Raw genomic sequence first — 57,671 nt, forward strand, 5'->3', positions numbered from 1 at the left:
TCTATAAAGAGCTCGACTCTCAAAAAAATCTCAGAAAATCTCACTTAGTTTAGTTTCTTTGTTGACTAACTACCTTTCGGTAATTAATCTACGCTGTCAATTTCAATATCTCAATGAACTTCTCTCTATACTATTATAGAGAGTTATTTTGTTGATGGAACGGAGTTGAACCGTTGCTAATACTACCTTTCATCTTGTTTCTAAGAGCGTGCTTATCTCTAAGCGGCTGCAAATATACAACTCTTTTTTAAACTCACAATGTTTTTTGAAAAACATTTGAAAAAAAATTTAAGAGCGAATTACTAACTTTCCCAACATCCTAGCTGCTGCTCTAAGCGGGTGCAAATATAACACCCTTTTTGTAACCGGCAATACTTTTTAAAGTATTTTTTTTCTAAATTTTAAAGAGCGTTTGCTTTGCAATTCTGAACAGCTATCTGTTCTGCTTAGCGGGTGCAAATATAGATCGCTTTTCGATACCCACAAACTTATTTATGGCTTTTTTTCGATGTTTTTTTTCAACAAATAATAAGGCTTTGAAAGCTACCATATTACCATTGAAAAAAAATTGAATTAGCACTAAAATCGGTTTTTAGCTGTCTAATAGTTCAATTCTGAACCGAACTCCCTCATACAACGAGGGTTGCCAAAAACAAAAAGAGCGAACTACAAACATAGCATGTTTTAAAATTCTGTGCAACTACCTGAAGGTCTTAGTTATTAACAGTCTTTTTGTTCCAAGCTGCCTTTAAATCGAGATAGTCAATGGGGAATGAAGGTTTTTGACGTTCAAGTATATTTTCTTGAAAGGATCTTTCTAAAATATCCTCAATTAAATAGTCTTCTTTTACGTCAAAGGGGTTGTATTCTTCCTTTAGAGAGATTTCAAAAAGGCTGGCTGTGGTGTTATACCAAAATGCCCGCCAGCCAGTGCGAAGCTCTTTTACAAGATCGAAAGCTGTGCGACCGGTTTGTCTGTGGATTAGTTTTACCAATATTTGCCCTTCGGTATGGGTCAATTTTTTAAGTTTTTCAGAAAATTCACCTTCAATATACTTTTGGATGCGTTTTGTATAGCGTCTTTTATCACCTTTTCTATCAATAGTTTTTAATCTTTCGGTCATAGTTGTTAAACGTTCGGAGGCTAATTTAGCATACGGATATACTTTTCGGGTTTTACGGCGAAGGATAAGATAACGTCTTCGGTCATCGGCTGAACCAAATTTTAATTTATTCAGCAGTATTACTTCATCGAGATCAATCATTTCTCGAGCTATAGTATCACCTTCAATTAGGTAATACATAACTTCGGAGGAATCTTTCTGTTTTTTTAAATATTCAGAATCTGTTTGCGCGTAAGTGGTGTTCAAACCGCAAAAAAGTATACATATATATATAGGTAGAAAAACTTTCATCTAAAACTGTTTTTTTAAAGCTTGGTTCTATCCAAGAACGCACCAAAAATAAGCAAATTGCACTGTTGCTCTTAATAAGAATTTGCTAATTTTACCAAACATATTTAATTTCAGAAAAATAGATTTATGACGACTTCATTATTGAATGACAATTCACTTAAATTTTTAGAAACCTATTTAAATAATGCAGCCCCCACCGGTTATGAATGGGACGGACAAAAGCTGTGGATGGATTATCTAAAACCTTATGTTGATGAATTTTTTACCGATACCTACGGAACGGCGGTTGGTGTAATTAATCCCGACGCAAAATTTAAAGTGGTTATTGAAGGCCATGCAGATGAAATTTCGTGGTACGTTAATTACATTTCAGACAATGGATTGCTTTATGTAGTTCGAAATGGCGGAAGCGATCACCAAATAGCGCCTTCAAAAATTGTAAATATTCATACCAAAAACGGAATTAAAAAAGGTGTTTTTGGTTGGCCGGCAATTCACACACGCGATAAAGCGAAAGAAGAATGCCCTAAACCAGAAAACATTTTTATAGACGTTGGTGCAAAAGATAAAGAAGAAGTAGAAAAAATGGATATTCACGTGGGTTGTGTAATTACCTACCCTGATCAATTCCATATTTTAAACGAAGACAAATTTGTGTGTCGCGCTTTAGATAATAGAATGGGTGGTTTCATGATTGCCGAAGTTGCAAGATTACTTCACGAAAATAAGGTTACGCTTCCTTTTGGACTTTATATTACAAATTCTGTACAGGAAGAAATTGGTTTAAGAGGAGCCGAAATGATTGCAGAACGTATTAAACCGAATGTTGCAATTGTTACCGATGTAACTCACGACACCACTACCCCAATGATTGACAAAAAAGTACAGGGATTGGCGGAAATTGGATGCGGTCCAGTAATAGCCTATGCTCCTGCTGTACAACAAAAACTTCGTGATTTAATTGTTGATACTGCCGAAAAGAAAATGATACCGTTTCAGCGTGCTGCACTTTCCAGAGCTACGGGAACAGATACAGATGCTTTTGCGTATAGTAACGGCGGAGTTGCGAGTGCGTTAATTTCGTTGCCACTTCGTTATATGCACACCACTGTAGAAATGGTGCACAGAAATGATGTAGAAAACGTAATTAAACTTATTTACGAAACATTGCTTAATATTAAAGACGGCGAAACCTTTAGTTATTTCGACTAGATTTTTTTAAGCGACATATTAATTATTAAACATTTAAAGAGGCTGTTTAAAAAGTAGTTTTGGATGTCTGTTCGAGCGCAGTCGAGAACTTTAGGTTTCTGACTTACAATCAGGTCTCGACTGCGCTCGACCGGACAAACCGATTAATTCTTATTTTTTAGACTGCCTCTTTCTTTTGAATATTATTGAAGAAAGTAAGCCCGAGTTGATGTAGGTGAAATCGGCTTTTTAATTTTTAAATATCTTTCTCTGAAGATATTCTATGCTGCTTTAGTTTTTCGAAATAAATCTTTGCTTCTTTTATCACTCTAGGTGCAAGAATTACGGTTGCCGTCATTGTTGGAATTGCCATTAATGCGAAGAAAGTATCGATTAGATTAATCATCATACTTAACGAAGTTGTAGCACCTACGAGTATACTTAGAATATAGAAGTAATTATAAATACCCTTGTTTTTTGCTCCAAAGAGAAAAGACATACACTTGCTTCCATAATACGAATATGAAAAAAGCGATGAAATACTGAAAATAGCAATACAAGCTAGTAAGCCATATTTTCCGAAGACCGGCATACTTTCTTCAAATGCCGAAGCTGTTAAGCTAACGCCATTTGCGTCGCTAGTTTGCCAAACGCCCGTAACTAAAATTGCCAGTGCGGTAAGTGTACATATTATTAAGGTATCAATTGCAGGACCCAACATTGCTACTAAACCTTCGCGAATTGGTTCGTTTGTTTTTGCTGCACCGTGCGCCATTGGCGCTGTACCTATCCCCGCTTCGTTTGAAAATGCACCGCGACGAATTCCTAATAGAATAATACCACCTATAACGCCTCCCAGAAATACATCTCCTTTAAAAAAGTTTGCCGAGAAAGCATCTGTGAAGATTAAGCCCAAGTATTTTGGAACTACATCAATATGAACGCCGAGAATTATAACAACCAGTGTGAAATATAGTAAGACCATAGCGGGAACCATTTTTGAAGCAGTTTTACTAATACGCCCAAGACCACCCAAAATAACTATTCCGGTGATAATAGCTAAAACAATACCTATCATTAAATCTGTTTTAAAACCGTAATAAAGTCCGGCGGGTTTTAAAAGTATATCGTTAATTGCTTGTGTAAGTTGGTTTACATTAAAAACCGGCAGAGCACCTACCAATCCTGCCACGCTAAAAAGAATAGCCATAGGCATCCATTTTCTTCCTAAACCTTCGGTTATAAAATACATTGGGCCACCTTGTATCTTCCCTTCGCTATCTTTTCCGCGGTAAAGTATTGCTAGTGTTGCCGTAAAAAATTTAGTAGACATACCAATTACAGCACTAACCCACATCCAGAAAACTGCGCCCGGACCACCAATGGCGATGGCTACGGCAACTCCTGCAATATTCCCCATTCCAACGGTTGCAGAGAGAGCCGTTGTTAATGCTTGAAAATGTGTGATTTCACCAGCATCGCTTTCGTTGTCATATTTTCCACGTAGCACTGCTATAGCGTGACCTAAGTAGCGAAATGGTAAAAATCTAATTCTTATTATAAGGTATAAACCACCTCCAATTAACAGTATTAAAAGTGGCAAACCCCAAGCTGCGGAAGCCATTTCAGCGACAATATTGTCAATTTTTTCCAAGTGCTAGTTTTAAAGTTTTAACGAATGTAGTGTTAAAATTTTTAAAATTAAAAGGGAAATTGTTTCTTGCAGCATCAAATGAAAATACAACTAACCATTTATTTTATTTTTGTGTCTTTTTTTACATTCGCTCAGACTGAGTCGGATTGGAAAAAAGGTGCGTTTTCTTTTAATCCTGAATTTCTTTTAGGATTAACTATGGAATCCAACGACGGTTTTCCCGATACTAAATTACAGAAACAACTACTTCTAAGCTTTGGACGCTTCCACGAAAATAATCCGCAAGAATGGGCGCAGCGACTTAAAGGTCCAAAAACGGGTATGTCTATTGGAATCACCGATTTTGGAAATCTGGATAGTTTAGGAATAGCCATTACTGCAATGCCCTTTATTGAATTTAAGGCCTTTGGCAGCACTCGCTGGAAAGTAGTGGCTGCAATGGGCGCTTCCTATTTCACTAAAAAGTTCGATGCCGAAACCAATCCGCAGAATCAAGCAGTTACCACAGATCTTACTTGGGCGTATAGAATGTATTTATATTATCAATTTTTAGGGACAAAAAATATAGATTGGCGAATGGGTTTGGGCTACTCCCACCACTCCAACGGACATACTCGCTTACTGAACCAAGGTTATAATTCATTTTTGGTTAGCCTTTCGGCAGATATAAAAAATCCATTAAATAATCCTGAAAACACTACTGTTGAAGCGCTTCCAACTTATAACGAAACCGTTTATAGCTATTTCGCGCTACGCGGTGGATTAGGACAAAATGTTTTCGCGTTGGCATTCAACGACAAAGAGAATGTTTACACTATTGCTGGAGAATACGGCCGTGTTTACAACAATACATTTAAAATTGGAGTAGGTTTTTACTATCGTTTTTACCAGCATTATTACGATTATATTGAAGGAAATGAATCGTTGGTGCAAGCTGGGCGCGAGTTCGATTATTTCAGAAGTAATTCTTGGTATTACGCTTCCAATTTAGCAATTACAGTTCACGGCGAAATATTCCTAAATCACTTTGGGATCGATCTTCAATTGGGTTATAATTTGCATAAACCTGCATATAAAATAGATTGGCGCATTAATCAAGGTTGGGACAATCCTCCGCGAGAAATTCCGATAGGGTGGCTTTTAGGAGAATTTGACGGAAGTTTTAAAAAGAAGAGCCGAATTTCCTCCAGATTGGGGTTAAAATATTACCTAATTGGAATGGAAAAAGCACCGAAAAACAACTTTTATATAGGCGCCCATCTTAATGCAAATTTAGGGCAGGCTGATTTTACCGAATTTAGTTTTGGTTATGTGCACAGTTTTAATCATAAATCGAAGCAGTGATAAAACGTTTATTTCTAAAGTTCTCAAATAAACGTTTTCTACTCGCTGGTCGGTTGCTTTTTGGCACCCAAAAATACTTTCATTATTACTTCAAAATACAGCTGTTCATTTTTTTCTTTTTAATTACGTTTTCATCAATTGGTCAATCTACACCTAATTGGATTGATAATTCGTTATTTTTTAATACCGAATTACTCTTCGGAGAAACGCAGGAAGCGAACTTTAATTTCCCCAGTACAAAGACACAAAAGCAGCTGATTTTTAATATTGGTAGGGATCAATCTGAAAATTCACAAGAATGGACTCAACGATTAAAAGGTCCACAAACGGGCTTTTCCTTCGGCATAACAGATTTTGGAAATCGGGATAGTTTGGGGCTGGCTTTTTCGTTTATGCCATTTATAAGGTTTAATGCTTTTAGAAGTAAAAAGGTGAGTGTACTTGCTGGAATGGGAACTTCCTTTTTGACTGAAAAATACGATGCCGAAAAGAACCCGAGAAACCAGGCCGTAACTACCGACTTAACTTGGGCTTGTAGATTGTTTTTGTACTATCGGCTTTTCACAACAGAAAACATTGATTTACACTTAGGTTTTGGTTATACACACCACTCTAATGGCCATATGCGCTTACATAATAAAGGGTATAATTCATATTTATTTAGCATTTCTACAGATATAAAAAGCCCTACAAAGGACATGGTAGAGTTAGGTGAGGAAGAGGTTATCACGTTAAAGAATAACGTTTACAGTTACTTCACTTTACGCGGGGGGCTTGGTCAAAATTCTTTTGCTTTGGCTTTCAATGAAAAAAAACATGTGTACACTTTTGCTGGCGAATACGGTCGTATCTACAATAACACACTAAAACTTGGGATTGGTTTTTACTACCGATTCTACGAACATTATTACGATTATATTAAAGGGAATGAATGGCTAGTGCGGAGTGGAAGGGAGTTTGATTACTTTAAGAGTATGCCTATATATTATGCAACCAATATAGGTGTAAATTTTAGCGGTGAAATTTTAATGAACCATATAGGCATAAATTTGCAGATTGGAGTTAATTTACACAAACCCGCCTATAAAATGGAATGGCGAATAAATAAAGGTTGGGAAAACACTCCAAGAGAAATTCCAGAGGGATGGGTACTCGGTAATTTTGATGGTTTTTATAAGTTCAAAGAACTATTATCTGGGAGGCTGGGCTTAAAATATTATTTACTTGCTACAGAAAAGAACCCTATAAACAACATATATATTGCCGCACATATCAATTCAAATTTAGGGCAGGCAGATTTCTCTGAAGTAAGTTTAGGGTATATCTACAGTTTTAATTTTCAAGAAGATATTTAAATTAAAAACTTAGCGTTTAGAAAAATAGCTTAAAATATTTTTTTCAATACGTTCGTGAATATTTGAAACATCTGCTTTTATAAACTTTTCGCCTGTAATGTTTTCGTATAATTCAATATATCTTTCTGAAACGGTTTCGATATATTCATCGCTCATTGGTGGAACCTTTTGTCCTTCTAAACCCTGAAAACCATTTTGAATTAACCACTGACGAACAAACTCTTTTGAAAGTTGTTTTTGAGTTTCATTATTATTCTGACGTGCTTCATATCCTTCGGCGTAAAAGTAACGTGAAGAATCTGGCGTATGAATTTCATCAATTAGTACTATTTTTCCGTCTTTTGTTTTACCGAATTCATATTTAGTATCAACCAAGATTAATCCTCTTTTGGCAGCAATTTCACTTCCGCGTTTAAAAAGTTTTCGCGTATAATCTTCAAGTTGAAGATAATCTGCTTCCGCAACTATTCCTCTTTTCAGAATATCTTCGCGTGAAATATCTTCATCGTGATCGCCCATTTCGGCCTTGGTGGCGGGAGTAATTATTGGTTCAGGAAATTTATCATTCTCCTTCATTCCTTCAGGCATTGCGATGCCACAAAGCATTCGTTTTCCCGCTTTATATTCGCGAGCGGCGTGGCCACTCATGTATCCTCGGATTACCATTTCAACTTTAAAAGGCTCGCAAGCTTCGCCAATGGCAACGTTTGGATCTGGAGTTGCAGTCAACCAATTTGGCACCACATCTTCAGTATCGCGCATCATTTTGGTCGCAATTTGGTTTAATATCTGTCCTTTATACGGAATACCTTTTGGCATTACCACATCAAAAGCGCTAAGCCTGTCTGTAGCTACCATTAAAAGTTTGTTGTTTTCTAACGTATAGACTTCGCGCACCTTTCCGTGATAAACACTTTTTTGTCCGGGGAAATTAAAATCTGTTGAAATTATTGTGTTACTCATTATTTAATCTACGTTTTCAATATTCTTGTAAGCCGCAATCACCTCTTTTACTAAACGGTGGCGGATTACATCTTTGTCGTCTAAATAAACCATTCCAATTCCTTTCACGTCTTTTAAAACTAGTAGTGCTTCCTTTAATCCTGAAGTTACACGACGCGGTAAATCTATCTGTCCTGGGTCTCCGGTTATCATGAATTTTGCGTTTTTTCCCATTCGGGTTAAAAACATTTTCATTTGTGCGTGGGTTGTATTTTGGGCTTCGTCTAAAATTACAAATGCATTATCCAGCGTACGGCCGCGCATAAATGCCAAAGGCGCAATTTGAATAACTCCTGTTTCAATGTGCGACGCCAGTTTTTCGGCAGGAATCATATCGCGAAGCGCATCGTATAACGGCTGCATATATGGGTCCAGCTTTTCTTTTAAGTCGCCCGGAAGGAAACCTAAATTCTCACCGGCTTCTACCGCAGGTCTGGTTAATATTATTCGTTTTACTTCTTTTTCTTTTAAAGCTTTTACAGCAAGTGCCACACCGGTGTAGGTTTTACCCGTTCCCGCTGGGCCAACTGCAAAAACCATATCGTTTTTACCCATAAGCGCTACGAGTTTGCGCTGGTTTGCGGTCTGTGCCTTAATAGGTTTTCCGCTTAAACCGTGAACAATTACTTCGCCACTGCCTGCAGGTGCTTCGTATTCTTCTTTATTTCGGCTTAACAAAACGCGTTCAATAACGTTTTCGTCTAGTTTATTGTATTTGGCAGTATGCTCTAAGAGCATCATAATTCGCCTATCAAATTCTTCCAGCACATCTTCATCGCCATATGCTTTGATTTTGTTACCGCGTGCAACGATTTTCAGTTTTGGAAAATATTTTTTAAGAAGGTCAATATTAGCGTTTTCAAGACCGAAGAAATCCCTTGGGCTAATCTCTGTAAGTTCGATGATAAGTTCGTTCAAATGCTGTATATTTTAGACGTGAGTTATGCTACGTAAAAGGTGTTATATTAAGGTGTAATTCACTGTCAATATTATATAAAAATATGATCAATAATGTTACGGCAGAATAATTTTTTTATTAATCAAAAATAGTTTTGCCACTAACAAAAGTAACTTATTTTTGTGGTAACCTTTTAAGAAAATATCAACAATCCATTTATGGCTATAATTACACTTACTACTGACTTCGGAGAGAAGGATCACTTCGTTGGCGCAGTAAAAGGGGCTATTTACACGGAAATGGAAGATGCGAAGATTGTTGATATCTCTCATTACGTTTCGCCCTTTCATTTGCACGAAGCTGCATATATAATCCAGAATGCATACAAAAGTTTTCCGCTGGGAAGCATCCACATTATTGGGGTAGATTCTGAGTTAAATCCTGAAAATAAGCACATTGCAGTTTTTATGGATGGGCACTATTTTATATGTGCTAACAACGGTATTATTTCAATGTTAACTTCAGAAATTCGACCAGAGAAAATTGTTGAAATAAACATTCACGATCGAATAATAAGTAATTTCCCTGTTTTGGATGTTTTTGTGAAGGTTGCTGGGCACATTGCCAGAGGTGGAACACTAGAGGTAATTGGCAAAAACATTACCGAAATAAAAGAATTAACAGGCATACGCCCTGTAATAAGCAACAAAGAAAGTCAGATAATTGGTAACGTAATATATATTGATAATTACGGAAACGTGATAAGTAATATTACTAAAAAGCTTTTTGAAGAAGTAGGGCGCGGAAGAGAATTTATAATTGCTGCACGTAACGCGAAGTTTTCAAAAATACACACTCATTATAGTGACGCCATAAATTTTAACCACGCCCCAGAAAAACGTGAAGAAGATGGAAAAAGGCTAGCGCTTTGGAATTCATCACAATTTTTAGAACTTGCAATTTACAAAAGCAATCCTACTTCGGTGGGTGGCGCTTCTAGCCTATTTGGGTTAGAATTTAGAGATACTATTACGGTTAATTTTAGTTTAGAAACATAAATTCATATTTTAAATAAACGTTTTTATCGAATAGTGAAAACGGTGCTTCGGCTCCGCTTAAACCTTAAATTAGTTATATGTTCACAAGAATTGTAAAAATGGATTTTGAAAAGGAGAACATTCCTGCTTTTCTGGCTAATTTTGAAGAAGTAAAAAAAAAGATCCGCAATTTTCCAGGTTGTGCTTTTTTGGAACTTTACAACGATAAGAATAACGAAACAATCTATTTCACTTACAGCCGTTGGAATAAAGAAATAGATCTAGAAAATTACAGAAACAGCGAACTTTTTAGAGAAGTCTGGAGTGTTACAAAACCAATGTTTAAAGCGAAAGCTGAGGCTTGGAGTGTGGATACTGTGGCGAGGCTTGAGTGAATAGGTAGTAGGTTGTAGGTAGTAGGTTTTAGGTTTTAGGTAATAGGTTGTAGGTAATAGGTGAAAAAATAATGGCGGTTTTACGCTTGGGATAAAAAACAAATGTTTACAATAATAAAACGCGAAATAAACTCTTTCTTTTCCAGTACCATTGGGTATATGGTGATTGCGGTTTATTTAGTGATAAACGGTTTATTTCTGTGGGTTTTTGGTGGAAATTTCAATATACTCGATTCTGGATTTGCAGACCTCTCCCCCTATTTTGAACTCGCTCCGTGGGTTTTACTATTTTTAATTCCCGCTGTTTGTATGCGTGCTTTTAGCGACGAAATGAAAATGGGCACTTTAGAGTTGCTACTCACCAAACCAGTGTCCTTAAAAGATATCGTTTTAGGGAAATATTTTGGCGCAGTAATTCTAATTATCATCGCTCTAATTCCAACAATTTTATACGTTTTCGCCATTTCTGAATTAGGAAACCCGCCTGGAAATTGGGACGTTGGCAGCACTATTGGTTCCTACATTGGATTACTATTTTTGGTGTTAGCTTATACCTCAATCGGCATATTTTCTTCCACGCTTTCACAGAATCAAATTGTGGCTTTTATAATTGCCGTGTTTCTGTGTTTTGGGCTTTATTACGGTTTTGATGGCTTTACTTCCACCTCTTTTGATATCTCACAATTTGGAATGAAAGCGCATTTTGACAGCGTTTCACGCGGAGTTTTGGATACTCGCGATTTACTTTACTTTTTGAGCGTTACCGTATTTTTTATTGCATTAACCATTTTTAAATTGAAGAAGCTATAATGAAAACTTCAATTAGAAAAAATATCGTTTCGCTGGTTGTGTTAATTGCAGGTTTAATCCTGTTGAATATCGTTGGCAATTATTTCTACAAACGTTTCGATCTTACACAGGACAAGCGTTTCACACTGTCTGAAGAGGCGAAACAAATAGTTGATCAAATTGATTCCCCACTTATTGTGGATGTTTTTTTGAAAGGAAATTTCCCGCCAGAATTCAAAAGGCTGCAAAGTGAAACGGAACAGCTTTTAGAAGAATTCTCATCATATAATTCAAATATAAAGTTTGAATTTATCGATCCCACAGAAAAGGGTAACGAAGCTTTTCAAACGCAATTTGAAAAATTTGGACTGACTCCTGCACAAGTTTCAGTTACCGAAAGCGGCAAACAGAGTACCGAGCTAGTTTATCCGTGGGTACTAGCACATCACGACGGAAAATCTGTGAAAATTGGTTTGCTGAAAAACCAACTTGGCGCTACTTCCGAAGAAAGAGTAAACAGTTCGCTACAAAACTTACAATATGCTTTCGCCGATGGTTTTAAAAAACTGGCTTCAGAAAAGTCTAAAAAAATAGCAGTATTAAAAGGAAACGGAGAATATGACGATCGTTACATTGCCGATTTCTTTGCAAGCCTGCGGGAATATTATTTTATAGCTCCTTTCACTTTAGATTCTGTTGCTGCAAGTCCAGAAAAGACTTTGCAAGCCTTGGAAGGTTTTGACTTAATTGTTGCTGCCCAGCCCACAGAAGCATTCACCGATAATGAAAAATATGTGCTGGATCAATATATAATGAACGGCGGCAATACCCTTTGGTTACTGGACGCAACCCAAATGCAGACAGATACTGTTAGCGGCAATGCTTTCGCTTTTGGAAGGGATTTAAACTTAAACGATTTCTTCTTTAAATACGGCATCCGTATCAACCCTAATTTGGTGAAAGATGTGTATTCGGCCCCAATTGTTTTGGCGAGTGGCGATGAACGAGAATCCCAATACAATCGTTATCCGTGGTTTTTTAGTCCGTTGAGTAGCAGCACGAATAGCCACCCAATCGTTACAAATATTGAGGCGGTAAAATTTGATTATGCCAGTGCAATAGATACACTTCCAAATAACATTAAAAAAACAGTATTGCTTTCTACTTCACCAATTTCTAAAATCGTGGGACTCCCCTTCCCTATTGACTTTGATTCAGAAATACCAAAGAATTTGCAGATAGTAAATGAAGGACCTAATCCTGAAGAATACAACGCTGGCGAAGTTCCGCTGGCTGTATTGCTGGAAGGAAAATTCACTTCAGTTTATAAAAATCGGGTGAAACCAATTAAACTTGACGGCATAAAAAATATAGATGAAGGTAAATCTGCTAAGATGGTAGTAATCAGCGATGGCGATGTAATTAAAAACCAAATGCAGGGCAATCGGCCGCTTGAACTTGGCTTCGACAAAATGACGAATCAGTTCTACGGAAATAAAGAATTTCTGCTAAATACGGTTAATTACCTCCTTGACGATAGTGGACTTATAAACATTAGAACGCAGCAAATTGCAGTACCTTTTCTCGATCCACAAAAAACTGTGGAAGAGCGAAGCAAGTGGCAAGTGCTTAATATATTGTTACCGTTGGGTTTACTGGCTATATTCGGATTTGTTTTCACCTATTATCGCAAACGAAAATACACCCGCTAAATGTTGATAAGTTTGTTTTAACAAACACTTCAATTGAAATATATTTGTACTTCGGCTTCGAACAGTAAACTGAACGAATCCTTTGAATTATCAAGAAGTTTGACAGGTTCGCCAATCTTTTACGCTACTATAAATTAGACGTATGGGGCGAGCATAATTGAGAATTATTTCATAAAAAACACACATAATGAAATTCATCGTATCGAGTTCCTATTTATTAAAACAACTGCAAGTTTTAGGTGGTATTATTAACAACAATAATACGCTCCCTATTTTAGATAATTTCCTGTTCGATTTAGACGGAAAATCCCTTACTGTTTCGGCTTCCGATTTAGAAACTACCATTTCTTCAAAATTAGAAGTGGAAAGTACTGAAAAAGGTTTGGTTTGTATTCCAGCAAGACTTTTGCTAGAAACGCTAAAAACCTTTCCAGAGCAACCATTAACTTTTACGGTTGAAGACAACAATACTATTGAAATAAGCAGCAACCACGGTAAATACGCTTTAGCATACGCTAGTGGCGAAGAATTTCCCAATGCTGTTGAATTAAAAGATCCTTCGGCAACAATTGTACAAGGCGATGTGCTTGCAACAGCTATCAGCAAAACAATTTTTGCTTCAGGGAACGATGATTTAAGACCTGTAATGAGCGGTGTTTTCTTTCAGTTTTCAACAGATAATTTAGTGTTTGTAGCGACCGATGCACACAAATTAGTGAAATATACCCGCGACGATATTAGCGCTACACAAACTGCGGAATTCATAATGCCGAAAAAGCCATTAACGCTTTTAAAGAGCATTCTTGCAGGTAGCGAAGAAGACGTAACTATTGAATATAACGATAGCAACGCAAAATTTGTTTTTGAGAATACAGAAATGGTTTGTCGTTTAATTGATGGAAAATACCCGAACTACGAGGCTGTTATTCCGAAGGAAAACCCGAACAAGTTGGTTATTGACAGAAATCAATTCTTGAATTCTGTACGTCGTGTTTCTATTTTCTCTAGTAAAACAACGCACCAAATACGTTTAAAGATTGCTGGTGCAGAGCTTAATATTTCTGCGGAAGATATAGATTACAGCAACAAAGCTGAGGAGCGTTTAACTTGCGACTACCAAGGTGATGATATGCAAATTGGTTTCAACAGCCGTTTCCTTACTGAAATGCTGAATAATCTTACAAGCGATGAAGTTTCATTAGAAATGAGCCTTCCTAACCGTGCAGGAATTCTTACTCCTGTAGATGGATTAGATGAAGGGGAAACTGTTACAATGCTTGTAATGCCAGTGATGCTGAATAATTAAAAGCCTTTTTAACTTACAAATATAACGGAAGAACTAAAAGGAGAGCTTATGCTTTCCTTTTTAGCATTTCAGTATGTAATGAAGGTTCTGCTAGTTATTTTTCCAAAGATTAGATAAACTCTTATAAAATATATTCCAACTGTGGACAACTATAACCAGCATAGAAATCCATTTTAGACGGTATTGCGCGTTATAATAGCAGAAAGCAGTTCTTCAGCATTCAAGTTTGAGCACAGTTAATATGTATTTGGATATATTAATTTTTTACGTAGTTTTAACAAAGCATTAAGCCTCTCCTCATGAAAAACAATAAGTACGCTAATATAGATGAGTCCTTTAATATTAAAGTTTTTGGTAAAGGGTCTCAACCAATGCTATTTGCCCACGGTTACGGTTGCGATCAAAATATGTGGCGCTTCATGTATCCTTATTTCGAGGAGAATTACAAGATTATACTTTTTGATTACATAGGTGCCGGTAATTCTGATATCGCTGCATACACAAATGAAAAATACAATTCGTTGCACGCCTATGCAGACGACATAATTACAATCTGTGAACATTTAAATTTAAAGGATGTTATTTTTGTGGGGCATTCGGTAAGTGCAATGATTGGTATGCTTGCTTCACTTAAAGACCCTTCACTATTTTCGAAGTTGATTTTAATAGGCCCTTCACCCCGTTATATAAATGAGGGGGACTACGTTGGTGGGTTTGATAAAGAATCTATTGACGAGCTTTTAGATACCTTAGACATCAATTATTTGGGATGGTCTCGAACAATGGCTCCTATTATTATGGGTAATGATGCACGACCTGAATTAGGAAAAGAATTAAGCAATAGTTTTTGTAAAACCGATCCAGAGATTGCTAAAAATTTCGCCCGTGTTACGTTTCTATCTGACAACCGAGACGATTTAGAGAATATTACTACGCCAAGCCTTATATTGCAGTGTTCTCAGGATGTAATAGCCCCTATAGAAGTTGGGAAATACGTAGCCAATTCGGTACAAAATGGCACTCTAAAGATACTAAAAGCTACAGGGCACTGTCCTAATTTAAGTGCGCCAGAAGAAACTGCAAATGCAATTTTAGATTTTCTTGAAACCAACTCTTAGTGGGAATTAAAAACGATATTTTAAACGAAGTAGATTCAGTACGTCTTAAGGCAGCTTTAGACTTATATGAAAATGCGCCCTGCGGGTCTGTCTCATTTCAAAACGATGGATTAATAATAGATATAAACAATACATTAACGAATTGGTTAGGCTATAAAAAGGAAGAAATAGTTAATGTAATTACCCTCCCTAGCCTATTTAAAATTGGAGGGCAAATATTTTTTGAAACGCATTTTTTTCCACTTATAAAAATGCAAGGTTTTATACAGGAAGTCTATTTTGATATTCTCAGAAAAGACAAAAGTGTATTTCACGGCCTTATTAATGTGCGAGAAATTCCTCCACAAGGAAATTTACAAACCACCTATCAAGCAACTATACTAGACGTTACAGATCGCTGGAACTACGAAAATGAAATATTAGATGCCAAGCGAAAAGCTGAAGCAGATTCAAAAGCTAAGGCAGACTTTTTAGCGACTATTAGTCACGAAATCCGTACGCCTTTAAACGCAATTCTTGGAATAGGGAATCTACTGCATAAAACGCCTTTAAACGATAACCAAAAGGAATATGCACGCCTGTTACTGAGTTCTTCTGAAAATTTATTGAGTCTTGTGAACAATCTTTTAGACCTAAGTAAAATAGAGGCTAAAAAGCTTGAATTGGAACATGTTTCATTCAATCTTCTCGATTTGCTTACTGTCTTAAAGCAAATATATTCGGTAAAAGCTGAGGAAAAGGGAGTAGAACTTCTTATAAATTTAGAAGAAGGTATTCCAAACAATATTATTGGAGATCCAGTAAAACTGAATCAAATTCTAACCAATCTTATTGGGAATGCAATAAAGTTCACTAAGGTAGGTGCAATAACGGTTTCCATTTCTTTGATTAAAAAACTTAATAAAGAGGTTCATCTTAAATTTGAAGTTTCGGATACCGGAATTGGTATTCCTGAAGAAAAATTAGAAACAATTTTTCAAGAGTTTTCGCAGGCTAGTTATGATGTAAGTGTGGAATACGGCGGTACCGGACTTGGCCTTACAATCAGTAAAAAATTATTAGAACTTCACGAAAGTAAATTAGTAGTAACTAGTAAAGTTAATGAAGGTTCTAAATTCAGTTTTTCTTTAAAGTATGAGGTTAATAAGAAAAAATCTAAAAAGCCAGAACAATTAATTTCAACTTCTGAAGATAATGATTTTGATGGCTGCCAGGTTTTAGTGGTTGATGATAACCTAATTAATATTTATATAACAACGCAGTATCTTGAGTTGTGGAACATTCAATATAAAACAGCAAAAAGTGGTCAAGAAGCTATAAACATCATTAAAAAGCATGCAATAGATATTGTATTACTGGATTTGCAAATGCCAAAAATGAATGGATATGAAACTGCTGAAAAGATTAGAGAATTAAAGCTTGAAAAAGAGCCCGATATAATTGCTTTTTCGGCATCTACAAAGGGAGAAGTAAGCGATAAATTAATTAAAGCAGGAATAGATGACCACCTGCCAAAACCATTTCAACCTTCGGAGCTTTTTGATTTATTAGGAGTTTGTCACGGTAAAAAAAACAAAGGTAAAAAGCTCGCTAAACTTTCTACCAAAGCTAAATTTACACCGAAGAAAAAGCTAAGGAAATTAAGTGCAAAAACCAAATCATCAGGGGTTGAGAGTTACAGTTTAGAGCGCTATATAAAAATGGCGAATAACAAACCTGAATACCTTAAAAAATTTGTTTTAAGTACGCTGGATGCTATGGTAGGTTATAAGAAGGAATTTGAAATTGCTTTAGCAAACAAAGACATAAAAAAGATTTCAGATCTCATTCATAAAACTACGATGACCATGTATTATATGAAGGCTGATCCGCTAAGCGGTTATATGAGTGAATGTCGAGAAATTCTTGGAGCTGTTCCATTAGACGAAGCCACACTAGCTAGTAAGGGAAAGTTTTGTTTGGAGGAATTCACTAAAATAATAAAAGGTTTAAAAAAGAGTCAAAAGCTCTAATTCTATACTTTTCATTCAGTTTAAATAATAATCTTTGCGAGAATCCTGAATAGTAAACTTCATAAAAAAATTACTTTATCATTTTAATTTAGAGTGTTTCTTAGATTCAGTAATTTATAGAATTTTAGCATTCGTGCAACCCTTTTTTGATTGCGTATAATTCCTAGGGTACAAACCTTTAAAACTTTTCTAAAGTAATGTTACCTTTGCCCGCAATGACACACACAGATACTATAGTAGCAATGGCAACTCCTGCAGGGGCGGGTGCAATCGCAGTACTTCGACTTTCGGGGCTAGATGCCGTTGCAATTACTTCATCCATATTTACTTCAATTTCAAAGAAGGAACTTTCAAAACAGAAAACCCATACGGTTCATTTGGGAAACATAAAGGATGGGGAACGGGTAATTGATGAGGTGCTAGCAACTATTTTCAAAAACCCAAATAGTTATACTGGTGAAGATGTGGTTGAAATTTCCTGTCACGGAAGTAATTACATACAGCAAGAAATAATACAATTATGCCTTCGGAAAGGTTGTAGAATGGCACAAGCCGGAGAGTTTACACTACGTGCATTCCTTAACGGGAAGATGGATTTAAGCCAGGCAGAAGCTGTTGCAGACCTTATTGCTAGCGATAGTGCTGCCAGCCATCAGCTTGCAATACAGCAGATGCGTGGCGGATTTTCTTCAGAAATAAAAAAGCTGCGCGAAGAACTATTGAATTTTGCTTCATTAATTGAATTAGAGCTTGATTTTGCCGAAGAAGACGTAGAATTCGCCAATCGCGAGGAATTCCAAAAGCTAATTTCAAAAATAACACAAGTTCTTAAACGACTTATAGATTCGTTCGCTACTGGAAATGTTTTAAAAAACGGTATTCCTGTAGCCATTGTAGGCGAACCAAATGTGGGGAAATCTACCCTGCTGAATGCATTACTAAACGAGGATCGCGCCATTGTAAGCGACATTGCAGGTACAACGCGCGATACTATTGAAGATGAAATAACCATTGGTGGTATTGGTTTTCGATTTATAGATACTGCCGGAATTCGCGATACCGAAGATATTATTGAAGGATTAGGAATAAAGAAAACCTTTGAGAAAATTGAAGCTGCACAGGTTGTAATTTATCTCTTTGACTCGGAGAAATTTAAAATTCAAGGTACAAGATTCAAGGTTGAGATTGAAACTATCAAGAATAAATATCCTTTAAAGAACCTTGTAATTGTAGCCAATAAGGTTGATAAGCTTACAGAAATAGAAATTGAACAGTTACAATCTGCACTCAATAATCCGCCTGCTGGAAGATCTGTGCTTCAATTATTATCTGCCAAAACTGGGCAAGGCGTGGAAGAACTTCAAAATAAATTACTCGATTTCGTAAACACGGGCGCACTTCGTAATAATGAAACCATCGTTACCAACAGCCGCCATTACGACGCTATGTTGAAGGCTTTGGAAGAAATAAGCCACGTACAGAATGGAATAAATAATAATACAAGTGGAGATTTATTGGCAATAGATATTCGCCAAGCCTTGTATTATTTTGGTGAAATTACGGGCGAGATATCGAACGATGAGCTTTTGGGTAATATTTTTGCCAATTTCTGTATTGGGAAGTAATTCTTCTACTTTAAAAAACCTCTATACCAATCCGATAATACTCTATTATTTTCGCTATAATACTATAATATTCCGATATTCTTTATTAAGTTTGAGGTAAATGTTAAAGACTCTTTAATTTGTACATTTGTTTTTATTTCAAAAGCTTAGATACAAAACATTAAAAATCATTAGTATTGAAAAAAAAATATTTTGATAGTTACTTAGTTCTCCCCGTAAATCGTTAAAATAATTATTGCTATTCATGATTATTTCTAGTCAAAGACCCAACTTTCCGGATCAGCTTCTATTCAATTCATACCCATTTCCTATGTGGATTTATGATGTTGAAACGCTACGGTTTTTGGCAGTTAATGAAGAGGCAATAAAACATTACGGTTATTCGGAAACGGAGTTCCTTTCTATGACTATTAAAGATATTAGGCCAATAGAAGAAATTCCCAAATTATTAGAAGCTGTTAGAAGCACAATAACGAGGACTAAGGAATATAAAAATAATCTCTTTCTACATCAAAAAAAAGATGGTAGTATCATCCACGTAAAGATTAAAAGTAACCTAATTGATTTTTACGATAAGCAGGCAGATATTGTTACTGCAATAGACCTTACAGAGCAATACTTACAAGAAAAACATATTCTAGAGCAAAAGCATTATTTGTCTATAATAGGAGAACTTAATCAGCTTTTACTTAGGTCTGAAGATTGGGTGTTAGCATTGGATAGTTGTTTTCAGATTGTGGGAGATACGCTTAATATAGACAGAATCTACTTTTTTCAAAATGATTTAAAGAATAAAACAACCTCACAACGGCTGGAATGGGTTCAGGATAGTACCGAAATGCAAATTGATAATCCTGAATTACAGCATGTTCCTTTCTCTAAATTTCCACTTTTTATAGAGCCTTTGCAGAAAGGTGAATTCTTTGAGGCTATTGTATCACAATTACCACCAAGTACTATTAAAGATGTTCTAAAAACACAGAAAATTTGCTCTATACTAGTACTGCCAGTGATGGTTAACAATACTTTTTGTGGGTTTATTGGCATAGATGATTGTAAGAATGAAAGAACTTGGCAAAAGAATGAATTAGAACTTTTAAAAAACCTGACATCAAATCTTGGTCATGTTATAAAGGAATCTCAAGCCCAACAAAAATTAATAGACAGCGAGGCTAAATTAAAATCGCTTGTTCAAAATAGTACAGCGCTAATTTCAATTTTAAATACCGCTGGCGATTATATTTACGTAGCGCCAAATTCAACAAAAATATTAGGGATACCACCCGAGGAGATTATTGGCACTAATGCATTCGATTTTATTTATAAGGAAGATGCTCCTAGGCTACGAAAACATCTTGAGGAAGTCTTGACAACAGATAGCGAGTCTATTGAACCTTTCAGATATCCAGATTCTGAAGGTAATTGGCGTTGGGTTCAAACTGAATTAACAAACCATTTATACAATCCTGCAATTGGTGGGATAGTTGCAAACACTAGAGAGGTAACGCTTGAGGTTGAAAAAAGAATGGGGAAAGAACTTGTGGCATCTCTAACTAAAGCCATTGGTAGTCCAGGTTCACTTTCTGCTAGTTTAGCAGAAGCATTAAAAAAACTGGTACGGCTTTCAGGCATTAGTATTGCTGAAGTATGGCTTATTTCCGAAGATAAAGCGCGACTAAATTTAATTTCAAAATCTAATCAGGATGCATCATTTGATTCTTTTCATGAGCACTCTAAAAATATTCATAGTTTTGAAAAAGGCGTAGGTTTAGCAGGCCACGTTTGGGAATCTATGGGAACATCCATTTGGCAAGACATCTATAATTACGAGCCTCTTGTAAGAGCCGAAGCTGCGGCTGTAGCCGAATTACAGTCGGCTATCGGAATTCCTATAATTTTTAATGAAGAGTTTCTGGGGTGTTTTATTTGCTTTTCTCGCTTTAAAGATCAATATCTTTCAGATCATTTTAAACTATTAGAAGAAGTTGGTTTACAGATTGGCGCGGTGGTTAAACAGAAAATTACCGAAGAAGAATACCGCAACTTTTTTGATATTTCACCCGACCCACATTGCTTGGTTGGTTTTGATGGTTATTTAAAAAAGCTAAACAAAGCTTTTAAAGATTTACTTGGTTATTCAAAGTCTGAAATAATTGAAAAACCAATATTCGATTTTATACATAGTGAAGACAGAGCTTCTTTTATAGATAACTTAATAACCACTGCGGAGAGTATAAATTCATACGAGGCAAGGTTAATAACTAAAGATGGAACCATTAAATGGTTACGCTGGAGCGCTACTTTAAAAACTGAAGTAAAAATTATTATTGCTGTCGCTAAAGATATTACGGAGCAAAAAATTGCAGAGCAAGAATTAGAAGCGGCTTACTTACGACTTCGGAATGCTCAAAAAATTGCAAAGCTTGGGTATTGGAGTCGCGATTTAGATTCTGATATTTCTGAATGGAGTGAAGAAATGTACAGCTTATTTGGCTACACACCTTCTAATTTTATTCCTACATTAGAAAATATAGCGGAGGCATTTCACCCATCGGATAGAGCTTTACTATTTGGCGACGTAACTAAAATGCTTAAACCTGGCAAAATTCAAAGTTTTGAGCACCGCATTATAACTGGATCTAATGCTATAAGATGGGTGCGCCAAGAAGTACAACTTCTTGTGAATGCTGCTGGAAAACCATTTCGTTTGGAAGGAACAATTCAAGATATAACAGATAGCATAGAAAACCAAAAACAATTAGCTTTTAGCAATGAGCGGTTTAGCCTAGCAATGCAAGTGAGTAATGAAATAATTTGGGATATTGACCATAAAGAACAAACTATTGCAAGAGGTAGAGGTTATGAGGGCACATTTCAATATGATGCTACAGAGCCATTTAATAAAGAAAATTCTTGGTTTAATAAGGTTTACCCTGAAGACTTGCCTAAATTATGGGAGTCACTCCAAGCAGCCTTTTTAGATAAAACCAAGAAAAATTGGGAAAGAGAGTATAGAATTCTGACGGAAGATGGCAGCATTGCTTATATGGTTGACCGTTGCTATATACTAAGAGATGATGAAGGCAACCCCATTAGATCTATCGGGTCTGCGCTGGACGTTACAAATTCCAGACAACAACTTGAACAAATTAAAAGACAGAATACAAACCTTCGCGAAATTGCTTGGTTGCAATCGCATGTTATTAGGGCTCCCCTTTCTAAGATAATGGGTTTAATATATCTTTCAGAACTTAATTCTGAAGATGATTCGAAAGATGAAATTTTTAGTATGATTTCTGATGCAGCCGATGAATTAGACGAGGTAATACATGAAATCACTCACAAAATAAACGCAATTGAAGATGCAGATGCGTGAAATTTTACTAATTGATGATGATCCTATCATCAACTTGATTAACTCCCGAGTGATTAAATTGCACTTTCCAGATACGCACGTCACCGCCCTGAAAAGTGGTAAAGAAGGATTGGAATATATACGCGAACACCAAACAAAGACCTATCTTATTTTCTTAGACATTCATATGCCTCAAATGAATGGTTGGGAGTTTATCACAAAGATTCGTGAGTGCGAAATTTCGTTAGATTTGCAAATCCATATTCTTACGTCTTCGGTAGATAATACCGATATACGGAAAGCAAAAGAGAACGATCAAGTACTTTCCTATTTGTTGAAGCCACTAAAAATAGATGTTTTGAAATCCTTGGCTTGCTAATAACCCGTCATTGAGTTATTCTTTACTGTTCGGCTTTTATTAGTTTTCTTTATTCTTCATCAATTATATTAAAAACAAATAGCTATTAATAAAATGGCTTAAACATAGAGGCGTTAATCTTTCCTTAAACCTTTACATTAAATTCAGTATTCTGTGGAATTGGCAACATAAACCCTTAGTTTTGCCCAATATTGATTAAATAATCGAAAAAAACAAACATTATGAGTCAAGTACAAGGAAATGAAACCGTAAAACTTCACTACACAGGTAAACTAAATGACGGACAAGTGTTCGACAGTTCTGTGGAAAGAGAACCACTAGAGGTAAAACTTGGTGAGGGCCGTTTAATTCCAGGTTTTGAAAAAGGATTGGTGGACATGAAAGTGAATGATAAGAAAACTATCACCATTCCAAAAGAGGAAGCTTACGGTGAAGTTCAAAAAGAGCTTTTCCAGAAAATTCCAAGTGAGAATTTACCACAGGAAATTAAACCAGAAATAGGAATGGGTCTAGTATCTAAAAACCCTGATGGTTCTGAACGTCAATTGCGTGTTGCAGAGGTGAAGGAAGATTTCATCATTGTAGATGCTAATCATCCCCTAGCTGGACAAGATTTGACATTTGATCTAGAATTACTTGATATTAAGTAATTTATTAGCATATATTTTTTATTTAAAAGGGCTTCCAGTTTTGGGGGCCCTTTTTTTATGAGGTGGTTTGAGGGGACGGGTTGTTTACATTTACATTTTGCTGGCATTGGACATCTTGCTACATAAGGGGGGGGGCGACTGCCCTTCGGGTGCGTGCAGGACGGGGTGCTCACCCTGACATAGGGACTCCGGACGGGCTGCTCACCCTGACAACTTAGTGGTGAAGGGGGTTCGACTGCGCTCACCCTGACATAGGGACTGCGCTTAGGATGGGCTACTCACCCTGACATAGGGACTCCGGACGGGCTGCTCACCCTGACATACTGCTGAGCGAGGGGGTTCGACTGCTATTCGTTTATCTTCATTTTTTAAGCACCAATAAGTGCTCCTTCCCTTTACAACGAATTTAATTTAGAGAACTAAATGATCTTACAAGGGAAGGTGGCAGCTGGGTGTAATTTTAGTTCACTGTTGAATATAATTACCAGCTGACGGAAGGGTTGAAACTATAAGTTGGGCCTTCGACTGCACTTTGGAGGGGCTGCTTACATTGATAATTTTGCTAAATAAGGGGGTTCGACTGCCCTTCGGCTCCGCTCAGGACAGGCTAGGACTGTGGTTTGACTGCCCTTCGACTGCGCTTAGGAGGGGCTGCTTAAATTGATGATTTTGCTAAATAGGGGGTTCGACTGCCCTTCGGCTCCGCTCAGGACAGGCTACTCACCCTGACATTGGGACTGTGGTTCGACTGCCCTTCGGCTCCGCTCAGGACGGGCTACTCACCCTGACATAGGGACTGCGCTCAGGACGGGCTACTTACCTACTACCCTCTTTCCTCTTCCCCGCAATTGCATCAACGCAATTAATTCCGTCTATTGCTGCGGAAATGATTCCGCCGGCGTAGCCTGCGCCTTCTCCGCAGGGGTATAGTCCTTTAATTTCGACGTGTTCTAATGTTTCTGGGTTTCGCGGAATACTTATGGGTGATGAAGTTCTACTTTCGGGGGCGTGTAGTACTGCTTGGTTTGTGTAATAACCATTCATCTTTTTCCCGAAAGCTACAAATGCTTTTTTTAGTCTTTTTGATAGTAAGGCCGGAAGTACTTCATTTAAATCTACTGAGACAATTCCGGGTTGGTAGGAGGTTTTCGGGAAATCTTCTGAAACCTTTCCTTCCACGAAATCAATCATCCGTTGGGCAGGAACTCTTTGCGTCTTCCCTCCTGCTTCCCAACAAAGTCGTTCCACTTGTTTTTGAAAATCGAGACACACAAAAGGATCGCCTTCTTTATAATTTGGTAAATCTTTTGGCTCTACGCTAACAACAATCCCACTATTTGCATACGGATTGTTACGTTTACTGGGGCTCCAACCATTGGTTACCACCTCTTCCTGCTCTGTGGCACAAGGGGCTATAATTCCACCAGGACACATACAGAAAGAATAAACACCCAATCCATCCACCTGCTCCACCAACGAATAACTGGCGGGCGGTAAGTACGGATTGTCGTCATCGCCGTGATATTGTATATAATCTATCACTTCCTGTTGATGCTCTACACGAACGCCAATAGCAAATGGTTTAGCTTCAATTTTAATGTTTTTCTGGTGAAGTAAGTAAAAGATGTCGCGCGCAGAATGACCGGTGGCAAGGATTACATCTTCGAATTGCAACCATTTTTCACTATTAATTTGAATAGCTTCAATTGCGTTAGCTGTGATTTTTATATCTGTAAGCTTAGAATTAAAATGTACTTCTCCCCCATTTTCAATTATCGCCTCCCGCATTGCGGTTATAATTTTCGGAAGTTTATTAGTGCCAATATGCGGGTGTGCATCTACAAGTATATCTTCATCGGCACCAAAATGGACAAACCATTCCAATGCTTTTAAAACATTGCCTCGTTTTTTAGAACGTGTATAAAGTTTACCATCGGAATAAGTTCCGGCGCCCCCCTCGCCAAAGCAGTAGTTGCTTTCGGGGTTTACAATATGGTCTTTGTTGATGGCTGCAAGATCGCGCCTACGTTCGCGCACGTCTTTTCCGCGTTCAAAAATTATGGGTTTTAATCCAGCTTCTATTGCCCGAAGCGCTGCGTAAAGTCCGGCGGGACCTGCGCCGATTATAGCAATCTGCTTTGCCTCGCTTACATTTTGAGGTATAAATGGCGAAATGGTTTCTCGCTTTTCACCTTTTGACCACAATTCAATTTGCAGGTTTATTTTAATGGGTTTGCGGCGTGCATCAATGGAACGTTTTCGAATTCTCCAATCGCTAATGTTATCTTTTCGAAGCTTTTCCTTTTCCAAAGCAAGTTCGAGAATGTAATCGAAATCCTCCTGTTGATGCGGTAAAACGGTAATTTGAACCAATCTGCTCATAGACGGCAAAGGTAAATGTTAATTTGTTAGTTTTTATAATGTTGGTTGGTGGATTTGTGAATTCGAGATTTGTTAATTCGGGATTCGGGTGGGGATTACCACGAATGCACGAATTTTTTTTGGGGGGGCTTTTACTTGCATTGATGGTTATGCTAAACGAGGGGGTTCGACTGCGCTCACCCTGACAATTGGCTTGCATTGACAATTTTGCTACAAAAGGGGGTTCGACTGCCCTTCGGCTCCGCTTAGGAGGGGCTGCTTACGCTTACATTTTGCTGGCATTGAACATCTTGGTACATAAGGGGGTTCGACTGCCCTTCGGCTCCGCTTAGGAGGGGCTACTCACCCTGACAGTGGGACTGCGCTTAGGATGGGCTACTCACCCTGACAGTGGGACTCCGCTCAGGACGGGCTGCTCACCCTGACATATTGATTTCATTGACATTTTGCTGAACGAGGGGGTTCGACTGCCCTTCGGCTCCGCTCAGGACAGGCTACTCACCCTGACATAGGGACTGCGCTTAGGATGGGCTACTCACCCTGACAGTGGGACTCCGCTCAGGACGGGCTGCTCACCCTGACATTCTGCTGAGCGAGGGAGTTCGACTGCTATTCGTTTATCTTCATTTTTTAAGTACCAATAAGTGCTCCTTCCCTTTACAACGAGTTTAATTTAGAGAGCTAAATGATCTTACAAGGGAAGGTGGCAGCTGGGAGTAATTTTAGTTCGCTGTTGAATATAATTACCAGCTGACGGAAGGGTTGAAACTATATGTGGGGCCTTCGACTTAAATTCGGCTTCGCTCGGGAGGGGCTGCTTGGACTTACATTTTGCTGGCATTGGACATCTTGGTACATAAGGGGGTTCGACTGCCCTTCGGCTGCGCTCAGGACAGGCTGCTCAACCTGACAGTGGGACTGTGGTTTGACTGCCCTTCGGCTGTGCTTAGGAGGGGCTGCTTACCCTGACAACTTAGTGGTGAAGGGGGTTCGACTGCGCTCACCCTGACATTGGGACTGTGGTTTGACTGCCCTTCGGCTCCGCTCAGGACAGGCTACTCACCCTGACATTGGGACTGCGCTTCTACTGCGCTGAGGGCGGACACCCCGCCAAAAAAAAAGGCGGGCAGGCTTCCCTTTTGGAAAGGGAGGAGCTGGGGTATTTTAGTATTGTTAATATTATGGGGGGCGTCCACAAAACAATTAATTATCTTTGTGTAAAACTAAAATGAAATGATTTTTATTGAAAACGAGAACAACACCAATCCACGGTTAAACCTTGCTTTGGAAGAATATGCACTGCGGAATTTTAGTGCAGATAATGATTATTTGCTTTTCTATATTAACGAGCCTTCAATTATTATTGGACGCAATCAGAATACTTTGGAAGAGATAAACCATAAGTATGTTAAAGAGAAGAATATTCATGTAGTACGAAGAGTATCAGGCGGCGGGGCGGTGTATCACGATTTTGGAAATCTTAATTTTAGTTTTATTACTAATCACGATATAAAAAGCCTAAACAACTTTAAAAAATTTACCGCACCCGTTATAAAAGTCCTGAAGAATTTAGGCCTAGACGCCGAATTGAAAGGTAGAAACGATATTCAAGTTGAAGAAAAAAAGATTTCTGGAACAGCTCAGTTTTCTACTGGAAAACGAATGGTTAGCCACGGGACGCTATTGCTGAACACCGATTTGGGAGAAGTGGTAAACGCGCTTAACGTAAAAATGAGCAAGATTGAATCTAAAGGTCACAAATCTGTGCGCAGTCGCGTGGCAAATATTTCGGAGTTTTTAAAAGAACCAATGAATATTAAAGCATTTAGACAACTTTTGCTAGAAGGGCTTTATGAGGAAAATGAACCTTTTGAAAGCTATCATCTAACGCCGGAAGAATGGAAAGCTGTTCATCAGTTAAAAGCAGAAAAATACGACACTTGGGACTGGAATTACGGCCGTTCGCCAAAGTTTAATATTCAGCGGAGCAAGCGTTTTGCTGTTGGTGAAATAGACCTGCGAATTTTTGTGGAAAAGGGACTTATAAAAGAATTTAAAATATTTGGTGACTTCTTTGGAAAAGAGCCAGCTGAGAATCTGGAGAATCTATTGATTGGTGTGCGTTATGAAAAAGAAGATATTTCGGAAGTCATAAAAAATATTAAGATTGAGGAATATTTTGGAGATCTTCAGAAAGATGAGTTTATTGATTTGGTTTATGGAGGGTAGGTTTGAGGGACGAGGTTTGAGCGACGAGATACGAGGGACGAGGGATGAGGGATGAGGTACTGCTTGCACTGACATTTTTGCTAAACAAGAGGGTTCGACTGCCCTTCGGCTCCGCTCAGGACGGGCTGCTCACCCTGACATTGGGACTGCGCTTAGGATGGGCTGCTCACCCTGACATATTGATTTCATTGACATTTTGCTGAACGAGGGGTTCGACTGCGCTCACCCTGACATAGGGATTGCCCTTCGACAGCGCTTAGGATGGGCTGCTCACCATGACATTACGTTCACCCTGATATTTTGCTTAGTCAGATCTTTAAAGGTACTAAGGGGGTTCGACTGCGCTCACCCTGACATAGGGACTCCGGACGGGCTGCTCACCCTGACATTCTGCTGAGCGAGGGAGTTCGACTGCTATTCGTTTATCTTCATTTTTTAAGCACCAATAAGTGCTCCTTCCCTTTATAGCGAATTTAATTTAGAGAACTAATTGATCTTACAAGGGAAGGTGGCAGCTGGGTGTAATTTTAGTTCGCTGTTGAATATAAATACCAGCTGACGGAAGGGTTGAAACTATAAGTGGGCCCTTCGACTTTAATTCGGCTTCGCTCGGGAGGGGCTGCTTGGACTTACATTTTGCTTGCATTGAAGATTTTGTTACATAAGGGGGTTCGACTGCCCTTCGGCTGCGCTCAGGACAGGCTGCTCAACCTGACAACTTAGTGGTGAAGGGGGTTCGACTGCCCTTCGGCTCCGCTCAGGACAGGCTACTCACCCTGACATTAGGCTTTCATTGACATTTTTCTGAACGAGGGGTTCGACTGCGCTCACCCTGACAGTGGGACTGCCCTTCGGCTCCGCTCAGGACAGGCTACTCACCCTGACATTGGGACTGCGCTTAGGATGGGCTGCTCACCCTGACATTACGTTCACCCTGATATTTTGCTTAGTCAGATCTTTAAAGGTACTAAGGGGGTTCGACTGCGCTCACCCTGACATAGGGACTCCGGACGGGCTGCTCACCCTGACAGTGGGACTGCCCTTCGGCTCCGCTCAGGACGGGCTACTCAACCTGACATTGGGACTGTGGTTAGGACGGGCTGTTCACCCTGACATTTTGCTTAAAACGTAAGAAAGCTAAAAATGTAGTTACACTTTTAGCTTTCTGTATTTTTTGTGGTACGTGGTTGATGTTTCTATTTCCAACTTTACTTTTCGTACTTCGAACTTACAATTTTGTACTTCAATTATTCTACGATAAATTTTCCTTGCATTAGGGCGTAGTGGCCTGGGAAGGTACACATGAAAGTGTATGTTCCTGGGGCTGGGGCTTCGAACTCTATAGTGTCTGTTTGTCCGCCGCCTAACATTTTGGTATGTACGATAAACTTATCTGTCATATCTGCTGGAATGTAATCGGTGTCTTTTGCGGTAGCTGCTGCTTGACCTACAGCGGCCATGTCTGCATCTTGAGTAAGTAATGCCCAGTTATGCCCCATTACGCTCATATCCATTTTACCTACGTGCTTTAGGGTAAGTTTTACTTTCTGCCCTGCTTTAACTCGAATCTCGCTCTTGTTATATTTCATTTGGTCGTTACCTTCGATGGTAATCGTGGCCACAGCATCATCGATTATTTCTGCTGGCGCAGCTTTTTCTTCAACTTGAGTGCCGATTTTCAACTCGTTTTGTTCTTCCTTTTTGTTGTCGCCACAACTGATTGCTATAGCGGACATAAATACTAATACTAACTTTTTCATATTATATAAATTTTAGATTAATTTCTAATAATTAATAAAAGACAAAATTAGCTTCTATTTATGCGATAGCAAAATAAAAGGGCAATGGTTTGTTGGTTTTGGGAAAGGTATAACGTTTGGAATGTTGAATGTTGAATGTTGAATGATTAAGATTCGAGAATTAATGTTGTGGGGTTTGAGTTGTGGGGTTTGGGGTGTGGAGGAGTGATTTGGCTTGATATGGGTTAACCACAAAGGGCGCTAAGGAGACTCAGAGTTGCGCAAAGAGAGTTGGAAATTAATTAATATCTGTTTGCTTTAATCGGGTGGGTTTTAGGTGGTAGGTAGAGGACATAAGACGTAGGACTGTAAGTTGTTGTATAATTTAACTGATGAAGGTACCAGAAAGTAGATTTTGGTATAGGGTTAAAAGGAGTAGGAATATTCTAGGCCTGCTCCTATTCTGGTTGATGCATTGTTTGAGAAATCTACTCCTGCTAGGGCGGTGAAAGTTCCTAGGTTTTCTGCTTTATAGGAAAGGGAGGCGTAATTGTACCAATATTTCCATTTGGGTGATAATGGCCTGCCGTAGGTGCCTAGATAGGTGGTGTAAGTACTTTTTACCTTCCAGTTGAATCTAGCGATATTGCCGGTTGCACCAAAATGATGGGCTCTAGAACGATTGCTAATAAAAGTCTTTTCATTAGTAGCAATGCTCTCTGGATCGCCATACAGCACAAATGGAATGCCGATAACATTTTGTTCATAAGTCCATCCACTTCTGTAAATACCATTTGAAAAGTAATTATCTCTACCACTACCCCCATATAAACCACTTTGATCTACAGTGTTTATATATTCGTAAAGTATTGATGAGATGAAATTCTGATTGAGAGGCTTAAAATAAACACCATAAACCCCATCGGGAAAGTTTTTGAAACCAGAGCCTGAGCCATCCTCGAACGGATGTTCGTGGTAGAGAGAAAACGCACCCAGTTTATTTTTAAATTCGTATTCAAGTAAGTAGGAACCCAGATGGTTGCCCAGTTTGTTGAGTATTTCGTTATCTATTTTACCATCGGATGGTGTAAGTGCAAAAAATACATCTACATAATCTCTAAAACTATCACTAAGCTTGCCATACTCAGGGGAAGTGCCTCCCCATTGGGCAAAGTGTTGAATCTTTGAGGTTAGTTTATGGCTATCGTTGAATTTAGTAATAAGGGCAAGTCTTTTATAATGTAGGTATGTGCCTTCTACATAGCGATTATCGTTTAGCTCGTAGTGGGCAATACCCCAATCTAGGGAGAATAGTTTTGAAATTTTAAGTGGATTGTTTGCTTCTAAAAGTAGCCCTGGGAAAGGTCGCGCATTACCCGACATTAGGAAGTTTTGATTAGTAGCGGAAAGGCCGTCAAATACTTCTTCTCGCTTTTTTGCCCCGAGGGTTGCGAGTAGCCAAGAATTTTCAAATTGCAGATATAAATCTCTGCGCTGTATTGCTTCAGTTGTACCATCTCTACCATAAACAGTAGCACCGGCGTTAATTTTAAAGGAGGAAAATGATAAGCTTGAAGTGAGTTGTGCGGTAGTTGAAAAATTAGTTAAATCGCTTACAGCATAGTCTGTATTGGTATGCATCCAAAAAGGAATTTCCTGTTTATTTGATGCAATTGCTTTTGTAGTTATACTGCCATTGACATCCAATTGCTGCGAGAAAATTGTTGCGGGTATTAGGATGAATGCGATGGTTAGTAACTTCATTATATGATATTTGATATTAGGTGGTAGGTTTTAAGTGAGAGGTTCCTCCAACGCTGAAAAAGCTTGCTCCTATGCTGAAGCTTCGGCGCACGCGGGCGGAGGACGATGGGAGACTTGTTTACGATGTTGATGGGTGTAACCATTGATTCTGTAAATTTAGGGTTCTAATGATTGCCTGTTTCATTTGGGGTGGGTGCTTAGGCTGACAGCTTAAATCAGATTGAGAATTTACTAACTGAGGGGGTTCGACTGCGCTCACCCTGACAGTTTAGTTTTTTTTTGATATTTTTCATGTATTGACATAATGCTAAACAAGGGGTTCGACTGCGCTCACCCTGACATTGTTGTTGTTATCCTGACAGTTGTGCTCACCCTGACAGTTGTGCTACACTGGTGATTCGGCTGCGTGCCCGTTTCATTTGGGCGGGTGCTCAGGACAGGCTACTCACCCTGACAATCTGCTTGGCATTTGGATTGGCCGGAAAATCTGTTGGAGCAAGGGGGTTCGACTGCCCTTCGGCTCCGCTCAGGACAGGCTACTCACCCTGACAACTTAGTGGAGAAGGGGGTTCGACTGCCCTTCGGCTCCGCTCAGGACAGGCTGCTCACCCTGACAGTGGGACTGAGCTCACCCTGACATTTTATTTTCTGGGTTATATTTGTAATGTGTTGCATTTCTACATTCTGATAGAATTTTTAACAAGTTTCCATCTCCATTAATTAAGGCTTTTTTCTTTGCTCTTGTCCATCTTTTGATTTTTTTCTCAAAGTAAATTGCTTGCAAAACATCATTGAATTCTTGATGAAATTTTAAGGTTAATGGTCTTCTTTTATAAGTATAAGCGTCTCTTTTAGTTCCTGATTGATGTTGTTCTAATCGTTTTGACAAATCGTTTGTAATACCTGTGTAGTATGATTTGTCTGAACATTCTAATATGTACACGTAGTATTGGAAGAACATTTTTTTTATTTAAAGGTAGGTAATTTTGCTTAGTGAGACAATTGGGAAATTGAGGGGGGGGGTCGACGATACGAGGGGGTTCGATGGGATGGATATTGGAAGGGCTGGCGCTGATTTATTGATGCATTGGGATAGTGACTTCTAAGGGGTTCGACTGCGCTCACCCTGACATTTGGATTGTATGGCATTTCGGTGGAGAAGGGGGTTTGACTGCCCTTCGGCTCCGCTCAGGACAGGCTATCACCCTGACTTGTTGCTTGGCATTTCGGTGGAGAAGGGGTTCGACTGCGCTCACCCTGACATTGGGACTGCGCTCACCCTGACATAGGAACTGCCATTCGACTGCCCTTCGGCTCCGCTCAGGACAGGCTACTCACCCTGACATGTTGCTTGGCATTTCGGTGGAGAAGGGGTTCGACTGCGCTCACCCTGACATTGGGACTGCGCTCACCCTGACAACCTGCTGTAAAAGAGGTTGGGGTGCGCTTCGTCTACGCTCAGGACAGGTTGCTTACCTTGACATTCTGCTGAGCGAGAGGGTTCGACTGCGCTCACCCTGACAGCTTAGTGTTGAGGGTTAGCGTTTTCCGAAGGCTTTTTCCCAGATGGTTTGTTTTTTTTGTCCGTAGGTGTAGCCGTATTTGTTACCGTAGCCGAAATTGGCCATGCTTACGTTGTTAAGGACGAAGGCAACATTCTTTAGTTTTTTACCTCTTTCTTGTTCTATAGGGAAATCTAGGAGTTTCTTTTCTGTGTATCCTGCTCTAAGGGTGTATAAGGTGACATCTGCGTATTGGTTTATAAGCAGGGTGTCTGTAACAAGCATGGATGGAGCGGTATCTACTACCACATAATCAAATTCTTGGGCTAGTTCTTTAAATAAATCGCCTGATCTTTTTTGCATCCATAACTCAGCGGGGTTTGGGGGGATGGTACCACTAACCATTAACCACAGATTCTTTTGCATGGTAGATGCTTGTACATAATCTTTAGTTGTACTTTCTGGGTAGACCAAATATTCCACGACACCTTGGTTTGAAAAATCGTGCTCAATATAACGCTGTAATTGTGGGTTACGAATATCGGCACCTACCAATACCACTTTGGCACCGCTATTTGCCAAGGTAAGAGCGAGATTGGAAGAAACAAAAGTCTTCCCTTCACCTTTTACCGTGGAAGTAACAAATATTATTTTTCCTTTATCTGTCTCTTCCTGCTTGTCTAACATTAAGTATTGCAGGTTGGTGCGCAGAATTCTAAAGGACTCCGCCAGGATAGAATAGTCATTAACTTTTACTAGCTCGTCGTCTTTTTTGCTCAGTTCAGGGATTTCACCAACTATAGCAATATCGCCACCGTGGCGCTCAACGTAAGCACGGTTTCTGATTTTATTATCTAGTAACTGTTTAACATAAATAAAAAGAAACGGAACTAAAAGCCCTAAGATTAGAGCAGCTAGCATAATAATCTGTTTTTTAGGAGATACTGGTGCGGTTGAACTATATGCACTGTCAACAATTTTAGCCTTTGGGGTGGTCACGGCTAATGAGATTGCTGTTTCTTCACGTTTTTGAAGTAAGTAGAGATACAAAGTTTCTTTGATTTCTTGTTGACGACTTATGCTTCTAAATTGTTTTTCTTTTGCAGGAATGGCAGATATCTCGCCGCCAATTTTAGCCCCTTGCTGGTTTAACCGCCCACGTTGTATTTGCAGGCCGTTTTTTACATTTTTTAAACTCTGCTTTATATTTGAACGTAACCCTCCTATTTGATTCTCAAGACCAATAACTAACGGATTTTTTAGGGTGCTGCTTTGTAAAAGTTTATTGCGTTCTAATACTAATTGGTTATACTGTTCAATCTCCCCAGCAAAACCTTCCTTTTCAACTCCTAGATTAGCAGGGAGTAAATCATCAGGATTACCATTATTAATATACTCCTGCATCGTATTAACCAGAGCTATTTGGGTTTCTACTTCAAGTTGTTTTTTATTAAAATCGCTAGCATTTTGAAGAAATAATTGTCCTTCGGCAGCGATGTCTGTTAATTTATTATCTTGTTTAAATTCAACCTTCCCAGTTTCAACACTATCAAGTTCGCTAGTAATAATTTCTAAACGGCTTTGTATAAAGTTAGCCGTATTTCGAGAAATCATATTCTTATCGTTTATGGCGTCTTCATTATATTGCTGAATAAGTTCGTCGAGTATGGCTTTAGCTTTTTCAGGAACTGGAGATACCATTTCTAGTCCAATAACACTACTATTCTTACTAATTTGAGTCGCACTAATACCATTTCTTAGACTACTTACTACTGCATCTTTATTACTAATATGCACTCGAAGTGCACCTTTTTCAATACTCTTATTTAAAACTGCAAGGTTGGGAGACACTATGATAGTGCCCCAATCAAAAGTAAGCGGTTCACCAAATTTATACGTCTTTTTATCTTCTCCATCAATCTTTAGAGCATACTTGGATGTAGAAAGCACTTCTACATATAAGAAACCACTCGGAACTCCTTTGTTTTCTTCTGTTGAAATTAATTTTAAGTCGAATGGTCTGCCATCAAAAACTTCAGCATCCCGTACATTTCCTTCTCTATAATAACTCACTTGTAAATTAAGCTCATCAACAACTTTTTCAGTTAGAGATTTAGACTTTAGGATTTCTAGTTCATTATCAAAAGCAGAACTTGAAAGTCCTGAAAGTCCCATGTCTTGAAAAGCAGATAGCTCTGAAAGAGCATTACTTTTCTCATCTTTAATTAATATAGTTGCTGTAACCTTATAAGATGGAACTGTATATCTTAAATAAATATATGCCCCAGTTAAAGCAATCAGTACGGCTATAATAAACCATGGCCAATACCGAAGATAAGCTTCTAGTTGTTCGCGGAGTGTCAACTCCTGTTCCTCATTAAGACCTTGATTTTGGGAAATATCTTGCATGCTTTACTTTATAAATTTTTTATATTTTATAGCGGTTATTTCAACGCTAATAAGTTACCACTAAAACCTATACCCTTAGTATTCATTACTCATCACTCACTATGCAATATTCATAACTCACTACTAATTCCTTATCTAAAAACTATAACAAGCACCGACAACAATAATGAAGCTATACTAATATAAATGCCAGTATTTCTATTAAAACTACTGCTCTGCACCTGGGCATTATTTGGTTCTACATATACCACATCGTTTTGTTTTAAATAGTAGAATTCACTATTTAATAATGAAGAGTCACGAAAATCTAAATATTTATATTCCTTAGTCTTCCCGTTATCGCGAATGATTAAGACATTATCTCTGCGACCGAAAATGGTCATATCACCAGCCAAGCCTAATGCCTCCGGCAATGTAAGTCGCTCGCCATCTAAGGTATATGTACCAGGTCTTACAACCTCACCCAATACACTTACTTTAAAATTTACTACGCGAATAGTTACAATAGGATCCTTTACATATTCAGAAATACGCTCAATAAGAATTTGACTTAACTCTGTACGCGTATAACCAGCAACCTTTATTCTCCCTAAAACCGGAAAATCGATAGTGCCGTCATCAGCTGTTAAATATCCTTGTCGCTCGGAATTTGTATAAGTAGAACCTGATATATCTGCAGAAGCACGAGATTCGCTAATTAGATTAAAGGGACGGACAGCATTAAGATCGTAAGCAGAAACTACTATGCTTAGGAGGTCGTTGGGTTGGATCTTAAAACTGTTTTGAATATTATCTACTAAAGCCTTTTGTTGCTCTAAATCTTGGAAGTAAACAATTTTATCTCTAGATACACAGGATACCCCTAGTGTTAGCACTAATACTAATAGCAATCCTTTTACCGCAAAACCCTTCATTTATTTTGATTTAATTTTTTGCAAAGATAGTTTCTTTATTATTTATTACTAAATTTTTATTAGTATTACTTAACGTTTAATCCTTAGTTGTACTAATTGGAGGGATGGAAAATGGTTGATGGCTAATGGCTAATGGCTAATGGCTAATGGCTAATGGCTAATGGCTAATGGCTAATGGCTAATGGCTAATGGCTAAAATAAAATAAAATAAATAATTTATCATTCATTATTCATTACTAATTAGTCACTTCACACTTTATCCGCCTCACTTTTGCTCGTTGAGACTCCATTTACTCTTCCTAACTCATCTTCTTGAGTAACATGAATTGATTTTACATATTCCGATTCTGGTACTAGATCTAGGTCTACGTAAATTGAATTTTGGCTTACGAATTCGGGTACTAATTGTTTTAATTGTTTAATAATACCCTTCTTCTTTCCTACTCTGTTTATCAAAATATCTAGCTCATTAAGAGCTTCATTTATATATTCATAATCGTATTCCACTACACTACTAACCGTAATCTTTGGGTGATATGTGGTTAAGGTATTCTCACCATCATTTAAAAGTTCCTCATAAAGCTTCTCTCCTTCTCTTAGGCCTGTGATTTCGATATTAATATCTTCATACGGCTTTAAGCCACTTAACTTAATCATACGTTCTGCCATATCGAGAATACGCACTGGCTTCCCCATATCGAACACAAAAATTTCACCCCCTTTACCCATAGTACCCGCCTGCAGTACTAATTGGCAAGCTTCCTGTATTGTCATAAAATAACGGATAATGTCTTTATGCGTAACCGTAACTGGCCCCCCATTTTTTATTTGTTCTTTAAAGAACGGAATTACAGAACCATTACTTCCCAATACATTTCCGAAGCGAGTGGTAATGAATTTTGTAATTACTCCGGGTTTACGCTGCAAGGCTTGTACATACATTTCTGCTGCACGTTTGGTAGCACCCATTACATTACTTGGGTTTACCGCCTTATCTGTAGATATCATCACGAAGCGTTCGCAGCTGTAATCACAAGCTAATTCTGCCATAATACGCGTGCCCATTGTATTTACACGGATACCTTCACGCGGATGGTTTTCTATCATTGGCACATGTTTATATGCTGCGGCATGATAAACAACATCGAACTGAAATTTCGCAAAAATACCCTCCATGCGTCCTTTTTTAGTAACATCTGCGAGGTAACATTGATACTTGAGGTTAGGAAAGGTTTTCTTTAAATAAAGATCGATACTATGTAAGGCACTTTCAGCATTATCTAGTACAATAAGTTTTTTAGGTTTAAAACCAGCAATTTGCTTTGCAAGCTCACTACCAATACTACCAGCACCACCTGTTACTAAAATCGTTTTTCCTTGTAGGTCTTCAAAAATTAAGTCTGTATCGGTTTCAATTGGATCGCGCTCCAGTAAATCTTCAATTTGAAGTGGTGCAATTTTTAAATGCATGTCGGAAAGCTTTCTCCATTTTTCAGGCATAGAGGTATTATAAACTTCTAATCCCGCAGCAAAAGTTTTTTCTACCAGTTGGTTTTTTTGAGGTACCGTCAAGGTATCACCCACTAATAATAAGCCGTGAACATTATATTTCTCTTTAATACCTGATAATTCATTTTCAATTTTTCCACAGCAAGTAATTATAGGCAAATTCATAATTTTATAATTATGGCCTTTTTCATCTGTACTTATAAATGCTATCGGGCGATAAGGAGCATACGAATCGCCAAGAAGTGACTGCGCTAAACCAATACTTTTCTCGGTAACTCCAAATACTAAAATGCGCTTTTTAAAATTATTAGAAGCTGTTTTGCGCAGTAGCCTATAGGTTTCCTTTACCACTATTCGAAAAGCAATTAAAAACCCTAAAGACAAGAAGGCATATAGAAGTAAGCCAGTGTTAGCAAATACTTTATACCCAGTAAAAGAATCATAGATATTATTTCCTATTAGAGTAAATAGAAATACGGTACCCGTGGCGAGCGCTAATCTGTATACATCTGTAAATGTGCTATGCCTAATAATTCCGGAGTAGGTTCTAAAAAGAACAAAGCTAGTAAGGTGGAGAACGAGGAGTAAAATTGCGCGCTCAGGAATGGACAGCACATCATACGTATTAATTGGAATATTGTATAATAGTAAGACAGTAATTATGTAGGAGAAGAGACAGATGGTTAAATCTAAGGCAATAACTACCCAGCGAGGAAGAAAGTGCTGGTCTAAAACATAATTTCGAACCCCGGCGTATTGCCTATGTAAATAATTAGATTCAGAATAATTATTTTTCATACTACATTTAGTTTAAATAATTTAGAACAGCAGTAGCAATTCGCTCTCTAGCACTATCGTCTAGATTGCTACCCGAAGGTAAGCAAAGTCCGTTATTAAATAAGGTCTCGCTAGTATCATTTCCATAATAAGGGGCATCTTTAAATATAGGTTGCAAATGCATGGGTTTCCACAAGGGTCTGGACTCGATGTTTTCAGCTAATAGTGCTTCTCTTAGTCCGTCTGGGTTACAATTATCAGTAGGATTATTAAATGAAATACAGCTTAACCAATGATTACTGAAGTATTCAGCAGTTGGTTCTTTAAAAACAGTAATGTGAGGAAAGGCAGAAAATAGTTCTTGATAAAAATTATTCATTCCTCTTCGCAATGCCACATGAGCATCTAAAACTTCCATTTGCCCTCTACCGATACCAGCACTAATATTACTTAGTCTATAATTATAACCAATATGACTGTGTTGATAATGTGGTGCATCATCGCGCGCTTGAGTAGCTAGAAAAACTGCCTTGTTTTTATGATCTACATCTCTAGACACGAGCGCTCCTCCACCAGAGGTGGTAATAATCTTATTTCCATTGAATGATAAAATAGACAAATCACCAAAAGTGCCACATTTTTGCCCTTTGTAGCTACTGCCCAATGCTTCTGCACTATCCTCAATGATGGGGATATTGTATTTTTTTGAAATCGCTTGTATTTCGTCAACTTTATACGGCATACCATATAAATGTACGGAAATTATTGCTTTTGGGTTTTTACCTTTTGCAATTCTATCTTTTATAGCTGTTTCTAAATGTTGCGGACATAGATTCCAGGTGTCTTTTTCACTATCTATAAAAACAGGTGTTGCGCCTTGATAAACAATAGGATTTGCCGAAGCAGAAAAGGTTAAGGATTGGCAAAACACCTCATCTCCCCTACCTACACCGAGTAATATTAAAGCTAAATGGATAGCCGCAGTGCCAGAACTGAGTGCGGCGACGTGGCTTTCTTGACCTAAATAAGATTGGATATCGGCTTCAAATCCGTTTACATTGGGGCCTAAAGGCGCTATCCAATTGGTATTAAAAGCTTCTTGAACATAGTTTTGTTCTGTCCCGCCCATATGCGGTGATGACAGGTAAATCTTTTCTTTCATAGCATAATTTACAACTTTTTGTTCTTAAAATATTCACAACGATATTAGAAAAACAATCAGTAATAGTTTATAGGTATTTCTATTGAATTAGTGTTAATAGTAATTATTAAAACTTAGAATTCAATAGATTCAAGGGGAGATGCAAAGGTAGGAATATTTATGAAATATATGTAGGATTGAGGGAGGGAAAAATGAGATGGCGGTGTTCTGTTGTCGGTTGTCTGTTGTCGGTTGTCTGTTGTCTGTTGTCTGTTGTGGGTTGTGTTGCTCCTCATTGGAGATTAGGGATTGGGTGCTAAAGGGCCCCCAACCCACCGCGGCGGAAGCTTTGGCGATTTATGTAATATTTATAGATGGAATGCTATTTAGTTATCTTCATTTTTCAAGTAGTAATAAGAGCTCCTTCCCTTTATATCGAATTTAATTTAGAAAACTAAATGATATTACAAGGGAAGGTGGCAGCTGGGAATAATTATAATTTGATGCTGAATATAAATACCAGCTGACGGAAGGGTTGAAACTATAAGTAGGGCCTTCGACTTTAATTCGGCTTCGCTCGGGAGGGGCTGCTTACTCTGACATTTTGCTTAGCCTGAGATATTGCTTGGCTCGACAGGTATCCTTTAAAAGGGGTTCGACTGCCCTTCGGCTCCGCTCAGGACAGGCTACTCACCCTGACAGTAGGACTGCCCTTCGGCTCCGCTCAGGACGGGCTACTCACCCTGACATTACGTTCACCAAGACATTGTGCTCAATAAGACATATTGCTTAGCCTGGTATTTGGAGGTGCGAAAAGAGTACGGAAAGTTAAGTCCCCCAACCCGCTGCGGCGGGGAGTTTGTTTGGGTAATTAAATTCAGGTTTATAGGTGTAATGTTATTTAGTTATCTTCATTTTTCAAGTCGTAATAAGAGCTCCTTCCCTTTATATCGAATTTAATTTAGAGAACTAAATGATCTTACAAGGGAAGGTGGCAGCTGGGAATAATTATAATTTGATGCTGAATATAACTACCAGCTGACGGAAGGGTTGAAACTATAAGTGAGCCCTTCGACTTTAATTCGGCTTCGCTCGGGAGGGGGTGCTTACTCTGACATTTTGCTTAGCCTGAGATATTGCTTGGCTCGACAGGTATCCTTTAAAAGGGGTTCGACTGCCCTTCGGCTCCGCTCAGGACGGGCTAAGTATTCTGACAACATAGTGTTGATGGGGGGGCGACTGCCCTTCGTCTCCCCCGCCCGTTACAGACTTCTCACACTGACGACTGGCTTATCCCAATTGTTTGGTCATCCCGCTGTCACACTGAGCGCAGTCGAAGTGCGGTGTAGGGGAAATGTTGTTGATCTTACTAGGAGGGGTAATTTGGAGTTGGTTTGGGGTGTTGCTGGCATTGAAGTTCTGTTAGGCGAAAGGGGTTCGACTGCGCTCACCCTGACAACATAGTGTTGAAGGGGGTTCGACAGTCCTTCGACTGTGCTTAGGACAGGCGGCTCATCGTGACATATTGCTTGGACTTGCATTTGGATTGGCTCGGCATTCTGATAGCACAAGGGGTTCGACTGCGCTCACCCTGACATTTGGCTTGCTTTGATGTATTGGTAATACCGTTGTCACACTGAGCGCAGTCGAAGTGCGTTGTAGTTCGAAATAATGTTATTATAACTTTGAGGTTTGTACTGGGTTGCTTTTGAGGTGTTGTTTGCAATGGCATACTGCTGAAGAAGGGGTTCGACTATTTTATTTCAGCAGGGGCAGTTTTATATCTAAGCGGGTTCGACTGCGCTCACCCTGACATTTTGCTTACCCTGACAGTTGGGTTGCGTTGACTTTTTGATTGCGTTGATGTTTTGTTAGACAACGGGGTTCGACTGCCCTTCGGCTCCGCTCAGGACAGGCTACTCACCCTGACATTTGGTTTGTGTTGATGTTTTGTTATGTGTGGGGGTTGGCATGAGAAAAGGGGCCGGTTTTTTTTTGGGGCCCCTTTGGGTTATTTGGTTTTTTTATTTCTTTTGGACTTTCCTAGTTTGGGTTTTAGGAAGAGGTTCAATAAACAGGACATTAAGAAACTGACCACCGCGCCTATTGAGGCTAGGATGACGGTGAGTAAGATATCTTCGGCACGAATTACGCTTAGGGAGGAAAGGAAAGTTCCTCCAGCAGTACCCAACCATATTTGACCGTGTTTAATATCCATCATCATTGTCTTTTGATTCTTCATCAGGAATTACGTCTTCTACCGCTGCTTGACTTATAGCGCTAACTACTGTTCCTACAACTACTGCATAAGTAGCTATCGTGATTAGCCAGGTGGGTAAGCTAACAGGAGCGGCTAGAATTGTACCGCCTACTGTGGCAAAACTCAAGCCTAGGTTTCTTATAATTCGAAAGAATCTAGGTGTTGGTTTTTTGAATCTGTTTAAGATATTCATATCGATTCGAATTAATATTAATGGTTACTTTTTCTCGCCTTTCCACTGCTTGATGGAAAATGGAAAGTACTTTTCCCAAAGCGAGTTTTGAATAGATACCCTTCCCTACTCCTGTGAGTTGCTTCACTGGAGCTATACAACCTCGCAATTCCTTTAGCGCGGAATTTGCAGGGTGCAAGAGAATTAAGCTTCTGTTATGTACGTCGAGTACTTCCAAATGATTTTTAAACTTTGGTGAGTACCGAGCTTTAAGTTCATATTTGCCTTCTGGGATGCAGGAAATGTTGCGCTTGTTTTCCTTCCACGGAAGCTCTATGGTGAAACAGACGAAGTGTCCGTTTAAAGTGAGGGTACCATTGGTACCCCCACTCTTATAAACCCTCGTTAATATAAACTCCATTATTAAACGGTGTCTATTTTAACAATGGACAGGGCATTTTTGGCCCCATTTTTTAACGGATAGAACTCTCCATTCACCTCTTGGTAAAATTCTACGCCCAATAGTTGGATAACTGGGAGCGTAAGATTTGGTTTTAGAAGAACGTTCATTTCACTAGCCATAACTTCTGGCTGCGTGTACGGAAGTATACCGGTGTCTGCCGCTGCAAATACAGCCTCCTCTCCATCGAAGTCTATGGCTACTGCGCCTAGATTCAATTTGAAGTGGGTTGTACCACTTGGTGCTGCTATGCCAATAGCAGGACTAAATGCGTCTAGATTAACAGTAGCTTCTCCCGAAACTCGATCGAAGTCCATTGCGTATTCTAAGTAAACAGCAGTGCTGAGAGGGGCTTCAATATTAAAATCGAAGCCTTTCAGTATCTGAATATTCCCGTTGGGTATAGTCCGTTGACCTCGCGGACTAATTGGGTCGGTTTTAATGATTGCCAACAGGACGGTCATTAATCTACTAACAACTCGTCTGTCTTTGGCATTGATCATTTGTTGCCGAACTGCGTTACGCAGTAATTTTCCGCCACGACCTGCACGGCCGAATTCGGAATTGTTTTCCCGGGTTCTTTGAAACTTGGGATCGTGTAGCAGTTTGTTCCTCTCTATTCCGCCTTTAGCGCGGGCAAGGTGACCATCTGCAGTTTTGTAAAAGGCAATATCTTCGATAGTACCTTTTAACTTGATAATTCCAGCTTGTTTTGCCATAATTAAAAAATTTAAAGTTAGCTGCAAAGATGCGGTCCTGAAAAAGCGAATGTTCACAAGTTGGGTGCATCTTGGGTACGATTTATTTTTGGAAAATAGCCCGATTGTAGCGGCTGTGAGGGTTGAGGAAGTTGAATTTTATTTGAATAAAAAATTGGAGTCTGAAAAGGTTGTTAAAAGGCGTGAAAAAAAGTTTTTTAGGGAGATTATTTGAAAGAAGTGGTGGGGAATTGGGATAGAATATTTTAATATAAATCTTCTAAAAGTATGAAAATACTGAGGTATGATGGGAGTTAGTGTTATTTGTTTTTACCCAAGATGAGACCAAGTTGGGTGTTGGGAAATTTGGTGCTTTTTGCATATTAATTTATTTTGTAGGAAAAATTTGATGAATTCCTACGATCTAATGGCTTTGCTATGGCTTTGGTATGGCTATGGGGTGAGTATGGGGTGGGTGGGGATTTATGGGTTGGGGATTACCACGAATACACGAATTATTTATTGTTGGGGTTAGTGTGTGTTCCAAGCGGGGTGCATGCCGAGGGAGAGGTTGCTTCGGGCACTCCTATCGTCGCTTTCTCGCAATGACCCTTCGACTACGCTCAGGACAGGCTACTGACCCTGACAGTCTACTGGCATTGAACATCTTGCTATACAAGGGGGTTCGACTGCGCTCACCCTGACATTGGACTGCCCTTCGGCTCCGCTCAGGACGGGCTACTCACCCTGACATAGGTACTGCGGGATGCAATTTGATTATGTTCATTTTTCAAGCACCAATATGAGCTCCTTCCCTTTACAACGAGTTTAATTTAGAGAACTAAATGATCTTACAAGGGAAGGTGGCAGCTGGGAATAATTATAATTCGATGCTGAATATATATCAGCTGACGGAAGGGTTCTAGCTGTAAATGGGACTCACGACTGAAGGGAATCAGTTCATATCCATTATTTGATGTTTTTTTTAATTTGAGATTTAAGATGTGGGATTATCCATCTACTTCTATGATTTTTCGCTGGAGGCTAGTTTTTAGGGTTTTGAAGAGTTTTGATTGTTTGCTCTTGCGGGTGCGGATTTCTAGGAAGGTGCGGTAGTAATCGCCTAGTTTTATTGTGAATAGGGTTTCCAATCCTTCGGCTAGTTCTTTAATTGGGGCATTGCCGTGGTTTACTAAGCCTGATGCTTGAAGTGCGTAAACTAGTTCTACTAAATCTACCTTTAGGCCTGTCCATTTTAGGTTGGAAGTTTGTGGTTTGTTATTGAAAGGAAAATTTATTTTAGATAAGGCTTTTGAAAAGTGATCAAGAAGCAATTGATTGGCAATAAATTTTGCCATTAATAAATCGTGGGTAGTAGAAAATTGAGAGTCGGTACAATAGAAAAATTCATAGGGATGAAAATTGATTTGTCCGTTAGCTCTTGTGAAGTATTCTTTATCGCGGTCTGTTCTTTTTAGAAGTTGGTATGTATAGAATTCTTCGTTTGCTAAATACAGTGACTGTAAGGCTGAAAGCTGATTTTTTAAATGCTTTTTTATTGCTTTTTTACCGCATTTTGGTTTGGATGTTTCAAAGGATGCAAGCTTTAAATAGAAAATTAATTTACCTACCACCTGCGGTTTTATATTTTTAAAAAATGAGCATTCTGCATCCAGATTTTTAAATCCGTTAGAAATTACCAATTCACGTAATTTTTCGAGAGTGGTCTTACAGGCATTTATTGCAGTATGGATTTCAAGAAGAATAGATTCTGATTCTAGATTTACGGAAGATAATTGTTGTTCCAGCTCTTTTTGGATATTGAGATATGGTAACATATTGTACTGTTTTAAAGGATTAAACAGGGGGCGTTCCAATTAAAATACGATCAAAAATATGGCTATTGTTAGTAATGAATGGGATGAACCTCCATACTAATAGTAGGGAGAAACCATACTTGCCAGTTCAAAAAATGACGTAGTATGGAGGTATAAAGGATACAATTGTGTTTAGAGTATTGGCAGTAGTAAAAGATTTTATTAGGATTCAGAATTTACTTGAGCAGCAGGTTGATACACTAGACTATTTTGAATTTACATTTTCTGATATGCCTGAATTTATAGGGGAACTTATCAGTAAACACAGGCCAGACATCATTTTAATGGATTTGGATTTTATCAATAAGCCGAATGATTTCATCTCAGAAATTAAATCCAGTTTTAGCTATCTACCATTATTAATTGGGCTATGCACAGATTACCAAACGGGGTATTTGGCATTGAAAAATGGTTTTTGCGATACTATAATTAAACCCATTACTTCTATCCTACTTATACAAGCATTACAAAAATGCAAGATTGCACTATTGAACAAAGAGCGCTCAATTTCCATTACCTCTCCTAAAGAGGTTCGATATCTAAGAAGCACGGATATCCGCATGTTGCAGGCAGACAACAATTATGTAATTATAGGGCTTGCGGATGGTGAAAGTTTTACTGTGTTTAATACCCTTTCGCATTTTCAGACAAACTTGTGCATACCTTTTTTAAGGGTGCATAAAAGCTATATAATAAATGCACACTTTGTAACAAGAATTAATTATGGGAAGAAGTTTTTGAAATTAAAAGGGTGCGATAGCTGCATACCTTTTACTAAGAAATATAAAGAAGAGTTAGTATTGATTGATATTTTAAAGAGAGAAGGTGTATTGATGTAACCATGAATAGTAGGCATTTTACCATGTAAACAGTTAGTTATGAAAGAAACAAGGTAGTAATTACAAGGGTACAGAACTTACTTCAATAATTTTAGTATACGGAAGTTGCTCTCCGGGCTAGATTACTCTAGTCTTTCAAGGTGCACCATTGAATATAATCTATCAAGGCGATGGATGGAACTTTTATTCAACACCTTAATTCATTTAATTATGAAACTTCGACATGTAATTACTTTACTAGGCATTGCAATTTTGGGCCTAAGCTCTTGCACCCCTACCAATTTGGAGGGGCAAATGCAACAGGAGGATCGAAATCCGGTTAGTACGGGCGACGATTTGAGCATTCGCACAGACAACGGAAGAGACTGATTCACTTACCGTTAATCGAAAAGTCTTTTCACATTGGAAAGGCTTTTCTTAATTTTATAGTGGCTTTAAAGCATTTAAAATGAATAAAGTAACTATATACACATTCTATTTAATCGCAGGAATTAGTTTTATGTTTCTTGCACAATGTAATGAGCCTATAGTAAATTCTCAGAATGCCGAAACAAAGATAGATTCGTTATTGCAATTAAAACTTTCAACCCCTACTAGAGAATTTTCTAACGAAATAATAAGTGAGGCTATTAAAATAGCGGCTGCCACTAAGAGTGACAGTTTAAAAATGGTTTGTTATAACAAGATAGCATACGCAATTGCCGAAGAAGCAGATTCTTTGTTGTTCTACAATATAAATGGGAAAGCACTTATACTTGCGAACCAAAGAAAAGACAACGGATTTATTGGACAGACACATTGGAATTATGGCATGCACTATTTGGGAAGGGATCTTTACAGCAAGAGTTATGCACATTACGAAAAGGCATATCACCATTTTAATAACTCGAATACCTATTACGCCGGCAAAATGCTATATCATATGGCGTATATAAAATCTAGGATTAAGGATTATACAGGGAGTGAAATTTTATTGTATAAGGCTATTTTAATTTTTAAGTCATTAGAGAAAACGCAACAACTCTATTTGTGTTACAATCTTTTGGGGGCGGTTTATGATAATTTAAACGAATATGACGACGCGCTAAAACAGTACCAAATAGCTTATCAGTATTTAGACAAAGTAGAAACTAATTCACTACACCTTCAAGATCATCAGAACAATATAGGCGTATTGTATCAGAAATTAGGAAAACAGGAAGAGGCTGTAGCGCTATTTGATGAAGCTCTAGGTTTTAAGGGTCTAAGAGAGCGGGACGCTGCATTATACGCACGTTTAATAGACAATCGCGCATATAGTCAGTTTTTAATGGGGATAAAACGGCAGCTGCCGGAAATTTATTTAAACGCTTTAGCTATACGTGACAGCATTGAGAATAAGCCAGGTATGGTTATGAGCCATATTCATCTAACGAGCTATTACTTAAGTGTGGAGGATACTGTAAAAGCATTTAATCACGGTTCGCAGGCATATACCTTAGGGCGGGAATTAGCGCTGAATCGGGATACACTTGGTGCGTTGTTATTATTGGCAGAAATTGATCCAGAAAATAGTGGGCGCTATTTAAGGGAGCATATAGAACTAAATGAGACTTTAAACCAGAGAGAGCGGGAGTTACGCAATAAATTTACAAGAATAGAGTACGATACTGATAATTATATAAAGGAAAACGAGCGCTTGCTGCGTGATAAAACGTGGATAACGGTAGGAAGTGCTGCTGTAACGCTAATATTAATATTATTGATAGTAATCTTTAAGCAAGGCAGTAAAAATAAGGCACTAGCCTTTGAGGCGCAACAACAAAAAGCTGACGAGAAGATATATTTGCTAAGCTTAGAACAACAAGCTAGTCTGGAGAGAGGAAGACTGCAGGAACGCAAGCGTGTAGCCGAGGAACTGCACGATGGCGTATTGGCAAGAATGATTGGAACACGGTTAATTTGGGAGTTTTTAAAAGTAAAAGGCGATACGGAAACTTTAAGGAAACATCGAAATAATTTAGCTGAAATGCAGCAGTTAGAGACTGAAATTAGGGATATCGCTAGAGATATGCTCAATGAAGTATTTATAACTGAATCAATTTATATTCAAACTATTGAAAAGTTGCTGAAAAAGTGGGAAAAACAGGGGCGCTATAAGATTGAATTAAAAGTTGAGGAGCGGGAAATATGGGAAGAATTACCCGACTTTACTAAAGCAAATATGTATAAAATCATAGAGGAAGCGCTACACAATATTACGGAACATGCTGATGCTACACTTGTAACCATAAACTTTAAAATTGTAAGTGTGTTTCTAGAATTGCATATAGTAGATAACGGAATAGGATTTAAACCGCGCCTTACGGGGAAAGGGATTGGCATAAAGAATATGAAATCGAGAACTGAAAAATTAAATGGGAAGTTTACAATAAAAAGTGCCCCCGATAAAGGCACTACAATATTTATAAGTATTCCTTTAAACGAATAACAATGAAAACAAAACATTTAAACACACTGATAATTGATGACCATCCTTTGCTTATTGATGCATATAAAAGTGCGCTTTTAGAAATTGAATTGCAAAATGATGAATGGGCATTTAACATACACGAGGCTGATAGTTGTGATGCTGCCTTGATGGAATTAGAGAGAATACATTCGAATACTTCTCTAGATTTAGTTTTTTTAGATATCAAATTGCCACCCGCAAGCGATGGTTCTCATCTTTCAGGGGAGGATTTGGGGATTGAAATTAGAGAGAAATGGCCTAATGCTAAGATAGTAGTGGCTACTACATTTAATGATAACTATAGGATTCAGAATATTTTTAAAAGTATAAATCCGGAAGGGTTTTTAATAAAGAGTGATATTAATGCCGAAACATTAGGAGCGGCACTAATCGTTGTACTTACAGCGCCACCGTACTATAGCAGAACAGTTATTCAGGCGATACGCAAGTATATTAGTCACGATTATTTATTAGACAAATGGGATCGTTCTATGCTCTATGAACTGTCTCAAGGCACCAAAATGAAGGAATTACCCAGCCTGTTACCTTTTTCAATGGGAGCTCTCGAAAAGCGCAAGAGCAAGTTGAAGGTAATTTTTGACATTCAACAGGGCGAAGACAGGGAGTTATTGATGCGAGCTAGAGAACATGGGTTTATCTGACTAGCTTATTGAAAAGGTTGTTTTTGTTGGATAGTTGGATAGTTGGATAGTTGGATAGATGGATGATACGTTTTCATTAGCACTTCGACTGCGCTCAGTGTGACATTGTTGTTGAATTGTTGAGTTGTTTAATTGGTAATGGGGATTCATTTAATGTAGGAAATAAAGGTGACCGAGTGGATTTTAGCTAGCGAAGCGGAGCTGAAATTTGTATCGAGGTTAGCGGCTGCGGAGGTTAGACCACTTGATGCGCACTATTACGTTGGGCAATTCGACTACACTAAGTTTAACAAGCTAACAACTCTGAAATATTCCTTGGCCTAACATACTGCTTAATCGGACTTTTCGTTAAAACAAGGGGTTCGACTCCCCTTCGACTCCCCTTCGGCTACGCTCAGGACAGGCTACTCACCCTGACATATTTCTGGGAATTTGGATTCATTTAAAGTAGGAAACAAAGGTGACCGAGTTAATTTTAGCAAGCGCAGCGGAGCTAAAATTTGTATCGAGGTTAGCGGATTGTGGGAACGAAATCGAAATCGAAATCGAAAAGTTACTTCGGGAATACGGAAATACTCGTGTTAGGTGGTGGGATTTGTGGGTGCGTTTTCATAAGCACTTCGACTGCCCTTCGACTGCGCTCAGGACGGGCTGCTCAGTGTGACATATGTGTTTAATTGGTATTGTGGATTTATTTAAAGTAGGAAACAAAGGTGACCGAGTGAATTTTAGCAAGCACAGCGGAGCTAAAATTTATATCGAGGTTAGTGGAATGGGAGAAACCGTTGAAAAAGTAAGTTTAATCCGCCGAAAGGGTAAGCCTAATTTCCACTATTATAAAACCTTAGTTCCTAATTTTATGTATGCTAATTCAGTATATATAAAATTATGATAGATAGGGCGAACATTTTGAAATTCACTAGGAAACACACCAATGTTGTAGTGTCTTATCTCTTCGTTTTGTTATTCCTATATGCTGCGGTAAATAAAATATTGGATTTTGAAAATTTCAAATACCAACTCGCTCAATCGCCGTTACTAAGCGCTTATGCTGGTAAGATAGTCTGGCTGGTACCAAGCGCAGAAATATTAATCGCCATTCTATTAATCTTCTGTCGTTTTAGGAAAGTTGCGCTCTATGCAGGTTTTACATTAATGGTAATGTTTACCGCCTACATTTTTATCATTCTTAATTACTCTGACTTTATTCCCTGTTCTTGTGGGGGTGTTTTAGAAGCAATGAGTTGGACACAACACCTCATATTTAATGTGTTTTTTATCGTCTTGGCGGGGATGGCAATTTTATTAACAAATAGCCTAAGTATTAAAAGAAAATTATTACTACTTATTTCATTAGCTTTTTTAGCTATTGGATTGGTTATAATGCTCTTTCTGTTATCAGAGAAAAAGATGCATAGGAATAATGCTTTTCAGAGAAGGTTTGTGCCACATCCTATAAAATTAATTGAGGCGACAAATCTCAAATTTGATTCTTATTATATAGCAGGGATAAAAGATGGTATTATTTATTTAGGAAATGTGACAGCGCCATTGAATGTAATGGAGTTAGACAGGGATTTTAAAAATAGGAAAGAACATAGAATACAACTGGAAGCTATGGAGCTCCCCTATCAGCGTATTCAAATAGATATTAGTCCTCCGGATTTTTATGTTAGTGATGGCACTGTGCCAATAATACAAAAGGGCAGTATTACGAATTGGAAAGCGCATACACTTTCAAGAGATCAATTTTACTTTTCGAGTATAATTCCTGTCAATGATGATAGATTTATTGTAAGAACAATAGATGGACAGACCAAGCAGCAAGTAATAGCTAGTTATACTTCTACTCTATTTCACTTAAACAAAAACTTTAATCTAATTGGAGCTCAAACAAATTCAATATTTGAAACTGATGGGCAATTGCTTGCTGGAGCGACAGACGGTAAATTCATATATGTTTTTTACTATAAAAATGAATATGTTGTCTTCGATGAAAAACTAAACTTAGATTATACAGGCAAGACAATTGATACAATTTCGCAAGCACAAGTTGAACTTATCCACAATTCCAACACTAATGAAATTAAACTTAGTGGTAATACTGTGGTTGTAAACAAGCAAGCTACTATAGCTGGCGATTATTTGTATATAATTTCCGATCGACTTGGTGCATTTGAGAAAAAAGAAATCTTGGATCGTGCGACTATTGTAGATGTATATAAGATTTCTGGAAAAACGTATGAATTTAGTTTTTATATATATGATTATAAAGGGTTTAAAGTTTCGCAGTTTCAAGTTGAAGATAAGGCTCTATACGCGCTGATGGGGGATTATTTGGTGCGTTATGAGTTGAGTGGGGAATATTTTCTTGAGTTTGATTGATGGTTGGAAGATGAAGGGATGAAGGGACTAAGGGACGAATGGACGAAGAGACGAATGGACGGAAGGGACGAAGAGACGAAAGGACGAAGAGACGAAAGGACGAAGGGACGAATGGACGAAGAGACAAAAGGACAAAGGGGCTAAGAGAAAGAGGACGAATGATGAAAATGGAAATATTCAAATCTCCTATGGATTTTAAATTTCGTTATAATGCTTCAAATTTTAAGTTAACATAGTGATTAATAATATAAACGCATACTAGCGCAAGTATCAGGAAGTAAGATTGAACACCTGTAGAAAAAAGTAGATCGTTTTATAAATTTAAATTATTTCAAACATGAAAAATTTAAAAATGAATTGGGCGCTGCCAATATTGGCGGTAGCCTTTGCAGTAAGTGCGGCTTTTGCGAGCCAGGAGACTGTTGCTGATAGTTCATTGGAGCAAGGTTATGTGCATAGCACACAGCCCTGTAAAAAGGCTATACAATGCCATACCGATGGGCTCATTCAATGTACCTCCGGCGGAAACCTTGTTTTTGCCATGGACGGATCCACTGGATGTGATAGACCTTTGTATTTTAATTAGTGTAAAGGGTTGAGTAGGGAAAGAGGCTGTCTGGAAGGGCGGTCTCTTTTTTTTGTGGGAAATTGGTGGGATTAGGGAATTGTTAATTTGTTAATTGGTGTATTGTTTGATTCGTTTTCATTAGCACTTCGACTGCGCTCAGTGTGACAAGCTAACCACCCAGAAAAATTACTTAATCAGACATTATGTTAAAACAAGGGGTTCGACTCCCCTTCGGCTACGCTCAGGACAGGCTACTCACCCTGACATATTTCTGGGAATTTGGATTCATTTAAAGTAGGAAACAAAGGTGACCGAGTGAATTTCAGCAAGCGAAGCGGAGCTAAAATTTGTATCGAGGTTAGCGGATTGTGGGAACGAAATCGAAATTGAAATCGAAAAGTTACTTCGGGAATACGGAAATACTCGTATTAGGTGGTGGGATTTGTGGGTGCGTTTTCATAAGCACTTCGACTGCCCTTCGACTGCCCTTCGACTGCGCTCAGGACGGGCTGCTCACCCTGACATATTTCTGGGATTTGTGGGCGCGTTTTCATAAGCACTTCGACTGCGCTCAGTGTGACATTGTTGTTTAATTGGTAATAGGGATTTATTTAAAGTAAGAAACAAAGGTGACCGAGTGAATTTTAGCTCGCGCAGCGGAGCTAAAATTTATATCGAGGTTATCGGATTGGGCACTCGGGCCCCTCGATACACCCTCCTGCGTCGGGCACTCGGGGACCTTTGGGTGGTGACTATGTAGATGTTTAGGGTTATTTTATATTGGTTTTAGGTATTTTGCGAACCAATCAGAAATTCGCTTGGTAACATCTTTTTGATTTTTGGGTTTTAATAGAGCGTGGCTTTCATTGGGATAGTAGAGGAAAGTTACGTCTTTACCTAATCTACGGAGGGCGAGGTAAAATTCGATATTTTGGCGGACATCGATATGCACGTCTTCGGCACCGGACCAAAGCAAGATTGGGGTGCTAACATTTTGTACATGATGCATGGGCGAGTTTCTGTTATAGGCTTCCGGATTATCGAAATAGGAAACTCCCATCCGCCATTGATGTTCCTCAAACCACCAGCTATTAGGGTGGCCAGTGTACCCACCGATAGATAGGTAGAAGCTTAGAAAATTTGTGACTCCGGCACTTGAAACAACTGCGGCAAACATATCTGTTTGGGTGGCGATAAATGCCGCTTCATAACCACCATATGATTGGCCCTGCAACCCCAATCGGGTTTTATCGACCCTTCCAGATTTTAGAACGGTTTCCATTGCAGCGGTTACACATTGCAAGGCGGAAACTCCAGGGTCGCCAAGTTTGTAAACAATATCTGGATACAGTACAAAATATCCTTGGGCGGTATATAATCTAGGGTTGAATCCGTCGCTATTATAATTAGAGGGGGTGTTATATAAATGAAATTTTTTTGATAAGCGCTCATATACGTGTACTATCATTGGATATTGTTTTCCTTCTTTATAATTATCGGGATACATCAATATACCTTGCAAATCTCGCCCATCAAAACTTTTGTAATTGATTAATTCCTGCCTAGGGCTGACAAAATCTTTATAATGCGAATTGCTTTGATATAGCAAAGACTCCTTGCCATCTTCTAATAAATATATTCTTTTGGGAATATCAAAGGATTCTTCCTCGATAATATAGCTAGCTTTATCTTTTGCTTTTTTAAGATTAGCTATTTTAGTCTTTTTTGTGAAGAGTGGGTTTATTCCTTTTGAATTCCAGATATAGTAGCCAGATCCTTTAGGCCCTGTTGCTTCTAAAATAATATCGTTCTCAGTATCTAATACGTCTAATGAAAATTTGCCGAAACGTTGAAAAGGAAATTGTTCAAATTGTGTATCGTAAACTCTGAAAGCTGTTTCTTCTTCCCTACCATTTGTAATTCTATGAGCCTCCCTTCCATCTGTAGCGACCTTCCAAATGTCAAATTCGTCATAGACATAGACCCATTTACTATCTGTACTCCAACCGGCAAATCCATATAACCAGAAATTTAAGTTTGAAGCGCGATCCAATACTTCCATTTTAAAAGGAATATTAACCGATACATCGGTATGGGCATCGGTAAGGATATTGTAAACCCACCATTTTTCATCTTTGTAATAGGCAATAGATTCACCATTGGGGGAACCGAATTTATTATTATATGAAGTTACATGCTCCTTTAGCATTAGCGTTTTCTCTTTGGTTGTTAGATCCATAATATAGAAATCGGCATCGCCACGAGATTTGAAAGTGGGTTCATATTGTTTCTCGTTGAACATTAGTGCATAGTTTTCTTCGGGCAAGAGAAAGGCAGTAGGTAGGTCTCCATCTGCAATTTGGAGCACCTCCTTTTTTAATGGGTTCCATTGGGTGAGCCAGGGGCCAAATACTGGATCGGCATTTTTTAATTGTCTCGGGACTATCCATTTATCATCTCCTTTCCAAACTTGGACGTTGTTTTTAAGAGAATCTAGATCACGTTGTAAATAGGTTTTGGGGCGAATATTAAAGAAAATGCGTTCGCCATCTGCAGCATAGAATAATTCATCCCTTGCAGAAATATAGGTGTTGGTTGGGAAATCTTTAAGCCAGGTTGGATTGAGAGAGGTTAAGCTTGGCGTATTGCCATTTCGAAATTCGTAAAGTGTAGCGCTATATGTTTTTTCGTCGGTGTCCTTAAATTCCTCCATAAATGCCAGACCCGTACTTTGATTGTTCCAAATCATATTTGAAAAGCTACTTTTTTCGCTACTTAAAAGCACTATTCTTTTATGGGACTCGGTATTTAAAATTTCAATTGAATTACTCTTTTCTGTATTTGTTGCAATAGCTGCCCACTCACCATTTGGTGAGAATGCAAACCAGTCTATATTTTTTAGTTTAGTAGTTTTTGCTGTTTCCAGATCGATCAATGAGAAATCACCGTTTTTCTCCAATATGCCAGCATAATGGCCGTTAGCGGAATAATAGAAGAGTTCTAATTCTGGAAAACTCTTAGTTTCTTCGGTAATAAGATTTATTAAATGAAGGGTTCTATTGGGCTCAAAATTAAAGATCCACTTTGAATTCTTACTGAATTCGTATTCTACGGCGTGTTTATATTTCATTGTTTTTTGAGATTGGGTATTTAGTACCATTAGGGAATCAACAGTTCCTGGAAATTGAAGTCGCCACGCCGTCCAATTACCATCGTTGGAAATAACTGGATTATAAAGTATATTCCATTTATCGTAATCTTTCTCCGTTATAACTTTCTTGTTTACAGCCTGCCCAAAAATTGGGCAGACTGCTATCAAAAACAAGAAAATGAAAAAAAATACTTGGCTAAATTTTGGTCTATGGGCGTTATTTATTTGAATAGCCATATTAATATCCTGGGTTTTGGGGTTGGAGATTTGGATTAAGATTTAATTCCATTTCTGGGATTGGGAGTAATGTGTCTGTATTTCGCCAGTTGGGTTTTATGGGGCCGAGAAATACACTTGCTCTTGCTGTTCTTTTTAAATCGAACCAACGTTCCCCCTGTTCTGTAAATAACTCGTGGCGACGTTCTTTTTCTATTGCTAAAAGCAATTCAGATTGTGTGGTTGCTGTTGTTGGGGTTAGGTTTGCGCGGGTTCGGATACTATTTAAATCGGCTATTGCGCCATTTAAATCGCCTAAATAAACCCGAGCTTCGGCACGAATTAAATACTGTTCGGCCAACCTTAGTATGATGGAATATTCATTGCCACTACCCTGCCGTACTTTGTATTTATACGGGTGGTAGTAGGTATTCCCTCCTACCGAGACCTCCCCTACCCAATTAGTTTTTCTACTATCGTTTGCTTCAAATGAAGAAATAAAATCTTGACTTAGCGCCACAAAAGATGGAGCACCTACAAAAATAAAGGTAGCGGCTTCCCAAGTATTGTTTCCCGATTCTGGTTTAAGTTGCCAGATTGTGGAAAGGCTGTTTTTGGTAAAGACTAATTCGGTTGATTCGCCTAAGTTTAATGTACCGCTATTAATTAGTTCAGTTGCCTGTGCAGCAGCTGAGGCGTAGTCTTTTTGGTAGAGAAATACACGAGCCAAGAACGCAGTGGCGGCAAGTGCCGAGGGCTTTGTGCGTTCATTGCTCAAGCCTTGTAAAGTGAGGAAAAATTTTGCTTCTAATAAATCCTGAACTAAAAGTGGATACACTTCACTTTCTGGAAGGCGACTAACGTCCTTATTTATTTTATAATCGGTGGTAGTGATATAGGGAATATCGCCAAAGAGTTGTAGTAAATGGAAATGAAGATATGCTCTTATAAAGAGGGCTTCACCTTGAAATTTTTCTTTATCTGTTTCAGAAAGATTTATAGCGGATTGCACTCCTTCCAATATGCTATTGGTGACATAAATTAAATTATAGGTATCGTTCCAAATGGTAGCTACTTCAGTATTGGTTGCCAACACGCTATGGCGATAAAATGCATCGGTATTTTCGCCGGGAACGCCATAGTAATCCAATTCATCGGCATATACACCCATTAAAACGCTAAGACCATTCGTCTGCCCTGTAGTTAGCACATCGTCGCGTAGCTTGGCATAGATACTCGCAAAAGCTGCATTGACGGTGGCTACGTCTTCAAAGACTGCATTGGCTGTTAATTCTGATTGTGGAAGGTCCACTTCGATGAAACTTTCGCAGGCATAAAGTGATAAGCAGATATAAAGTAATGCGCTTGCTATCACAATTTTTTTGAAGATCCTATTGGGATATTCTGTTTGAAGTTTTATGTTGAAATTCATAGTTCCGAATTTTAGATTGTTAGTTGCAGTCCGAGTGTTATTTTTCGCAAAGGCGGTAAGAAGCCTGTAAGCTGCTCGGGATCGCCGCTTTTAAATTTGCTAAATAGTAGCAGGTTTTCCCCTTGTAAATAGATTTTGCAGGCTAGATTTTCTGAATTGCGTTTTGGTAAGGTATACGTTATGGAAGCGTTGCGTAGCCGTACAAAAGAGGCGTCGGATATGGAGGCGTCGCTAAACATATACTTAGAATACGCAATTAAAGCATCTGTGTTATAGCCTGCTGTAAATAGCTGGTTTTGTGATTCATCACCACTGTTTTGCCACTGTGTTGTAAGAAATTCAGGTTGGCTGGCCATCTGTCCAGGAGTGGCACTTCCCAAAACATAGTTATAACCGTTACGCTTGGTAAATTGGAAGAGGAAATTGAGTTCTAGATTATTAAAAGAAATGCGGTTATTTATTCCCCCATAAAACTTTGGGGAAGTATCTACTATGTACTGCCTATCCTCGGGGGCACTTATTTCGCCGTCGGCATTGTAGTCTTCAAATTGGTAAATACCAGTTTCGGGATCAACCCCAATTAGATGGTATAGTTTTTTAATACCAAGCGGCTCCCCAATAACATATTGATTGGCATGAGTGGAGCTTTCCAAATTGGGAAATGCTACAAGCTTATTTTTTGGAATTGAAAGATTTATATCGGTTGTCCAATGCCATTTCGCGGTTTTCAGGTTGATGGTATTCAGGCTCATTTCAAAACCTGAATTTTCTACTACTGCCCCTAAATTTGATTGTATGGATGAGAAACCCGTAGTTCCGGGTAGCGGAATGCCTACCAATTGGTTGGAAGAACGGTT

40 protein-coding genes (1 of these 40 running past the window's edge) are annotated in these 57,671 nt (G+C 38.5%); 21 read left to right on the forward strand and 19 right to left on the reverse strand.

All coding sequences use genetic code 11. From position 1 onward, the window contains the following. Positions 1-713: 713 nt before the first annotated feature. Positions 714-1,415 carry a DUF4294 domain-containing protein gene (locus tag AC3RVF_RS02920; RefSeq protein ID WP_489691201.1) on the reverse strand — a complete coding sequence of 234 codons (702 nt, stop codon included), beginning with the start codon at positions 1,413-1,415 and terminating at the stop codon, positions 714-716. A gap of 126 nt (positions 1,416-1,541) precedes the next feature. Here AC3RVF_RS02920 and AC3RVF_RS02925 point away from each other — a divergent pair, with 126 nt between their 5' ends. After that, positions 1,542-2,627, forward strand: coding sequence for a M42 family metallopeptidase (locus tag AC3RVF_RS02925; protein WP_489691200.1), 1,086 nt, complete (start codon positions 1,542-1,544; stop codon positions 2,625-2,627). Positions 2,628-2,862: 235 nt separating this feature from the next. Here the strand turns inward: AC3RVF_RS02925 and AC3RVF_RS02930 are convergent, their stop codons facing one another. After that, positions 2,863-4,260 (reverse strand): alanine/glycine:cation symporter family protein, encoded by a 1,398-nt coding sequence (locus AC3RVF_RS02930; protein ID WP_489692695.1) that lies wholly within the window; start codon positions 4,258-4,260, stop codon positions 2,863-2,865. Between the two features lie 198 nt (positions 4,261-4,458). Here AC3RVF_RS02930 and AC3RVF_RS02935 point away from each other — a divergent pair, with 198 nt between their 5' ends. Together AC3RVF_RS02935 and AC3RVF_RS02940 are read left to right on the forward strand one after the other, a co-directional pair. After that, complete coding sequence (locus tag AC3RVF_RS02935; protein WP_489692696.1) at positions 4,459-5,604, forward strand: acyloxyacyl hydrolase; 1,146 nt, start codon at positions 4,459-4,461, stop codon at positions 5,602-5,604. After that, entirely contained in the window at positions 5,601-6,959 is a 1,359-nt protein-coding gene (locus AC3RVF_RS02940; protein WP_489692697.1) for an acyloxyacyl hydrolase, read from the forward strand. The genes AC3RVF_RS02935 and AC3RVF_RS02940 overlap by 4 nt, the downstream gene beginning before the upstream one ends. Before the next feature lie 9 nt (positions 6,960-6,968). Here the strand turns inward: AC3RVF_RS02940 and AC3RVF_RS02945 are convergent, their stop codons facing one another. Next, positions 6,969-7,922, reverse strand: coding sequence for a phosphoribosylaminoimidazolesuccinocarboxamide synthase (locus AC3RVF_RS02945; RefSeq protein ID WP_489692698.1), 954 nt, complete (start codon positions 7,920-7,922; stop codon positions 6,969-6,971). Positions 7,923-7,925: 3 nt separating this feature from the next. Then, positions 7,926-8,879: a PhoH family protein gene (locus AC3RVF_RS02950; RefSeq protein ID WP_489691195.1), complete on the reverse strand. Its 954-nt coding sequence runs from the start codon at positions 8,877-8,879 to the stop codon at positions 7,926-7,928. Between the two features lie 198 nt (positions 8,880-9,077). On the opposite strand from AC3RVF_RS02950, the gene AC3RVF_RS02955 reads away from it, so the two are divergent. The 11 genes from AC3RVF_RS02955 to AC3RVF_RS03005 all read left to right on the forward strand — a co-directional run bounded on the left by AC3RVF_RS02955 (position 9,078) and on the right by AC3RVF_RS03005 (position 23,237). Next, complete coding sequence (locus tag AC3RVF_RS02955) at positions 9,078-9,917, forward strand: SAM hydrolase/SAM-dependent halogenase family protein (protein WP_489691194.1); 840 nt, start codon at positions 9,078-9,080, stop codon at positions 9,915-9,917. Between the two features lie 77 nt (positions 9,918-9,994). After that, positions 9,995-10,291, forward strand: coding sequence for a putative quinol monooxygenase (locus AC3RVF_RS02960; protein WP_489692699.1), 297 nt, complete (start codon positions 9,995-9,997; stop codon positions 10,289-10,291). A 102-nt stretch (positions 10,292-10,393) separates the two neighbouring features. Then, a complete protein-coding gene (gene gldF / locus AC3RVF_RS02965; protein WP_489691192.1) occupies positions 10,394-11,101 on the forward strand; it encodes a gliding motility-associated ABC transporter permease subunit GldF in 708 nt (235 codons plus the stop codon). Continuing rightward, positions 11,101-12,792, forward strand: coding sequence for a gliding motility-associated ABC transporter substrate-binding protein GldG (gene gldG, locus AC3RVF_RS02970; RefSeq protein ID WP_489692700.1), 1,692 nt, complete (start codon positions 11,101-11,103; stop codon positions 12,790-12,792). Before gldF ends, gldG begins: the two co-directional genes overlap by 1 nt. Positions 12,793-12,979: 187 nt before the next feature. Beyond that, the gene (dnaN, locus tag AC3RVF_RS02975; protein WP_489692701.1) at positions 12,980-14,098 is read left to right on the forward strand and encodes a DNA polymerase III subunit beta; all 1,119 of its coding nucleotides are present in this window, start codon (positions 12,980-12,982) and stop codon (positions 14,096-14,098) included. 299 nt (positions 14,099-14,397) lie between these two features. Next, complete coding sequence (locus AC3RVF_RS02980) at positions 14,398-15,216, forward strand: alpha/beta fold hydrolase (protein WP_489691189.1); 819 nt, start codon at positions 14,398-14,400, stop codon at positions 15,214-15,216. Then, positions 15,216-17,228: an ATP-binding protein gene (locus AC3RVF_RS02985; protein ID WP_489692702.1), complete on the forward strand. Its 2,013-nt coding sequence runs from the start codon at positions 15,216-15,218 to the stop codon at positions 17,226-17,228. Before AC3RVF_RS02980 ends, AC3RVF_RS02985 begins: the two co-directional genes overlap by 1 nt. Positions 17,229-17,443: 215 nt before the next feature. Beyond that, on the forward strand, positions 17,444-18,853 hold the full coding sequence (gene mnmE / locus AC3RVF_RS02990) for a tRNA uridine-5-carboxymethylaminomethyl(34) synthesis GTPase MnmE (RefSeq protein WP_489692703.1): 1,410 nt from the start codon (positions 17,444-17,446) through the stop codon (positions 18,851-18,853). Between the two features lie 244 nt (positions 18,854-19,097). Further along, positions 19,098-22,229 carry a PAS domain-containing protein gene (locus AC3RVF_RS02995; protein ID WP_489692704.1) on the forward strand — a complete coding sequence of 1,044 codons (3,132 nt, stop codon included), beginning with the start codon at positions 19,098-19,100 and terminating at the stop codon, positions 22,227-22,229. Then, entirely contained in the window at positions 22,222-22,587 is a 366-nt protein-coding gene (locus AC3RVF_RS03000) for a response regulator (protein WP_489691185.1), read from the forward strand. Before AC3RVF_RS02995 ends, AC3RVF_RS03000 begins: the two co-directional genes overlap by 8 nt. Positions 22,588-22,808: 221 nt before the next feature. Beyond that, on the forward strand, positions 22,809-23,237 hold the full coding sequence (locus tag AC3RVF_RS03005) for an FKBP-type peptidyl-prolyl cis-trans isomerase (protein ID WP_489691184.1): 429 nt from the start codon (positions 22,809-22,811) through the stop codon (positions 23,235-23,237). Positions 23,238-24,053: 816 nt separating this feature from the next. On the opposite strand, the gene AC3RVF_RS03010 is transcribed toward AC3RVF_RS03005, so the two are convergent. Continuing rightward, positions 24,054-25,619, reverse strand: a complete 1,566-nt coding sequence (locus AC3RVF_RS03010) for an NAD(P)/FAD-dependent oxidoreductase (RefSeq protein WP_489692705.1) — start codon at positions 25,617-25,619, stop codon at positions 24,054-24,056. A 1,233-nt stretch (positions 25,620-26,852) separates the two neighbouring features. On the opposite strand from AC3RVF_RS03010, the gene lplA reads away from it, so the two are divergent. After that, positions 26,853-27,848 (forward strand): lipoate--protein ligase, encoded by a 996-nt coding sequence (gene lplA, locus AC3RVF_RS03015; RefSeq protein WP_489691182.1) that lies wholly within the window; start codon positions 26,853-26,855, stop codon positions 27,846-27,848. A gap of 1,247 nt (positions 27,849-29,095) precedes the next feature. Here lplA and azu read toward each other — a convergent pair. From azu to AC3RVF_RS03070, 11 genes are all read right to left on the reverse strand, one after another. Further along, complete coding sequence (azu, locus tag AC3RVF_RS03020) at positions 29,096-29,608, reverse strand: azurin (protein ID WP_489692706.1); 513 nt, start codon at positions 29,606-29,608, stop codon at positions 29,096-29,098. Between the two features lie 405 nt (positions 29,609-30,013). After that, complete coding sequence (locus AC3RVF_RS03025) at positions 30,014-31,351, reverse strand: capsule assembly Wzi family protein (protein ID WP_489692707.1); 1,338 nt, start codon at positions 31,349-31,351, stop codon at positions 30,014-30,016. 628 nt (positions 31,352-31,979) lie between these two features. After that, positions 31,980-32,312, reverse strand: coding sequence for a GIY-YIG nuclease family protein (locus AC3RVF_RS03030; RefSeq protein ID WP_489692708.1), 333 nt, complete (start codon positions 32,310-32,312; stop codon positions 31,980-31,982). 577 nt (positions 32,313-32,889) lie between these two features. Next, entirely contained in the window at positions 32,890-35,262 is a 2,373-nt protein-coding gene (locus AC3RVF_RS03035; RefSeq protein ID WP_489692709.1) for a GumC family protein, read from the reverse strand. A gap of 131 nt (positions 35,263-35,393) precedes the next feature. After that, the gene (locus AC3RVF_RS03040) at positions 35,394-36,176 is read right to left on the reverse strand and encodes a polysaccharide biosynthesis/export family protein (protein WP_489692710.1); all 783 of its coding nucleotides are present in this window, start codon (positions 36,174-36,176) and stop codon (positions 35,394-35,396) included. Positions 36,177-36,425: 249 nt separating this feature from the next. After that, positions 36,426-38,483 (reverse strand): polysaccharide biosynthesis protein, encoded by a 2,058-nt coding sequence (locus tag AC3RVF_RS03045; RefSeq protein WP_489692711.1) that lies wholly within the window; start codon positions 38,481-38,483, stop codon positions 36,426-36,428. 7 nt (positions 38,484-38,490) lie between these two features. After that, positions 38,491-39,624 carry a DegT/DnrJ/EryC1/StrS family aminotransferase gene (locus tag AC3RVF_RS03050; RefSeq protein WP_489692712.1) on the reverse strand — a complete coding sequence of 378 codons (1,134 nt, stop codon included), beginning with the start codon at positions 39,622-39,624 and terminating at the stop codon, positions 38,491-38,493. A 2,186-nt stretch (positions 39,625-41,810) separates the two neighbouring features. Continuing rightward, entirely contained in the window at positions 41,811-41,990 is a 180-nt protein-coding gene (locus AC3RVF_RS03055; protein ID WP_489691173.1) for a hypothetical protein, read from the reverse strand. A 28-nt stretch (positions 41,991-42,018) separates the two neighbouring features. Next, positions 42,019-42,456 carry a DUF5675 family protein gene (locus AC3RVF_RS03060; protein ID WP_489691172.1) on the reverse strand — a complete coding sequence of 146 codons (438 nt, stop codon included), beginning with the start codon at positions 42,454-42,456 and terminating at the stop codon, positions 42,019-42,021. Positions 42,457-42,458: 2 nt separating this feature from the next. Then, on the reverse strand, positions 42,459-43,214 hold the full coding sequence (locus AC3RVF_RS03065) for a hypothetical protein (RefSeq protein WP_489692713.1): 756 nt from the start codon (positions 43,212-43,214) through the stop codon (positions 42,459-42,461). 989 nt (positions 43,215-44,203) lie between these two features. Continuing rightward, positions 44,204-45,031, reverse strand: coding sequence for an RteC domain-containing protein (locus AC3RVF_RS03070; RefSeq protein WP_489692714.1), 828 nt, complete (start codon positions 45,029-45,031; stop codon positions 44,204-44,206). 179 nt (positions 45,032-45,210) lie between these two features. Here AC3RVF_RS03070 and AC3RVF_RS03075 point away from each other — a divergent pair, with 179 nt between their 5' ends. The 6 genes from AC3RVF_RS03075 (at position 45,211) to AC3RVF_RS03100 (ending at position 52,033) form a co-directional block, all read left to right on the forward strand. Further along, a complete protein-coding gene (locus AC3RVF_RS03075; RefSeq protein ID WP_489692715.1) occupies positions 45,211-45,909 on the forward strand; it encodes a LytR/AlgR family response regulator transcription factor in 699 nt (232 codons plus the stop codon). Positions 45,910-46,119: 210 nt separating this feature from the next. Then, the gene (locus AC3RVF_RS03080) at positions 46,120-46,278 is read left to right on the forward strand and encodes a hypothetical protein (RefSeq protein WP_489691168.1); all 159 of its coding nucleotides are present in this window, start codon (positions 46,120-46,122) and stop codon (positions 46,276-46,278) included. A gap of 79 nt (positions 46,279-46,357) precedes the next feature. Beyond that, positions 46,358-48,379 (forward strand): tetratricopeptide repeat-containing sensor histidine kinase, encoded by a 2,022-nt coding sequence (locus AC3RVF_RS03085; protein WP_489692716.1) that lies wholly within the window; start codon positions 46,358-46,360, stop codon positions 48,377-48,379. A 2-nt stretch (positions 48,380-48,381) separates the two neighbouring features. Then, positions 48,382-49,062, forward strand: a complete 681-nt coding sequence (locus AC3RVF_RS03090) for a response regulator (protein WP_489692717.1) — start codon at positions 48,382-48,384, stop codon at positions 49,060-49,062. 888 nt (positions 49,063-49,950) lie between these two features. Continuing rightward, the gene (locus AC3RVF_RS03095) at positions 49,951-51,447 is read left to right on the forward strand and encodes a MauE/DoxX family redox-associated membrane protein (protein WP_489692718.1); all 1,497 of its coding nucleotides are present in this window, start codon (positions 49,951-49,953) and stop codon (positions 51,445-51,447) included. Between the two features lie 337 nt (positions 51,448-51,784). Beyond that, positions 51,785-52,033, forward strand: a complete 249-nt coding sequence (locus AC3RVF_RS03100) for a DUF6520 family protein (protein ID WP_489692719.1) — start codon at positions 51,785-51,787, stop codon at positions 52,031-52,033. Between the two features lie 757 nt (positions 52,034-52,790). Here AC3RVF_RS03100 and AC3RVF_RS03105 read toward each other — a convergent pair. The 3 genes in view from AC3RVF_RS03105 to AC3RVF_RS03115 are tightly spaced (at most 11 nt apart) and all read right to left on the reverse strand, a layout consistent with a single transcriptional unit that may run on beyond the window. Beyond that, a complete protein-coding gene (locus AC3RVF_RS03105) occupies positions 52,791-55,403 on the reverse strand; it encodes a S9 family peptidase (protein ID WP_489692720.1) in 2,613 nt (870 codons plus the stop codon). A gap of 1 nt (position 55,404) precedes the next feature. Beyond that, the gene (locus AC3RVF_RS03110) at positions 55,405-56,814 is read right to left on the reverse strand and encodes a RagB/SusD family nutrient uptake outer membrane protein (protein ID WP_489692721.1); all 1,410 of its coding nucleotides are present in this window, start codon (positions 56,812-56,814) and stop codon (positions 55,405-55,407) included. A gap of 11 nt (positions 56,815-56,825) precedes the next feature. Continuing rightward, positions 56,826-57,671 carry the final stretch of a SusC/RagA family TonB-linked outer membrane protein gene (locus AC3RVF_RS03115; RefSeq protein WP_489692722.1) on the reverse strand. It continues 2,154 nt past the right edge of the window, so only the last 846 of its 3,000 coding nucleotides appear in the window; its start codon lies beyond the right edge, outside the window — the gene reads right to left on this strand; its stop codon occupies positions 56,826-56,828.

This window comes from Aequorivita sp. IT1183, assembly GCF_058068265.1.

What these genes read in the sequence shown, in the direction of transcription:
- AC3RVF_RS02920 (WP_489691201.1), bottom strand. Translation starts at nt 1,415, where the DNA reads ATGAAAGTTTTTCTACCTATATATATATGTATACTTTTTTGCGGTTTG.
- AC3RVF_RS02925 (WP_489691200.1), top strand. Translation starts at nt 1,542, where the DNA reads ATGACGACTTCATTATTGAATGACAATTCACTTAAATTTTTAGAAACC.
- AC3RVF_RS02935 (WP_489692696.1), top strand. Translation starts at nt 4,459, where the DNA reads ATGGAATCCAACGACGGTTTTCCCGATACTAAATTACAGAAACAACTA.
- AC3RVF_RS02945 (WP_489692698.1), bottom strand. Translation starts at nt 7,922, where the DNA reads ATGAGTAACACAATAATTTCAACAGATTTTAATTTCCCCGGACAAAAA.
- AC3RVF_RS02955 (WP_489691194.1), top strand. Translation starts at nt 9,078, where the DNA reads ATGGCTATAATTACACTTACTACTGACTTCGGAGAGAAGGATCACTTC.
- AC3RVF_RS02960 (WP_489692699.1), top strand. Translation starts at nt 9,995, where the DNA reads ATGTTCACAAGAATTGTAAAAATGGATTTTGAAAAGGAGAACATTCCT.
- gldF (WP_489691192.1), top strand. Translation starts at nt 10,394, where the DNA reads ATGTTTACAATAATAAAACGCGAAATAAACTCTTTCTTTTCCAGTACC.
- gldG (WP_489692700.1), top strand. Translation starts at nt 11,101, where the DNA reads ATGAAAACTTCAATTAGAAAAAATATCGTTTCGCTGGTTGTGTTAATT.
- dnaN (WP_489692701.1), top strand. Translation starts at nt 12,980, where the DNA reads ATGAAATTCATCGTATCGAGTTCCTATTTATTAAAACAACTGCAAGTT.
- AC3RVF_RS02980 (WP_489691189.1), top strand. Translation starts at nt 14,398, where the DNA reads ATGAAAAACAATAAGTACGCTAATATAGATGAGTCCTTTAATATTAAA.
- mnmE (WP_489692703.1), top strand. Translation starts at nt 17,444, where the DNA reads ATGACACACACAGATACTATAGTAGCAATGGCAACTCCTGCAGGGGCG.
- AC3RVF_RS02995 (WP_489692704.1), top strand. Translation starts at nt 19,098, where the DNA reads ATGATTATTTCTAGTCAAAGACCCAACTTTCCGGATCAGCTTCTATTC.
- AC3RVF_RS03000 (WP_489691185.1), top strand. Translation starts at nt 22,222, where the DNA reads ATGCGTGAAATTTTACTAATTGATGATGATCCTATCATCAACTTGATT.
- AC3RVF_RS03005 (WP_489691184.1), top strand. Translation starts at nt 22,809, where the DNA reads ATGAGTCAAGTACAAGGAAATGAAACCGTAAAACTTCACTACACAGGT.
- AC3RVF_RS03010 (WP_489692705.1), bottom strand. Translation starts at nt 25,619, where the DNA reads ATGAGCAGATTGGTTCAAATTACCGTTTTACCGCATCAACAGGAGGAT.
- lplA (WP_489691182.1), top strand. Translation starts at nt 26,853, where the DNA reads ATGATTTTTATTGAAAACGAGAACAACACCAATCCACGGTTAAACCTT.
- azu (WP_489692706.1), bottom strand. Translation starts at nt 29,608, where the DNA reads ATGAAAAAGTTAGTATTAGTATTTATGTCCGCTATAGCAATCAGTTGT.
- AC3RVF_RS03025 (WP_489692707.1), bottom strand. Translation starts at nt 31,351, where the DNA reads ATGAAGTTACTAACCATCGCATTCATCCTAATACCCGCAACAATTTTC.
- AC3RVF_RS03030 (WP_489692708.1), bottom strand. Translation starts at nt 32,312, where the DNA reads ATGTTCTTCCAATACTACGTGTACATATTAGAATGTTCAGACAAATCA.
- AC3RVF_RS03035 (WP_489692709.1), bottom strand. Translation starts at nt 35,262, where the DNA reads ATGCAAGATATTTCCCAAAATCAAGGTCTTAATGAGGAACAGGAGTTG.
- AC3RVF_RS03040 (WP_489692710.1), bottom strand. Translation starts at nt 36,176, where the DNA reads ATGAAGGGTTTTGCGGTAAAAGGATTGCTATTAGTATTAGTGCTAACA.
- AC3RVF_RS03045 (WP_489692711.1), bottom strand. Translation starts at nt 38,483, where the DNA reads ATGAAAAATAATTATTCTGAATCTAATTATTTACATAGGCAATACGCC.
- AC3RVF_RS03050 (WP_489692712.1), bottom strand. Translation starts at nt 39,624, where the DNA reads ATGAAAGAAAAGATTTACCTGTCATCACCGCATATGGGCGGGACAGAA.
- AC3RVF_RS03060 (WP_489691172.1), bottom strand. Translation starts at nt 42,456, where the DNA reads ATGGAGTTTATATTAACGAGGGTTTATAAGAGTGGGGGTACCAATGGT.
- AC3RVF_RS03065 (WP_489692713.1), bottom strand. Translation starts at nt 43,214, where the DNA reads ATGGCAAAACAAGCTGGAATTATCAAGTTAAAAGGTACTATCGAAGAT.
- AC3RVF_RS03070 (WP_489692714.1), bottom strand. Translation starts at nt 45,031, where the DNA reads ATGTTACCATATCTCAATATCCAAAAAGAGCTGGAACAACAATTATCT.
- AC3RVF_RS03080 (WP_489691168.1), top strand. Translation starts at nt 46,120, where the DNA reads ATGAAACTTCGACATGTAATTACTTTACTAGGCATTGCAATTTTGGGC.
- AC3RVF_RS03085 (WP_489692716.1), top strand. Translation starts at nt 46,358, where the DNA reads ATGAATAAAGTAACTATATACACATTCTATTTAATCGCAGGAATTAGT.
- AC3RVF_RS03090 (WP_489692717.1), top strand. Translation starts at nt 48,382, where the DNA reads ATGAAAACAAAACATTTAAACACACTGATAATTGATGACCATCCTTTG.
- AC3RVF_RS03095 (WP_489692718.1), top strand. Translation starts at nt 49,951, where the DNA reads ATGATAGATAGGGCGAACATTTTGAAATTCACTAGGAAACACACCAAT.
- AC3RVF_RS03100 (WP_489692719.1), top strand. Translation starts at nt 51,785, where the DNA reads ATGAAAAATTTAAAAATGAATTGGGCGCTGCCAATATTGGCGGTAGCC.
- AC3RVF_RS03105 (WP_489692720.1), bottom strand. Translation starts at nt 55,403, where the DNA reads ATGGCTATTCAAATAAATAACGCCCATAGACCAAAATTTAGCCAAGTA.
- AC3RVF_RS03110 (WP_489692721.1), bottom strand. Translation starts at nt 56,814, where the DNA reads ATGAATTTCAACATAAAACTTCAAACAGAATATCCCAATAGGATCTTC.